Source organism: Nocardia sp. GTS18, assembly GCF_013839555.1.
Lineage (GTDB): Bacteria > Actinomycetota > Actinomycetes > Mycobacteriales > Mycobacteriaceae > Nocardia > Nocardia rosealba.
On the sequence record NZ_JACBIU010000037.1, the window covers coordinates 1 to 45783 of the forward strand.

The 45783-nt window shown below is 69.0% G+C and carries 7 protein-coding genes; 3 read left to right on the top strand and 4 right to left on the bottom strand.

Annotated features, from left to right (window positions below):
* Positions 1-1187: RHS repeat-associated core domain-containing protein (locus HYG95_RS21720; RefSeq protein ID WP_220139702.1), on the top strand; the 1187-nt coding region annotated here is incomplete at its 5' end.
* A 1253-nt stretch (positions 1188-2440) separates the two neighbouring features.
* Here the strand turns inward: HYG95_RS21720 and HYG95_RS21725 are convergent.
* Entirely contained in the window at positions 2441-2908 is a 468-nt protein-coding gene (locus HYG95_RS21725; protein ID WP_067641810.1) for a MarR family winged helix-turn-helix transcriptional regulator, read from the bottom strand.
* Positions 2909-3015: 107 nt separating this feature from the next.
* Between HYG95_RS21725 and HYG95_RS21730 the strand changes: the two genes are divergently transcribed.
* Complete coding sequence (locus HYG95_RS21730; protein WP_181700546.1) at positions 3016-4155, top strand: GDSL-type esterase/lipase family protein; 1140 nt, start codon at positions 3016-3018, stop codon at positions 4153-4155.
* Here HYG95_RS21730 and HYG95_RS21735 read toward each other — a convergent pair.
* Positions 4152-5150 (bottom strand): NAD(P)-dependent alcohol dehydrogenase, encoded by a 999-nt coding sequence (locus HYG95_RS21735; protein WP_255495614.1) that lies wholly within the window; start codon positions 5148-5150, stop codon positions 4152-4154. The genes HYG95_RS21730 and HYG95_RS21735 overlap by 4 nt on opposite strands.
* An 84-nt stretch (positions 5151-5234) precedes the next feature.
* Here HYG95_RS21735 and HYG95_RS21740 point away from each other — a divergent pair, with 84 nt between their 5' ends.
* Positions 5235-5876: a TetR/AcrR family transcriptional regulator C-terminal domain-containing protein gene (locus HYG95_RS21740; protein WP_181700548.1), complete on the top strand. Its 642-nt coding sequence runs from the start codon at positions 5235-5237 to the stop codon at positions 5874-5876.
* A gap of 330 nt (positions 5877-6206) precedes the next feature.
* Here the strand turns inward: HYG95_RS21740 and HYG95_RS21745 are convergent, their stop codons facing one another.
* The gene (locus HYG95_RS21745; protein ID WP_181700550.1) at positions 6207-6785 is read right to left on the bottom strand and encodes a Uma2 family endonuclease; all 579 of its coding nucleotides are present in this window, start codon (positions 6783-6785) and stop codon (positions 6207-6209) included.
* Positions 6786-6923: 138 nt separating this feature from the next.
* Positions 6924-45783, bottom strand: a 38860-nt coding sequence (locus HYG95_RS21750) for a non-ribosomal peptide synthase/polyketide synthase (protein WP_370465878.1), incomplete at its 5' end; no start/stop codon positions are given.

The window sequence follows — 45783 nt, forward strand, 5'->3', positions numbered from 1 at the left end:
ATCCAGACGACCTACAATATCAACACATCTCTATTCGTCGGCAGCGTCAGATGTGTATAAAGGACAGCACCCCCGCCGAACCATCCGCCCCCCAGCGAATGGAAGGCCGCGAATACCACAACAACCTCCTCGTCCGAGACGGCCGCAACCACTACTACTACGACCCCGCCGGCCGCCTCATCCGCAAAGTAACCACCCGAATCTCCCGAAAACCGGCCGTCTGGCACTACCGCTACAACGCCTTCAACCAACTCACCGACGTCTACACACCAGAGAAGGAATGGTGGAGATATACCTATGATGCGCTCGGGCGGAGTAGCCAGAAAGTGTTGGTACTGGCTGACGGGTCTCTCACTCGTCGTTTCCAACGCGTGTGGGACAGAACAGAGCTTATCGAACAATTTGAGGGATACGGCATACCGCTTCGATGGCAGTATCGCCCGGGCGCTGCCACACCTATAACTCAATCATCCGCTCATGAGCTTCTAACGATCATCGGTGGCGCTGGCGGGATTCCTACACAGCTAATAGACGTTCACTCTGCCAGCACGGCGGCGGTCGCGAACTCAACCCTCTGGGGCGAAATCGAGTGGTGTGGCACGACAACGACTCCGCTGCGCTACCCCGGCCAAGTCTATGAATCCGAAGCCGAACTGAACTACAACTTCTTTCGGATGTACGACGCGGCTACAGGGCGGTTCCTCACTTCCGATCCTCTCGGCTTGTCCGCTTCCCCCAACCCGAACTCTTATGTAACCAACCCGACCCGATGGTCGGACCCACTGGGCCTAATGCCGGACAGCTGCGAAAACGTTACTATATACAGGTCGCAGGACACAAACGTGCCACAAACCCTCCGGCTGGATGTGGACGCCGACGGTAATGTGTCGCATTCAGGCTCCGGTCAGTTATATCTGAATATGACTGGCGACATCTCCCACAGCACCGGATTCAAGGGCGACCACATCGTTGCGTTCGATGTCCCCCGTTCGTATGTCGACAGTATCGCAGCAGATTCACTGCCCCAGCGCATGCCATCCGACTGGCCAGGCACCCGCCGAGAGTGGAACCACGCCAGGAAGGCTGCACCGGACCAATCTGACGCACCTGGGCTCTATGGCCTACCCTCGGGTTACATCTCAGGCCTGCTGGATGCAATCATACCCGGTAGTGGCCGAATAATTTGACAGGAGACAAGGATATGAGCGAAGGCAGCTCTGAAGTCGAGCTGGACCGAGTAAGACGACACCCATCTGCCGAGCCTATTGCTACTTTGGCCACCTTCTTGGTGCACCCAACTGTCCCAACAGAAACGTACTTGCAGCGAATAAGAGAGCTAATATCGTCCGCACTAGAAATTGCGCAGGACGTCAATTTCGAAGTCGATGACACCATCTCTACAGAATCACTTCCTTCGTGGTTTCGCGAGCTTTCAGATGACGCAAGCAAAGGAGGCGCGAAAAGATATGTTGAGTCGGGTTTGGGAGCTCCGTGGGATCCCGAAGAATGGATATACTGCTTCGACCCAGATCTTCGAGCATGGCGTTGGTGGGACGTCACAGCCGGGAATGACGGGGTTTCCGTGTGGATTGATTCGGGCGGCGAGCCCCACTTTCCTCACCAAGAACTGCTATGGGCGTTGTTCACGTCAGGGGCAACAGCGGTGGGGGGGCCAAAAATGCAATCATCTATGGAATGGCGTAATGAAGTTCAACGATGACTGGAGAATACGTCGCACAGCAGATCGCGCGACAGCGCCAGACAGATTCCCCATTCTCGCCAAATCATAGCTACACGAATTCATCAGGTGAGCAGGCGGGCACGGCATATAGTGCAACACTCGAGGTTGTTGAGATTGTCACTCGCGAAAAGACGGCGACAGAATGTATTGTTCGCTGCTTAAGCGGGACAATTGAACCCGGCGACCACGTGGTCCGCATCGAAGGGCTTGATGCAGCGGTGCCCGCTGAAATGGTGGTCTCGCGCATCCTTCGGTCTGGTCGAGAGTGTAATCTTCTCGACCCTCCGCACAACGCTCTCATACGCCTGTCCGGAACCGCACCTGAGGAGCTCCTCTCAGCGCTGCGGTTGGTTCTTTCACGGTAACCGTCGAAATTAGTCCTAGGTGGACGGTGCTGCCATGGGCACCGCAATCTTGCTCCGCACCGAATTCTGCCGGCGAAGACAACCGGTGACTGCACATCGCCGGTGAAAGCTGCGCCGCAACGACACCGATGGACTCTCGCACGAATGCGGTGGACTACGAAGGTGCGCGGCGGGCAAGTACGCCGCAGCCTCCACTGTCGCCGCTCGAGGGCGGTTGCGGGATACCCACGATCGAAACAATGGATTGCCTTGCCGAGGCGCTCGCGCTGTCGCTCGGGTCGTGTAGGTCATCTGCGCATTCATCGCCGACGCCGCTTCCGCGATCGGCCAGACATCACTCCCCGATGGCGGTTGCTGACGGGTTGGTTGCGTCTCGGAGGATGCGGAGGGTGGTGGTCAGGGCGTCGAGTTGGGTGGGGGTTAGTACGTCGATGAGCCAGGTGTCGAGGGCTGACAGGTAGTCGGGGAGGACTTCTTCGAGGCGGTGGAGGCCGGTGGGGGTGAGGGATGCGTAGGCGATGCGGCGGTCGGTGGGGTCTAGTTGGCGTTCGACGAGGTCGGACTTGGTCAGGCGGTCTACCAGGCGGGTGACTCCGCTGGTGGAGAGTTCGGTTTGGGCTGCCAGGTCGGACATGCGTAGGCGGCGGTTGGGGGATCGGCTCAGGCGGAGCAGCGCGTTGAGGTCGAGGCCGGACAGGCCGTGGGCGTGCCAGGTGGGTTCGAGCTTTGCGATGAGTCCGCTGTGTGCCTCGAAGAGCAGGCCGGAGATGGTCAGCCGGGGGTCGTCGAACAGTTCGGACATGTGAAACACCCTAGTCGATGTTTGCCGTGGGGATTGTTGACATGAGGAATATCTCCGAGTAGACCTATGCGTACGCAATATTCCGCGCAGCAAGTATCGGAGTGGTCATGCAGAACAACTGGGTCGCCGGGTTCCGGAACGGTGTCATCAGCCCCGATGAGCAGATCAAGCTCGCCGAATCACGCGAGTTCGCGGACGAGACGGTGCGCCATGTCCTCCACATGGCCGGCGGTGGTACGGCGGTGAGGGTGCGGCTGACCAACCGGTACGGCGCGACGCCCCTGCGCATCGGCGCCGCTCGGGTGGCGCTGCGCAAGGCCGGCTCGGCGATCGACTCCGATGCCGATCATGAGATTCGCTTCGGTGCTGAGCCGAGCGCGGTCATCGATCCGGGTGCGGATCTCGTGAGCGATCCGATCGACCTGCCGGTTGCCGCTGGTCAAGACTTGTTGCTCAGCCTGTACCTGCCTGAGTCGACGGGGTTGGCGACGTTTGCCCATCAACCGGGCGAGATCTCCTATCTCGTCGCCGGCGACCGGACCGCTGATGTGGAACTCCCCGATGCGCAGGAAGTCCCGTTCCGGTTCTTCGTCACCGGCGTGGACGTTCTCGACGCCACCCCGCCGCCGATCGCGGTGGCGTTCGGCGACTCCTGGTTCGAAGGCGTCGGCACCACTCCGAGCGCCAATCGTCGCTCCGTCGATGTTCTGAACAGTCGGCTCAACCGAGGATGGGTGGTCAACAACGGCATCGCGGGCAACCGGCTCACCGCCGAGGAGATCGGTGAATCCGGTATCACACGTTTCGATTCCGATGCCATCGAGGTTCCCGGTGTCACCGATGTTCTGGTGAATTTCGGCATCAACGACCTGATTCTCGGTGGGATGGCGGGGCAGCCCTCGGCGACCGCCGATGAACTGATCGCCGGTTTCACCGAGCTCGCCGAGCGCGCCCATGCGGCGGGCCTACGGATACACGTCGCGACCATCGGCCCCTACGCCGGGTGCATCTACCCCGGCATGCCTCTTGTGGAGACACAGCCCACCCGTCACGCGGTCAACGAATGGCTGCGCCGGACAGACATTTTCGACTCCGTCTTCGATGTGGACCGTGCGGTGGCCGACCCCGCGCGCCCCGACTTCATCCGCCCCGAATTCGACAGCGGCGACGGTATGCACCTCAACGATACCGGTGCCGCCGCGATGGCGCACACCGTCGACCTCGCCGCTCTCTTCCGCGCGGACTAGGGCACGGTGAGGACGGTTTTGCCCGAGGCGTGCCCCATTTGCAAGGCCTGGATCGCCAACGGTGTGTCGGACAGAGCGAAACTCCGTTGGATCACCGGTCGCACCTGCCCTTGGACGACCAGCTCGGCCACGTAGGCCAAATCGGCGGCGGTCGGGCGCATGAGGAGGGGTTTGAGGGTTTGGCGGGTGAAGAGGTTGGCGATGAGGACCGAGCCCAGCCAGCGGATCGGGCCGAACCAGTTTCCGCCCGGTGCGCCTGCCGAGGAGATGAAGACACCTTCCGGAGTGAGGGCGCGGCGGCAGTCGCGGAGTTTTCGGTTGCCCGCGAGGTCGAAGATGATGTCGTAGACCTCGCCGTAGGCGGCGAAATCGGTTGTGGTGTAGTCGATGACGGTGTCGGCGCCGATTTCCTGGACCATCTCGATGTGGCGGGTGCTGCAGACGGCGGTCACGTGGGCGCCGAGCGCTTTCGCTATCTGCACCGCGAAGGTTCCCACACCGCCGGACGCGCCGTTGACGAGCACCCGGTGCCCCGGCGCGATCTTGCCGATATCGCGTAATCCCTGGAGCGCGGTCATGCCCGAATCCGGGATCGCGGCCGCTGTTTCCATATCCAGGCCGTCGGGTACCAGGGCGAACGCGTGGGCAGCGGCGCGGACGTATTCGGCGAACGCACCACCGGGCACTTCACCGAAAACCCGATCCCCTACCTGGAATTCAGTAACCCCGGAACCGATTGCGACTACCTCGCCGGCGAGATTCTGGCCGATCATCCGATACTTCGGTCTACGAAAGCCGAACCCGAGGCGAATCAAATACGGTGTGCCACTGAGCAAATGCAAGTCGCCGCTGCACAGCGACGCTGCCTGCACCCGGACAACCAACTCCCCCTCGCCGGGCACCGGCCTGGGCACGATCTCCGTGCACAAAACCTCACTACCGCCGTAGCGCGGTGCCACCCATGCCGTCATCCGGTCGGTATCCACATCGGTCATGAGCGGCCCCTCCTTCGCACTTACAGCGTAAGTCGCTGACCTCAGACGCTACGCTTACGCCGTAAGTAGGTCAAGGAGGAAAACATGCCGCCACGTACCCCGCTGAGCAGGGAACGGATCCTGCGGGCGGCGATCGCCCTGGCCGATGCGGAGAGTCTCGACGCGCTGTCGATGCGCAAGCTGGCCAAGGCTCTCGGCGTCGAAGCCATGTCGCTGTACAACCATGTCGCCCACAAGGAAGACATCCTCGACGGGCTCATCGACCTGGTGGTCGAGGAGATCTACGTGCCCGAAGCGGGCGGTGACTGGCAGGAAGAACTACGCCGCCGCGCGATTTCGGCCCACGAGGTCCTGCTCCGGCACCGATGGGCCACCGGCCTGCTGGGCACCCGGGTGAATGTCGGCCCCGCGATGCTGCGTTATGTCGAAGCGACCCTGGCCTGCCTGATCGCCGCGGGCTTCACCTACGAACAAGCCGACCGGGCCTGGAACGCTCTCGACAGCCACATCTACGGCTTCACGCTCCAAGCCATCAATTTCCCGCTCGACCCCTCCGAATACGCCTCGTCCGCAGAAGAATTCCTTCCGCTCATCCCCACCGATACCCATCCACACATGCACACCCTCGCCTCGCTGGTCATCGACGGAGAGCATTCGGGGACCGCTGATTTCACTTTCGGCTTGAATCTGCTACTCGAAGGACTCGCCGGCTTGCTCCGTCGCTGACCACCCGGACCCCCCGACGATCGCCGGGGTGGACCACTGAATTCACTGGGTGACAGCGGTTTCGGTCGGCTTCCAAATCCTGCTGCGCAGGTCCACGGTTCGAATGGCCTGGACCCGCCACGGCGTCAACCGCAGCACATGCAACCGCGGGTCACTCGGTGAGTGCAGCGCACCGAGACCGGCAGCATCTCCCACATGCGACCGCTCATACGGTCGCTGTCGGCGTCCAACAGAACCATTTCATCCGTTCTTCGACGGGTCACTCGAGACGGCCACCCCATGTATGGGCGGCAGGAATCAAGCTTCGACCAGGCGAAGCAACCGCACTGGCTAGTGCGGCAGCAATGCACCAGGGTCGAAGGTGACCTCGAAGGGCACTCGCACTGTCACCGGGGCACCCGCGGATGCGCGGTGGGTCAGTGTGTATTCGCCATCGGCGCCGAGCGAATACGCGAACAGCACCGGCAACCGTTCGTCGGCGAGGCGACTCTTGAACGGGTTGATCTCGAAACGCCAGTACGTGGGGATGCCTGCCTGTGCGTACAACACCGGCTTCACCATCCGATCCTGCAATGTCGTCGACTTCGACACCACTTCGACGGCGAGTTCGACCTGCCCGACCGGTACACCACGACCGTGCCAATCGATCGGACCCGTGACTACCATCAGATCGGGAATCGGCTCGTCGTCACCGATGAGCACGCCGACGCCGTCCAGCACCAACCGGTCATCGGGAACAACCGCGTCGAACACCTGCGTGAGCCGCTTGATCAACCACTGATGCATAGGCTTCGGGGCGGCATTCACGACGAGCTGACCATTCAGCACCTCATATCGCAAACCGTCATCGGGCAACTGATCGAGATCAGCGGCGGTCCAATGATCGGAGCGCGGCACAGGCATCGCCATATAAACACCTCCGACCTCGTCGAATGCACCGCGCGCCGCCCGCGTCGGCCGATTCGAGTCTAGACGCTGCAAGCAGCATCCGGCAGGTTTGCGCCGTTCGCCCAGTGGGTGTGATCCCGCTGGGCGAACGGTCGTTACCTACTCGGCGACGATGACCGACACTTCGCCGTCGGCGGCGTCGGTCGCCTCGCCTGCCACCACGAACCAGTGGGTGACCTCGCCGTCGGCCAGGTCGTCTTCGACCGAGCCGGCGGGGAGGACCGACAGGGCGCCTGCGGTGGCCGCGACCAGGAATTCCTGGATGGCGGCGGGGCCGGAGGCGTGGGTGGTGAAGGTGGTGCATTCGTAGTCGATGCCGTGTTCGTCGCGCAGGCGTTCGGCCAGGGCGACGGCTTCGGACTGGGTGAGCACCGCTGTGGTGTCGCCGGCGACCTGGACGAAGGCCGGGTGGTCCTCGGCCAGGGGGCGGATGCGGTCGGCGTAGGAGACGGGATGCGCTGCGGCTGCGGCGATCTCGCCTTCCACGTCGGCCAGGACCAGCCATTCGCCTGCCACTCCGGCGACTGGGGCCGCGCTGATGCCGAACGCCGCGCCGGCGGCGGCCAGCTCGACTCCGGTCAGGTCGCCGGCGAACAGCACCGCGGCACCGGCCTTCTGCACGGCCCAGGCGGCGAGCACCGAATCCACACTGCGCGGCAGCGACACGGCGACCACATCCCCCGGACCGGCACCGCGCGCGATGAGCACGCGGGCCAGCTGCGAGGACTTGCGATCCAGTGCGCTGTAGGCGATTTCGCTGTCACCGCGCAGCAGGGCGGGTGCCTGCGGGTCGGCTTCCACGACCTCGGCGAGCACCTTGGCCACCGTCTGCGCACCGACACCGGTCACGGAAGCGGGCGCCGAACCAGCCGCCGTCACACCGGATTCGGCGAGCAGCTTGGCGCGTTCGGTGGCATCGAGGATGTCGATGTCACCGACCAGGCCGGTCGGGTTCTCGAGCAGTTCGTCGAGCACCCGCAGCAACCGGGCGGACAGCGTGCGGATCTCGTCCTCGGTGAAGGTGCTGCGCAGGTAGCGCATGGTGATCTCGATGGTCGACTCGGCCATCACCACCAGCGTGAGCGGGTAGTGGGTGGCGTCGTCGAGGCCGACACCGGTGACCTGCATGCCATCGATCGAGCTCGCCGCGGTGACGGCGTCCTTGTCCATCGGGTAGGACTCGAACACCAGCAGCGTGTCGAACTGCGAACCGGCACCAGCCACCCGCTGGATGTCGGACAGGCCCACGAAGTGGTGGCTGAGCAATTCGGCCTGCTCGGACTGCACCTTCTGGGTGAGCTTCTCCGCCGTCATCCGGTCGTCGATCTGGATGCGCACCGGCAGGGTGTTGATGAACAGGCCGACCATCGACTCCACACCGGGCAGCTCGGCCGGACGACCGGAGACGGTCGCACCGAACACCACGTCGTCGCGGCCGGTGAGGCGCCCGACGACGATGCCCCACGCGGTCTGCAGCAGCGTGTTCACGGTGACACCGAGCTCGCCGGCGAACTTGCCGAGCGCCCGGGTGCGATCGTTGTCGATCTCGACGACGACCTTGTCGATCTCGAAGCGCTCCTCGGTGCGCGGCGGCGGCGCCAGCTGGGTGGGTCCTTCCACCCCGGCCAACGCGTCGGCCCACGCCCGCAGCGACACTTCGCGATCCCAGCCCGAGAGCCAGGACAGGAAGTTGCGGTAGGACGCCACGCGCGGCAGGGCGGTGAGGTCACCGTGCACCGCGTAGAGCACGAGCAGGTCGCGCATGAGCAGCGGCATCGACCAGCCGTCGACCAGGATGTGGTGCACCGTGATCGACAGGTGCGCCTTGTCCTCGGCGGTCTTGAACAGACCGAAGCGGATCAGCGGCGCGGTCGCCATGTCGAACTGGTTGGCCCGGTCGGCGGCGAGCAGCTGCTGCATGCGCGGCATGCGCACGTCCTCGGGCAGCTCGGTCAGGTCGACCTCACGCCACGGCACCTCGAGTTCGCCCAGCACCACCTGCACCGGCTGACCGGCCGAGTCGGTGACGAAGGCGGTCCGCAGGTTCGGGTAGCGGTCGAGCACGCCCTGGGCGGCCTTGCGCAGCCGCTCGGCGTCGAGGGTGCCGGTCAGGTCGAGTACGGCCTGCACGGTGTACACGTCGACGGTCGCCGAGCTGATCATGGCGTGGAACATGAGGCCGGCCTGCAGCGGCGAGAGCGGCCACACCTCCGACAGCGCGGGGTAATCCCGTTCCCACACATCGAGATCGGACTGTTCCACGCGTACCAGCGGCATGTCGGACGGGGTGAAACCGCCCGCGTCGGACCGCTGCGCGTGCGTGGCGAGCGCGGTGAGCGCGGCCACGAACAGGTCGGCGAACTCCTGTGCCCGCTCGGCGGAGAGCAGTCCGGTCGGGAAGGCGATGTTCGCGCCGAGCTGCGGGCCCTCGTCGCCGTCGTCGACGATGGCGTTGATGTCCAGCGTCGCGTTGGCGGGCATGTCGAGGTCCATCTCGGCGTCGAGCTGACCTAGGTCGGCCACCGGGATCCAGCCGAGTTCGGCGAGTTCGGCGGGGATCTCGCCCGTGCCCGCCCGGCCCAGGTAGTTGAAGCTGATCTGGCCGACGCTCGGCAGATCGGCACCCTGCTCGGTGAGGTACTTGAGCATGCCGTAGCCGATGCCCTTGTCGGGCACCGCGAGCATCTGCTCCTTGACCGACTTGATCACGTCGCCGAGCACGGCGCCACCGGCGAAGGCGTCGTCGAGGTCGGCGCCCGCCAGGTCCAGACGCACCGGGAAGGCGGTGGTGAACCAGCCGACGGTGCGCGACAGGTCGGCACCGGCGACGATCTCTTCCTGGCGGCCGTGGCCCTCCAGCTTGATCAACGCCGCGGTACCGGATTCGTCTCCGCGCCAACGCGATACAGCCAAGGCCAGAGCGGTGAGCAGACCGTCGTTGACACCGCCGTGGTACAGGCCGGGGATCGCGGTGAGCACCGCGTCGGTGACCTCGGGCGAGAGCGTGACCTGCACCCGGTCGACGGTGGCGAAGGTGTCGACCTTCGCGTCGAACGGACGCGAACCCAGCAGCGGGTCGGGCGTCGAGGACACCTCACGCCAGAACGGCAGTTCCGTGCGACGGTCCGCGGCCTGCTCGACCAGGCTGTGCGCCCAGCGTCGCATGGACGTGCCGTTGGCGGGCAGCGCCACCGGCTGACCGGCCGCGATCTGACCCCAGGCCATGCCGAGGTCCGGGATCAGGATGCGCCAGGACACACCGTCGATCACGAAGTGGTGGCCGACGACGAGCAGGGCGTCGCGACGGCGCGGGCTCTGTGTCGGTGCGCCGAAGGCGAACCACACGAACTGCACCATGGCGGCACCGGCCGGGTCGAGGCGACCCATGGCCTGGTCGTACTCGGCGCTGGCCAGGGCGGACAGTTCCTCGTCGGTGATGTCACCGGACACCTCGACGCGACGCACCAGGGCGCTCACGTCGACCGCGCCGGGCGCCAACGCCTCGAACTCCCAACCGTTCTCGCTGTCACCCTGCTGCGCTCCCGAGAGCCCTGCGTGGTCACGCTCCGCTACCGCCTCCGGGCTCACCGCTCGCTCCGCGCGCGCGACCCGCGAGCGGAGCACATCGTGGTGGTCGAAGACCGCACCGATGGTGGCGTGCAGGACGTCCTCGGTGATGCGTTCGGGCAGACGGAGCACCATCGACTGGGAGAACCGGTCGTAGGTGGAACCGCTGCTGAGGATCTGGCGCATGATCGGCAGCATCGGGATGTCGCCGACACCGCCGCCGGGCAGTTCCTCGAGCACGATCTGCTCGGTGTCGCCGGCGAGGACCGCGATCTCGGCCAGCCCGGCCACGCTGCGCTTCTCGAACACGTCGCGCGGCTTGAACAGCACGCCACGGTCCTTGGCCCGCGACACCAGCTGGATGGACAGAATCGAGTCACCGCCGAGGGCGAAGAACGAATCGTCCAGGCCCACCGCGTCAACACCGAGGACCTCGGCGAAGACGGCGGCGATGATCGCCTCGATATCGCTTGTCGGCGTGCGGAACTCGCGCGGGGCGAGCACCGGCTCGGGCAGGGCGCGACGATCCAGCTTGCCCGCGGGGGTCAGCGGGATCTCGTCGAGCACCATCACCGAGGCGGGCACCATGTGCGCGGGCAGCTGCTGCGCCACGAACTCGACCAGGGCGGCGGGTTCCACGGCACGGCCGGGGACCGGGCGCACGTAGGACACCAGGATGGTCGCGCCCGCGTCGGTGGTGCGGCCGATGGTCGCCGCGAAATCGACGTCGTCGTCTGCGGTGAGCACGGCGTCGATCTCGCCCAGTTCGATGCGGAAGCCGCGGATCTTCACCTGGAAGTCGTTGCGGCCCACGTATTCCACGACGGGCTTGCCGTTGACGGTGCGCCAGGCGACCACGTCACCGGTGCGGTACAGCCGTGAGCCCGGTTCACCGTAGGGGTTGGCCACGAAGCGTTCGGCGGTCAGGCCGAGGCGGTCGTGGTAGCCGCGCGCCAGCGGTACGCCACCCAGGTACAGCTCACCGGACACACCCTCGGGGACCGGATGCAGGCGACTGTCGAGCACCAGCACGGTCGCGCCGGGGATCGGTCCACCGATGTTCATGGTGTCGCCGGGCAGCAGCGCGTCGGACAGGTTGGTCGCGATGGTCGCCTCGGTGGGGCCGTAGGCGTTGTAGAACCGGTGGTGCGCCGGGTCGGTGCCCGCGCTGTGCCAGTTCGCCACCAGGTCGACCGGCGCCTTGTCGCCACCGACGATCAGCGCTTCCAGCCCGGCCAGTGCCGACGGTTCCATCGACGCCGCGACGAGCGGGGTGAGGAACACGTGGGTCAGGCCCTGGCCGACGATGATCTCGGCCAGTTCGTCGCCGCCGACCACGCCGACCGGCGTGATCACCAGGGTGCCCGCCGACCCGACGGCCAGCAGGAACTCGAGGATCGACGCGTCGAACGACGGCGAGGCGAACGCGAGGGTCCGCGCGTCCTGGCCGAGCCCGAACTGCGCCACCTCGGCGGCGGCGAAGTTGGCCACGCCGGTGTGGGTGACGACGACGCCCTTGGGCAGGCCCGTCGAACCCGAGGTGTAGATCATGTACGCCGTGTTGTCGGCGCGCACGACGCCGCGACGGTCCGCGTCGGTGATCGGCTCGCCCGACTGCTCGGCGATCTCCGCGTGCAGTGCCGCGTCGTCGAGGACCAGCCAGTCACCCAGTGCGGGTGCGGGCAGGTGCTCGACCTCAGCCGACACCGTGATGCCGAGGGCCGCACCCGAATCCGACATCATGTGCGCGATGCGCTCGGCCGGGTACTTCGGGTCGACCGGCAGGAACGCCGCACCCGACTTGACGACCGCCCAGATGGCGAGGGTGGTTTCCAGCGACCGCTGCATGGCGATGGCGACGACCGTCTCCGGTGCGGCGCCGCGCTCGATGAGGACCCGGGCCAGACACGAGGACGCGGCGTCGAGCTCGGCGTAGGTCAGCGAGCGAGCCTCGCCCGACCGCTCCGCTGCGATATCCGCCGCAGGCACGATCCCGGCACCTGCAGTCGTCCCCTCGGGCAACGCCGAGGTGAGCGCGCGGATCAGGCCGGTGTCGACCGACTCGCCGGGGGCGACGATGGCCTGACCGGTCGGGTTGGCCGCCACAGCCTGGGCAAGCAGCTCGGGCAGCGTGCTCGTGGCGAGCGCGGGCCCACCTGTGCGGGTGAGCAGTTCGGTGCGCTCGACGGTGTCGAGGAGTTCCAGATCGCCCACCGGCGTGGTGGTGTCGGCGACGACCTCGGCGAGCAGGCGACGGAACCGCTGCGCGAACTTCTCCACCGTCGACTGATCGAAAAGATCACTGGCGTAGGAGAACTCGGCATAAGCACCGGCCTCGTCGCCCGCTCCGGCCTCGCGGACGGTGAGCAGCAGGTCGAACTTGGCGGTGTCGACGTCGAACTCGACCGCCGAGACCGAAAGGCCGGGCAGTTCGAAGCCGGCGTCGGGCAGGTTCTCGAACGACAGCGCCACCTGGAACAGCGGGTGCCGCGCGGTGGAGCGCTCGGGGTTGAGCAGTTCCACCAGCCGCTCGAACGGGATGTCGGCGTGGGCGAAGGCGGCCAGGTCGGCCTCCTTGGCCTGGGCGAGCAGGTCGCCGAAGCTCTGCTGGCCGCCGACCTGCGTGCGCAGGGCCAGGGTGTTGACGAACATGCCGATCACGTCGTCGAGCTCGGCCTCGCCACGACCGGCGATCGGGGTGCCGATGACGATGTCCTCGGTGCCCGACAGGCGCGCCAGGAAGATCGCCAGCGCGGTGTGCACGACCATGAACAGCGTCGCGTTCTGCTCGCGGGCGATGGCGGTGAGCCCGGCGTGGACGTCACCGTCGATCGGGAACAGCACCCGGCCACCGGCGAAGGACTGCGTGCTCGGACGCGGCCGGTCCAGCGGCAGGTTCAGCTCGTCGGGCACACCGGCCAGGGCGCGCTTCCAGTACGCGGCCTGCTGGGAGAGCAGGCTGTTCTCGTCGGTTTCGGAGCCGAGCACCTCGCGCTGCCAGATGCTGAAGTCGGCGTACTGCACCGCCAGCGGCGCCCAGCCGGGCGCCTCGCCTGCCGCGCGGGCGGCGTAGGCGATCATCACGTCGCGGGTCAGCGGGCCCATCGACCAGCCGTCGGCGCTGATGTGGTGGGCGACGAACACCAACACGTACTCGGTGCTCGCGTCGGTACCGGCCGGCGAGACGACCCGCATCAGCTTGGCGCGCAACGGGACTTCGTCGATCACGTCGAAGCCCGCGGTGATCAGTTCGGCGATCTTGTCCCGAACCTGGTCAGGGACAACATCTTCCGGCGTCAGATCGGGCACATTGCCCTCGACCGGCAGGATCACCTGGTGCGGTGTGCCGTTGGCCGACGGGTACACCGTGCGCAGGGTTTCGTGGCGGGCGAGCACGTCGGCCACGGCCAGCTGCAGTGCCTCGACATCCAGCGCGCCCGACAGGCGGACGGCGACCGGGATGTTGTTCACCGAGGAACTGGTGTCGAACTGGTTCAGGAACCACATGCGCTGCTGAGCCAACGACAGCGGCACCTGATCCGGTCGCGGTGCGGCGACCAGCGCGCGACGCCCACCGGCACCGGCACCCTGCTCGACCTTCACCGCGAGCCCGGCCACCGTCGACGCCTCGAACAGCAGGCGCACGGGCACCCGGCTGTCCAGGGCCGCGCCGAGGCGGGCCGCGACCTGGGTGGCCAGCAGCGAGTTGCCACCGAGAGCGAAGAAATCGTCGTCGGCGCCGACGCGCTCGACGCCGAGGACGTCGGCGAACACGCCCGCCACGATCTCCTCGATCGGGGTGGACGGTGCGCGGAACGCCTGGGCCTCGAACTCCGGCTCCGGCAACGCCTTGCGGTCGAGCTTGCCGTTCACATTGAGCGGCAGGGCATCGAGCACGACGAACGCGGCGGGCACCATGTACGACGGCAGGCCGGCAGCCAGCGTCGACTTCACCTGCGCCACATCGATTTCCGTGGTGGCCGTCGTCGACGACCCGGCGCCACCGGTGGTCGCCGAGACGGAATCCACCGGCTGAACAGCGACCGAATCGGCCTCCCGGCTCGGCGTATTCGCCTGCGCGCCACCCTTTCCGACGAGGTAGGCGACGAGCCGGTCACCCGTACGCGGGTCGGACTTGGCGATGACTGCCGCCTGGCCGATCTCCGGCAGCGCGAGCAGCGCGGCCTCGATCTCGCCGAGCTCGATACGGAAGCCGCGGATCTTCACCTGGAAGTCGGTGCGGCCGCGGTAGTCGAGTTCGCCGTTGTGCCAGGCCACCAGGTCGCCGGTGCGGTACATGCGGGTGCCGGTACCGAACGGGTTGGCGACGAAGCGGTCGGCGGTGAGGTCGGCGCGGCCGAAGTAGCCGCGCGCCAGCTGGGCGCCCGCGAGGTACAGCTCGCCGGCGACACCGTCGGGCACCGGGCGCAGCCGCTCGTCGAGCACGTAGACCTGGCTGTTCCATTCGGGCGAACCGATGGACACCGAACCCTGGTCGGCCGCGTTCACCCGGTGCGCGGTGATCGAGACCGCGGCCTCGGTGGGGCCGTACAGGTTGAACAGCTCGGTGCGCGGGAACGCGGTGCGGAAGCGCTGGGCCAGCGAACCGGGCAGCGCCTCACCGATGGCGAGCACGCGCCACAGCGAATCCGGCATGCCGGCGGCCAGCAGTGCGTCCAGCATCGACGGCACCACGTGCAGCGTGGTGACCCATTCGCGGATCATCAGCTCGTTGAGGTAGGCCGGGTCGCGATGCCCGTCGGGCGCCGCGATCACCAGGCGACCACCGCACACCGCCGCCGACCAGAACTCCCAGACCGAGAGGTCGAAGGTGGCCGCGGTCTTGAGCAGCACCGCGTCGGCGGCGTCCATACCGAACTCGACCAGCTTCCACTGCAACTGGTTGGCGATGGCGCCGTGCGGAACAGCCACACCCTTCGGGCGACCGGTCGAACCGGACGTGAAGATCACGTACGCGGTATTCGACGGACGCAGCGGCTCGGTGCGTTCGTCATCGGAAACCGGTGCGGCACTTAGGCTGTCCAGGGCGAGTTCGTCGATGCGCACGACCGGTGCGGCATCGGTGCTGAACTCGTCGTTGGTGAGCACGCAGACCGGTGCCGCGGTGGTGAGGATGTAGTCGGTGCGCTCGGCCGCCTGATCGGGATCGACCGGCACGTACGCGCCACCGGACTTGGCCACCGCGTACATCGCGACGATCAGATCCACCGAGCGGCGCATGGCGAGCGCCACGCGCGCCTCCGGGCCGACACCGAGCGAGATCAGGTGGCGGGCAAGGCGGTTCACCTTCGCGTCGAGTTCGGCGTAGGTGAGCTGGTTGCCGTCGTCGGTGACCAGGGCGGTCGCCTTCGGATCGGCGGCCACGGTCGCGTCGAGCAGCGAGACAAGGGTGGCCTCGGTGTCGACCGGGTTGGCCGTGTTGTTGCGGCCGTCGACCAGTTCGGCGCGCTCGGCCGGGGCGAGCAGTTCGATATCGCCGACGGCGGTACGCGGCGTGGCGACGATCGCCTCGAGCAGGCGCTCGAAGCGGCGCAGGAATCCCTCGACCGTGGCGCGGTCGAACAGATCGGTCGCGTAGGTGAGCAGACCCGAAATGCCTTCGGGCTCACCGGTTTCGTCGTAGACGTCGCTGATGATGAGATGCAGGTCGAACTGCGACAGGTTGCTGTCGATGTCCAGGCCCGCGACCGTGAGACCCGGCAGTTCAAGGGTGGCGCGGCTGAGGTTCTGGAACGACAGACCCACCTGGAACAGCGGGTGCCGCGCGGTGGAACGCACCGGGTTGAGCACCTCGACGAGCCGCTCGAACGGCACGTCGGCGTTGGCGAAGGCGGCGATATCGTCTTCGCGCTGGCGGGCCAGCAGGTCGGTGAAGGCCTCACCGCTGTCGACCTTGGTGCGGAACACCAGGGTGTTGACGAACATGCCGATCATGTCGTCGAGCACGGCCTCGCCACGACCCGCCATCGGGGTGCCGATGGCGATGTCGTCGGTGCCGGACAGGCGCGCGAGCAGCACCGCGAGGGCGGTGTGCACGACCATGAACAGGGTCGCGCCCTCCCCACGGGCCAGTTCGACGAGCGCGCGGTGGGTCTCGGCGCTGATCCGCACGTCGACCTTGCTGCCCGCGAAGCTCTGCACGGCGGGCCGCGGCCGGTCGGCGGGCAGGTCGAGCTGGTCGGGCAGCTCGGCGAGGGCCTGCTTCCAGTAGGCCACCTGCTTGCTGGCCATCGAGTCCGGGTCGTCCTCGTTGCCGAGCAGCTCGCGCTGCCAGATGCTGTAGTCCGCGTACTGCACGGGCAGCGGCGACCAACCGGGTTCGGAGCCGGCGGCGCGGGCGGCGTAGGCCGTCATCAGGTCGCGGGTCAGCGGGGCGACCGAGGAACCGTCACCGGAGATGTGGTGCACGACCATGGCCAGCACGAAGTCGTCACTGTTCTCGACATGGAACAGGGCGACGCGCAGCGGCACCTCGACGGTGACGTCGAAGATGGTGCCGAGCAGTTCGCCGACCGCTGTCTCCACCTCGTCGGCGGCGACGGTGCGCTCGAGCAGTTCCGGCGCCGCCTGTGCGGGCGACAGGATGACCTGTGCCGCACCGGCTTCTGTCTGCGGGTAGACCGTGCGCAGGATCTCGTGGCGGCTCACCAGGTCGAGGATCGCGGCGCGCAACGCGGCCACGTCGAGCTCGCCGGACAGGCGGACCGCGACGGGCACGTTGTAGGCCGCCGACTGGGTGTCGAAGCGGTTGAGGAACCACATCCGCTGCTGGGCCAGCGAGAGCGGGATGTGCTCCGGACGCGGACCGGCCTTCAGCGCCTTGCGGTCACCGGTTTCGGCGTGCTGCTCGATGCGGTGCGCCAGCGCGGACACGGTCGACGCCTCGAACAGCAGGCGCACGGGGATGCGGGTGTCGAGGGCCTCACCGAGGCGGGCGGCGACCTGCGTGGCCAGCAGCGAGTTACCGCCCCAGGCGAAGAAGTCGTCGTCGAGACCGAACCGCTTGTCGTCACCCAGGCGCAAGACCTCGGCGAAGGTGGCGGCCACGAGCTGTTCGCTCGGGCTCACCGGTGCGCGGAACACGGCCTTCTCGACCTCGGGCTCCGGCAGCGCCTTGCGGTCGAGTTTGCCGTTGGCGTTCAGTGGCAGGGCGTCGAGCTGCAGGAACACGGTCGGAACCATGTAGGACGGCAGCTCGGCGGCCAGCGCGTTACGCAGCGCGACCTTGTCGATCTCGCCCGCGTCGGCCACGACGTAGGCGACGAGGCGATCGCCGACCACCGGATCGGTGTGGGCGAGCACGGCGGCCGCGGAGATGGTCGGCTGACGCAGCAGCGCTGCCTCGATCTCACCGAGTTCGATACGGAAGCCGCGGATCTTCACCTGGAAGTCGGTGCGGCCTCGGTAGTCGAGTTCGCCGTCGGCGTTCCATGCCACGAGATCGCCGGTGCGGTACATGCGTTCGCCGGTGGTGGAGAACGGGTCGGCGACAAAGCGATCGGCGGTCAGGTCGGCGCGGCCGTAGTAGCCGCGGGCCAGCTGGGCACCGGCCAGGTACAGCTCACCGGAGACACCGACCGGAACCGGGCGCAGCCGCGAATCCAGCACGTAGACACGGCTGTTCCACTCCGGGCCGCCGATCGACACCGACACCTGGTCGGCATCGGTTACGGCGTGGCTGGTGATCGAGACCGCGGCCTCGGTGGGGCCGTACAGGTTGAACAGCGCGGCCGTGTTGGCGGTGCGGAAGCGCTGCGCGGTCGCGGCGGGCAGCGCCTCACCGATCGCGAGCACCCGGCGCAGCGTGCGCGGCAGGGCGGCACCGGATTCGGTGAGCAACGCGTCGAGCATCGACGGCACCACGTGCAGCGTGGTGACACCGGTGGACCGCATCAGGTCGTTGAGGTAGGCCGGGTCGCGGTGGCCGTCGGCGGTGGCGACCACCAGGCGGGCACCGGCGACGGCGGCGGTCCAGAACTCCCAGACCGACAGGTCGAAGGTGGCCGCGGTCTTGAGCAGCACCGCGTCGTCGGCACCGATCCCGAATTCGGCCGTCTCCCATAGCAACTGGTTGACGATCGCGCCGTGCGGGACCGCGACACCCTTGGGCTTACCGGTGGAACCGGAGGTGAAGATGATGTACGCGGTGTTGGCGGGCACGAGCGAACGCCCGGTGATCGCCTCGGCGCTCACCGCGCTCAGGTCCAGGTCGTCCAGGACGACCACTTCGGCTGCCGCCGTGCCGAATTCGGCGTTCGCCGTGGTCAGCACGACAGCTGGTGCGGCGGTTTCCAGGATGTAGTCGGTGCGCTCGGCGGGCTGATCGGGGTCGATCGGCACGTAGGCCGCGCCCGTGCGGGCCACCGCGTACATCGCGATGATCAGCTCGGCGGAGCGTCGGATGGCCAGGGCAACCCGGTCCTCGGCGCCGATCCCGCGCTCGATCAGGTACCGCGCGAGGCGGTTGACCTCGGCATCGAGTTCGGCGTAGGTGAACTCGCGACGACCGGAGACGATTCGGCCGGAAGCGACAGCGGCGCGTGCGTCTGCGTCGTCGGATTCCGGCTCGTCGACGACCAGCGCGATCGCGTCCGGGGTCGCCGCCACAGTCGCGTCGAGCAGCGACACCAGGGTGGCGTCGGTGTCGACCGGGTGCGCGGTGTCGTTCCACGCGGTGACGATCCGCTCGGCCTCCGGCTCGGCGAGCAGGTCGATGTCACCGACCGGGATGCTCGCGTCGGCGGTGACGGCGTCGAGCACCCGCACGAAGCGGTCGGCGAAGCTCTGCACCGTCGACTCGTCGAACAGGTCGATGGCGTAACCGAATTCGGTGACCAGCTGGGCCGGTGCGCCGTCGTCGGTGTAGCGGTCGTACAGGGTGACGTGCAGATCGGTCTTGGCCAGCTGCGAGTCGTAGTCGACCGGGCTCACCGTGAGACCGGGGAGTTCGAAGGTGGTCTCGGCCAGGTTCTGGAACGACAGACCGATCTGGAACAGCGGGTTGCGTGCGGTGGAGCGCACCGGGTTGAGCACCTCGACGAGCCGCTCGAACGGCACGTCGGCATTGGCGAAGGCTTCCAGGTCGCGTTCGCGCACGTCGGCGAGCAGCTCGGCGAAGGAGGCGCCGGAGTCGACGGCGGTGCGGAACACCAGGGTGTTGACGAACATGCCGATCAGGTCGTCGAGTTCGCGCTCGCCACGACCAGCGATGGGGGTGCCGACGGCGATGTCGTCGGTGCCCGACAGGCGCGCGAGCAGCACCGCGAGCGCGGCGTGCACGACCATGAACAGCGAGGCGTTGTTGGCGCGGGCCAGGTTGTGCAGGGCGGCGTGCCGGTCGGGGTCGATCTCGAAGCGGATCGCCTTGCCCTGGAACGACTGCGCGGGCGGGCGCGGGCGATCGGCGGGCAGTTCGAGCTGGTCGGGCAGGCCGGCCAGGGCCTCGGTCCAGTATGCGACCTGCTTGGCGGCCAGCGATTCCGGGTCGGATTCGTCGCCGAGCACTTCGCGCTGCCACAGCGCGTAGTCGGCGTACTGCACCGGCAGCGGCGCCCACTGCGGCGCCTCACCCTGCGCGCGGGCCACGTAGGCGGCCATGATGTCGCGCGCCAGCGGCCCCATGGAGGAACCGTCGGCGGACACATGGTGCACGGTGAACGCGAGCACGTAGTCGGTTTCGCTCAATTCGAACAGCGCGACCGCGAGCGGCACCTCACGGGTGACGTCGAAGGTGGTCATCGCGAATTCGACGACCGCGCCGAGCAATTCGTCCTCGTCGACCTCGATGTGGTGCACCTGCGCGCTGATCTGCGAGTTCGGCAGGATCACCTGGCGTGGGCCGTCGGGCGAGGCCGGGTAGACGGTGCGCAGCATCTCGTGGCGGGCGAACACGTCGCCGATGGCCTGCTCGAGCGCGGGCACGTCGAGGTCACCGGTGAGGCGGACGGCGAGGGGGATGTTGTCCACCGCGGAGGTGGAGGTGTCGAACTGGTTGAGGAACCAGTAGCGCTGCTGGGCAGGCGAGAGCGGGATGACCTCGGGCCGCTCCCCCGCCTTCAGGCGCGGGCGGGCGCGGCCGGAACCGGCGTTGTGCTCGGCACGGGCGGCCAGCGCCGACACGGTCGAGGCCTCGAACAGGTCGCGGACCGCGAGCTGGGTGTCCAGGGCGGCACCGATGCGGGCGGTGACCTGGGTGGCCAGCAGCGAGTTGCCGCCGAGTTCGAAGAAGTCGTCGTCGGCACCCACGCGGGCCACGCCGAGCACGTCGCCGAAGGTGCCCGCCACGATCTCCTCGATCGGGGTGGACGGCGCACGGAACACCTTGGTCTCGAACACCGGCGCGGGCAGCGCCTTGCGGTCGAGCTTGCCGGAGGCGTTGAGCGGGAAGGCGTCCAGGATCACGAACGCGGTGGGCACCATGTACGCGGGCAGGGCGCTGCCGAGTTCGGCGCGCACCGCGTCGATGTCGACGGTCGAACCGGCCGACGGGATCAGGTAGCCGACGAGCTGGTCGCCGAGGCGTTCGTCGCCACGGACCACGACCACCGACTGGGCGATCGAGGGCAGGGCGGTGAGCGCCGATTCGATCTCGCCGAGCTCGATGCGCAGACCGCGCAGCTTCACCTGGAAGTCGGTGCGGCCCAGGTACTCCAGCTCGCCGTGTTCGGTCCAGGTGACGAGGTCGCCGGTGCGGTACATGCGGGCGCCGTCGGTGCCGAAGGGGTCGGCGACGAAGCGGTCGGCGGTGAGATCCGGGCGGTTCACGTAGCCGCGGGCCAGCTGCACACCGGCCAGATACAGCTCACCCGCGACACCGACCGGGACCGGGTGCAGGCGCGAATCCAGCACGTACACCTCGGTGTTGAACACCGGCGCACCGATCGGCACCGAGGTGGTGTCGGCGTCGGTGACCTCGTGGAAGGTGACGTCGACGGCGGCCTCGGTCGGGCCGTACAGGTTGTGTACGGCCGCACCGGAGAGGGCGCGCATCCGCTGGGCGGTCGGCGCGGGCAGCGCCTCACCGGAGGCGAAGACCAGGCGCAGGCTGTCGGCGCGGCCGTCGTCCTCGGCCAGTTCGGCCACGAACACCGACATCATCGACGGCACGAAGTGCGCGGTGGTGACGTTCTCGGCGGCGATGAGTTCGGCCAGGTAGGCCGGATCGCGGTGGCCGTCGGGCTTGGCGACGACCAGTCGGGCACCGATCTGCAAGGGCCAGAAGAACTCCCACACCGACACATCGAAGGTAGCGGGCGTCTTCTGCAGCACCACATCGTCGGCGGTCAGGCCGTACTGCGCCTGCATCCACACCAGACGGTTCACGATCGCGCCGTGGCTCACGGCAACACCCTTCGGGCGGCCGGTCGAACCCGACGTGAAGATCACGTACGCGGTGTTCGACGGACGCAGCGGGGCGATCCGCTCGGCGTCGGTGACCGGCGCGTCCGAGTAGCTCGACAGGTCGAGGCTGTCGATGTGCAGCGCGGTGGTCGAGCCCGCGTCGAATTCGTCACGGGCCGTGGTCAATACGCACACCGGTGCGGCGGTCTCGAGCACGTAGCGGGTGCGCTCGGCCGGGTGGTCGGGGTCCAGCGGCACATAGGCGCCACCGGCCACGCTCACCGCGTACATGCCGATCACCAGGTCGAGCGAGCGGCGCATGCCGAGCGCGACCATGGTGTCCGGGCCGACGCCCTGGGCGATCAGATGCCGGGCCAGGCGGTTCACCTGGGCGGTGAACCCGGCGTAGGACAGAGTTGTCCCCTCGAACGTGAGGGCAGGCGCGTTCGCACTGGTCGCGGTCTGGGCCTGGAACATCGACACCAGGGTCGCGTCCTGGTCGACCGGGTGCGCGGTGGCATTCCAGCCGGCCACGACCTGGCGGTATTCGACCGGAGCCAGCAGCTCGACGTCGCCGATCGCGCGGGTCGGTTCCGCGACCACCGACGACAGCATCCGCACCAGGCGCTTGGCCAGGCCCGCGATGGTGTCGGCGTCGAACATGTCTGTCGCGTAGGCGAACTCGGCGGTCATGCCGTCGGCGGAACCGTCGGCGCGGTAGCGGTCGGTCAGGTTCAGGTGCAGATCGAACTTGGCCGTCACCACGTCCAGCGGCACGCCGGCGACCTCGAGGCCGGGCAGTTCGAAGGAGGCCTCGCCGGTGTTCTGGAACGACAGCATCACCTGGAACAGCGGATGGCGTGCCTGCGAACGGGCCGGGTTGAGGATTTCGACGAGCCGCTCGAACGGCAGGTCGGAGTGTCCGAACGCGGCCAGGTCGTTCTCCCGCGTCGCGGCGAGCAGCTCGGCGAACGACTGCGCCGGGTCGACCGTGCTGCGCAGCACAAGGGTGTTGACGAACATGCCGATAGCGTCGTCGAGCACCGCTTCACCACGACCCGCGACGGCGGTGCCGATGGCGATGTCGTCGCTGTTGGACAGGCGCGCGAGCAGGGCGGCGAACGCGGCGTGCACCACCATGAACAGGCTGGCGCCGTGTTCGCGGGCCAGCGCGTTGAGGCTGTGCGTCAGCGCCGGGTCGATCGAGAACTCGTGCACCCCACCGCGGTTGGAGGCCACGGCCGGGCGCGGGCGGTCGCTCGGCAGATCCAGCTGGTCGGGCAGCCCGGCCAGCGTCGTGGACCAGTAGGCCACCTGCTGGGCGATCATCGACGACGGATCCGACTCGGAGCCGAGGGTTTCACGCTGCCACAGCGCGAAGTCGGCGTACTGCACGGGCAGCGGCGCCCAGCCCGGCGCCTCGCCGCGCGAGCGGGCGGCGTAGGCGATCATCACGTCGCGGGCCAGCGGACGCACCGACCAGCCGTCGCCGGAGATGTGGTGCACCACGAAGACGAGCACGTGGGTGTCGGGGTGCGAGCCGTCCATGGAACCGGCCACGCGCAGCAGTTCGGCGCGCACCGGAACCTGCGCGGTCACGTCGAAACCGGCGAGCACGAGTTCGCTGATGCGGTCGCGGATCTCGTCCTCACCGATCGTGACCGGGTCGATCGTGATCGGCACCTGGGCCGCGGGCAGCACGACCTGCACACCCTGGCCGTCGGCGGTTTCCGGGTAGACGGTGCGCAGCACCTCGTGCCGCTCCACCACGTCGGCCACGGCCTGGCGCAGCGCGTCCACGTCGAGGTCACCGGTCAGGCGGACAGCGAGCGGGATGTTGTTGACGCCGGTGGCGCTGTCGAACCGGTTGAGGAACCACATGCGCTGCTGGGCGAGCGAGAGCGGCACCTGCTCCGGGCGCGGCCCGGCGACGAGCTCGCGGCGGCTGCCGCTGCCCGCGTGGGTCTCCACCTTGGCGGCCAGCGCCGACACCGACGGCGCCTCGAACAGCACCCGCACCGGAACCCGGGTGTCGAGTGCGGCGCCGAGGCGGGCGACGACCTGGGTGGCGATGAGCGAGTTGCCGCCGAGGTCGAAGAAGTCGTCGTCGCGGCCGACCGGCTGATCCTCGGACAGGCCGAGCACCTCGGCGAAGGTGGCGGCGACGATCTCCTCGATCGGGGTGCTCGGCGCGCGGAACTCACGGGCCTCGAACACCGGATCGGGCAGGGCGCGGCGGTCGAGCTTGCCGTTGGCGCTCAGCGGCATCTCGTCGAGCACGACGAACGCGGCCGGAACCATGTACGACGGCAGTTGCGCACCGAGATGCGCACGCAGCGTTTCGGTTTCGACGGTCGCACCCGCCGAGGGCACCACGTAGCCGACCAGCTGATCGCCGGTGCGGGCATCCGAACGCACGATCACCACGGCCTGGCCGACGGTGGCGTGCGCGGTGAGCGCGGCCTCGATCTCGCCGAGCTCGATGCGCAGCCCGCGCAGCTTCACCTGGAAGTCGGTGCGGCCGAGGTAGGTGATCACACCGTGCTCGTCGCGGCGCACGAGGTCGCCCGTGCGGTACATGCGGGCGCCGTCGTCGCCGAACGGGTCGGCGACGAAGCGGTCGGCGGTGAGGTCGGGGCGGCCGAAGTAGCCGCGCGCCAGCTGGGAACCGGCCAGGTACAGCTCACCGGCGACACCGGCGGGGACCGGGTGCAGGCGGGCGTCGAGCACGTAGGCCTCGGCGTTCCAGACCGGCGCGCCGATCGGGACGGCGCCGTCGACCTGATCGGCGACCGGACCGTGCGTGGCGTGCACGGTGAACTCGGTGGGGCCGTACAGGTTGAACAGCTGCGCGTCGCTCACCCGCCGCAGCGCGGCGACGGCGTCGCCGGTGAAGGCCTCACCGGCGATCAGCAGGGCGCGCAGTGAGGACAGAGCTCCGCTCTCCACCGCGGCCGCATCGATGCTGCCTGCGAAAACGGTGAGCATCGACGGGACGAACGAGGTCATGGTGACCCGTTGCGCCGCAATGACATCGGCGAGGTACTGCGGGTCGCGGTGCCCGTCGGGGCTCGCGACGACGAGCCGGCCGCCGGTGCTGAGCGGACCGAACAGCTCCCACACCGACACGTCGAAGGTGGCGGGGGTCTTGAACAGCACCACGTCGTCGGCGCCGATGCCGTATTCACCGGTGATCCAGCGGATCTGGTTCACCACGGCCGAGTGCGGCACGGCCACACCCTTCGGGCGACCGGTCGAGCCGGAGGTGAAGATGACGTAGGCCGGGTGCTGCGGGTGCAGCGGTGCGGTGCGGTCGGCATCGGTGACCGGGGCATCCGGGTAGGCCGACAGGTCGACCGCGTCGATGACCAGGGTGCGCGGGCCGTCCGCCGACGCACTGCCGGTCTCGGAACTGCCTGCACCGGATGCGGTGGACAGGCCAGCCTGACCGGTCGCAGCGGCCGGGTCACCTTCGGTAGCTCCGGCTTCGAGTCCGAAGCCGTCGCGGGTCGTGGTCAGCACGACCACGGGGTCGGCAGTTTCGAGCACGTAGGCGATGCGGTCGGCTGGCTGGTCGAGGTCGAGCGGGACGTAACCGCCGCCGGCTTCCTGCACCGCGTACGCCGCGATCACCAGGTCGATGCTGCGGCGCAGGCCGAGGGCGACCAGCCGTTCCGGGCCTACACCGGCCTCGATCAGGCGGTGCGCCAAACGGTGTACGCGCGAGGCGAATTCGGCGTAGGTGAGGGTTTCGCCGGTGGCCGGGTCGATGAGGGCGACCGCGTTCGGGGTCGCCGTGGCCTGGCGGGCGAACTCGTCGACGAGGGTACCCGCGCCGGGCAGCTCGCGGGCGGTGTCGTTCCAGCCACGAACGGCCAGTTGCACCTCGGCCGCGTTCAGCAGCGGGATGTCGCCCACGGCGCGGTTCGGGGTGGCGGCGATGGCGTTGAGCAGGCGGGTGAAGCGGGCACCGAAGCTGCTCATGGTCGACGCGTCGAACAGGTCGGTCGCGTAGATCAGCTCGGCGACCATTCCGGCGGTGTCACCGGGCTTCTCGGTGAGCACCACCTGCAGGTCGAATTTGGCGACATCGATCGGCAGCTCCACACCGCTCGCGGTGAGGCCGGGCAGTTCCAGGCTGGTCTGGCCGGTGTTCTGGAAGGCCAGCATCACCTGGAACAGCGGGTGGCGCGCCTGCGAACGGGCGGGGTTGATGATCTCGACCAGCCGCTCGAACGGCAGGTCGGCGTGGCCGAAGGACGCGATGTCGCTCGTGCGGACCTGGGCGAGCAGCTCGCTGAAGCTGGCCGCGCCGTCGACCTCGGTGCGCAGCACGAGGGTGTTGACGAACATGCCGATCAGGTCGTCGAGCGCGCGTTCGCCACGGCCCGCGATGGGCGTGCCGATGGCGATGTCGGACTCACCGGACAGTCGCGAGAGCAGCAGGGCCAGGGCCGCGTGCGTGACCATGAACAGGGTCGCGCCACGGGTGCGGGCCAGCTCGGCGAGCGCCGCGTGGGTGCGGGCGTCGATCTCGAAGGTGTGGGTGGCGCCGCGACCGCTGGCGACGGCCGGTCGCGGCCGGTCGGCGGGCAGGTCGAGCTGCTCGGGCAGACCGCGCAGGTGCTCGCTCCAGAAAGCGATCTGACTCGCGATCACCGATCGGGCGTCGTCCTCGTCACCGAGCACGGCACGCTGCCAGAGGGCGAAGTCGGCGTACTGGACCTCGAGGGGACGCCAGGCCGGTTCGGCGCCTTCCACGCGGGCGCTGTAGGCGGTCATCACGTCGCGGGTGAGCGGGCCCATGGAGAAGCCGTCGGCCGAGATGTGGTGCACGACAAGGGCGAGCACGTGTTCGGTCGGGCTCACCTCGAACAGGGCGGCCCGGAACGGCACCTCGGCGGTGACGTCGAACGCGGTCAGCACGAGCTGCGAAAGGCGCTGCGGCAGTTCGGCTTCGGTGGTCTCGATCGGGGCGAGGTCGGGGATGACCTTGCCGGTCGCGACGATCACCTGGTGCGCGGCGCCGTCGGCCTCCGGGTAGTAGGTGCGCAGCGACTCGTGGCGGGCGAGCACGTCGGCGACGGCCACCTGCAGTGCCTGGCGGTCGAGCAGGCCGGACAGGCGAACGGCGGCGGGGATGTTGTCGACGGCCGACTCGGGGTCGAAGCGGTTGAGGAACCACATGCGCTGCTGGGCCAGCGACAGCGGTACCCGCGCGGGGCGCTGCTGCGGAACCAGCGGGGCGCGCCGCTCGTCACCGGAATGTGTCTCGGCCCGCGCGGCCAGCGCGGCGACCGTGGACGCCTCGAACAGTTCGCGCACGCCGATATCGGATTCCAGGGCGGCCGAGAGCCGGGCCGCGACCTGGGTGGCGGTCAGCGAGTTGCCGCCGAGAGCGAAGAAGTCGTCGTCGAGGCCGACCCGGTCCAGGCCGAGCACATCGGCGAAGGTGGCGGCGACGATCTCCTCGACCGGCGTGGTCGGCGCGCGGAACACCGCGGCCTCGAACACCGGGGCGGGCAGGGCCTTGCGGTCGAGCTTGCCGGAGGCGTTGAGCGGGAACTCGTCGAGGACGATGATCACCGACGGCACCATGTAGGCGGGCAGGTTGTTGCCCAGTTCCTCGCGCGCGTCCTCGATGTCGACGGTGCGGCCGACGGCGGGGATCACGTAGGCCACCAGCTGGTCGCCGGTGTGCTGGTCGCTGCGGACCACCACCACCGACTGGGCGACCTCGTCGAGGCCGGTGAGCGCGGACTCGATCTCGCCGAGCTCGATGCGCAGACCGCGCAGCTTCACCTGGAAGTCGGTGCGGCCCAGGTACTCCAGCTCGCCCTGTTCGGTCCAGGCGACGAGGTCACCGGTGCGGTACATGCGCTCGCCGTCGTCGCCGAACGGGTCGGCGACGAAACGGTCCGCGGTGAGATCCGGGCGGGCGACATAGCCGCGCGCCAGCTGGGTGCCCGCGAGGTAGAGCTCACCCGCGACACCGACCGGGACGGGCCGCAGGCGCGCGTCGAGGACGTAGACCTGGGTGTTGAACACCGGGGCACCGATCGGCACGGTGTCGATGTCGGTGTCGACGACCTCGTGGAAGGTGACGTCGACCGCGGCCTCGGTGGGGCCGTACAGGTTGTGCAGTGCCGCACCGGTGAGTTCGCGCAGGCGGTGGGCGGGCTTGGGCGGCAGCGCCTCTCCGGAGGCGAACACCATGCGCAGCGAATCACACTGCGCGGCAGCGGCATCCGCGACGAACACCGCCAGCATCGACGGCACGAAGTGGGTGACGGTGACACCCTCGGCCGCGATGACCTCGGCCAGGTAGGCCGGATCACGATGACCGTCGGGCTTGGCGACGACCAGTCGCGCACCGATCTGCAAGGGCCAGAAGAACTCCCACACCGACACGTCGAACGTGGCAGGCGTCTTCTGCAGCACCACATCGTCGGAGGTCAGGCCGTACTGCGCCTGCATCCACACGAGGCGGTTGACGATCGCGCCATGGCTGACCGCCACACCCTTCGGGCGACCCGTCGAACCCGACGTGAAGATCACGTACGCGGTGTTCGACGGACGCAGCGGGGAGGTCCGTTCGGCGTCGATGAGGCGGGTGTCGGCGTAACCCGACAGGTCGAGCAGGTCGATACGGACCTGCGCGGTGTCGATCTCCAGATCGGTGCCCGAGGTGAGCACACAGACCGGATCCGCCGTCGCGAGAATGTATTCCGTGCGCTCGGCCGGATGGTCGGGGTCCAGCGGCACATAGGCGCCACCGGCCACGCTCACCGCGTACATGCCGACGACCAGGTCGAGCGAGCGGCGCATGCCAAGGGCCACATAGGTTTCCGGGCCGACACCACGGTCCACGAGCCACCGGGCCAGGCGATACACCTGGGCCGCGAACTCGGCGTAGGACAGACTCGCCCCCTCGAAGGTGAGGGCGGTGGCCTGCGGGGTGCGGGCCAGCTGCGCCTCGAACATCGACACGAGGCTGGCGCGCTGATCCACCTCGTGCGCGGTGGCGTTCCACTCGCGCACGACGAGTGCGCGTTCGGCGGCGTCGAGCAGTTCGATATCGCCCACGGCCACCGTCGGTTCGGCGGTGATCGCGGTGAGCACCCGGATCAGGCGCTCGGCGATGCGGTGCACGGTGGCGGCGTCGAACAGGTCGCTCAGGTAGCCGGCGCGGATGCGCAGCTGGGTGTCGAGCTGGGCGATGAGCGAGAGCGGGTAGTGGGTGGCGTCGGCGGCGTCCAGGCCGGTGACGGCCATGCCGTCGATGTCGGCGGCCTGGGCCTTGATGCCCTCGGCGTCGACCGGGTAGGACTCGAAGACCACCAGCGAGTCGAACAGGCCACCGATCCCGGCGGCCGACTGGATCTCGGCCAGGCCGATGTAATGGTGGTCGAGCAGGTCGGCCTGCTCGCCCTGGGTGCGGGTCAGCACCTCGCGCACCGATTCGGCCGCGTCGAAACGGACGCGCACCGGCACGGTGTTGATGAACAGACCGACCATCGACTCCACGCCCGACAGCTGCGCGGGACGACCGGAGACGGTGGTGCCGAACAGCACGTCGTCGCGACCGGTCATTCGGCCGAGCACGATCGACCACGCCACCTGCAGCACCGTGTTCGGGGTGACGCCGAGGTCGGCGGCCAGCGCGACCAGGCGGCCGGTGGTGATCTCGTCCAGGTCGAACAGGTACTCGTCCGACAGGGCGGTGATCTCGCGGCTCGCGTCCGGGCGGGCGAGCAGCGTGGGCTCGGTGACCCCGCGCATCGCGTCGGACCAGACGGCCACGGAGGCCGAATGATCCTGCTGGGAAACCCATTCCAGGAAGTGACGGTAGGAGCGCACGGCGGGCAGCGCGCTCGCGTCGCCGTGCAGGGCGTAGAGCGCGAGCAGGTCGCGCATCACCAGCGGCATCGACCAGCCGTCGAGCAGGATGTGGTGGTTGGCCACCACGAAACGCCATTCGTGCTCGCCCACCTGGATCAGGGTGAAGCGGATGAGCGGCGGCTCGGCCAGGTCGAAGCGGGCGTTGCGGTCGGCCTCGACGAGGTCGGCGAACTCGCCGGTTTCGGTGCGGTCGTGTTCGGCCCAGACCACACGGGCGTTGTCGAGGACGATCTGCACGGCGTTGCCGTCGTGATCGGTGACGAACGCGGTGCGCAGGGTCTCGTGCCGGTCGAGCAGGGCCTGGGCGGCGGCGCGCAGACGGGTGGCGTCGACATGACCGGTGAGCGTGAGCACCGCCTGGGCGGTGTAGACGTCCACCGAGCTCGCGGCGAGGCGGGCGTGGAAGAACAGACCGGCCTGCAGCGCGGCCAGCGGCCACACCTGGGTCAGCTCCGGGTAGCGCCGCTCCCAGACGTCGATATCGCGCTGGGTGGCGCGCACGAGCGCGAAGTCGGACGGCGTGTGGCCGCCCGCATCGGCGGAATTGGCATGCCGGGCAACGGCTTCCAGCGCGGCGACCCACAGGTCGGCGAATTCGCGGACCTCGGCCTCGCCGAGCAGGGTGCTCGGGTAACCGATATTGGCGCTGAGTTTGTCGCCGACGACGATCGCGTTGACGTCCAGCGGTGCCATCGCGGGCATGTCGGCGTCGTAGGCGCCGCCGAGGGAGGCCAGCTCCGAGGCCGGGATCCAGCCGAAACCGCGCAGCGCGTCGGGGACGTCGCTGTCGGCGACCCGGCCGAGGTAGTTGAAGCTGATCTGGCCGGGCAGCTCGGTGGGCAGTTCGGCGGCGGTGTCGGCGTTCATGTACCGCAGCAGGCCGTACCCGATGCCCTTGTCGGGCACCGAGAGCAGCTGTTCCTTGACCGCCTTCACGGCCTGGCCGATCGCCGGACCACCGGCCAGGGCGGCGTCGAGATCGATGCCGGTGAGGTCGAGGCGCACCGGGAAGATCGCGGTGAACCAGCCGACCGTGCGGGACAGGTCGGCACCGGGCGCGACCTCTTCCTCGCGACCGTGGCCTTCCAGGCGCACCAGCAGGGCGTCGTTCGAGTCGTCGGACTTGCCGGGGACGCGACGGGTGCGCCACTTGGCGGCGGCCAGGGCGAGCGCGGTGAGCAGACCGTCGTTCACGCCACCGTGGAACAGGGCGGGCACGGTGGTGAGCAGGGCCTTGGTGACCTCGGCGGACACCTCGACCGGCAGCTTCTCGATCACACCGGAAACGTCGACGGCCGGGTTCATCGGCCGCTCGGTGAGCAGCGGATCGGGCGTCGCCACGACCTCACGCCAGAAGTCGAGCTCGGCGACGCGATCGGGGTTGCGCGCTTCGTCGGCCAGAGCGTGCGCCCAGGCACGCATGGACGTGGTGGGTGCGACCAACTCCGGCTGCTGGCCCGAGGACAGCTGACCCCAGGCGGAGACGAAGTCGGGCACCAGGATTCGCCACGACACACCGTCGACGACGAGGTGGTGGGCCACCACGATCAGTCGGCCGGCCCGGCGCGCGGACTTCTCGGTATCGGCGGACGAGGTCGCGCCACCAGCCGACGCGGTGCCGGGCAGCGAGATGGTCGGGGTCGCCGGCTCGGTGGGCTCCAGCCACACGAAGCGCACGACGACACCGGCGGCGGGATCGAGCCGGTCCAGGCTCGAATCCAGTGCGGCCGAGGCGATCTCGAACAGCTCGGCGTCGGAGACGTTCGCGTCGAAGGTGCTGTGATCGATCAGGGTGTCCGCATCGACGGTGCCCGTGGGCGCCGTGGTGACGACCCAGCGGCCGTCGACCTGGTGCAGACGCGAGCGCAGCATGTCGTGGCGGTCGACGACCGCGCCGACGGTGGCCGCGATCCCCGCCCGGTCGATGCCGACGGGCAGCTCGAGGGCCATGGTCTGGTTGAACCGGTCGAACGAACCCGACCGCTCGGCCATGAACCGCACCACCGGGGTCAGCGGCATCTCACCGACGCCGCCGCCGGGCAGTTCGGCCAGGGTCACCGCGGAAGCCGCTGCGACATCGGCGGTTTCGGCCACCGAGGCCAGGCCCGCGACGGTGCGCTGCTCGAACACGTGGCGCGGGGTGAACAGCACGCCGCGGGCCTTGGCCCGGGAGACGAGCTGGATGGAGACGATCGAGTCACCGCCGAGGGCGAAGAACGAGTCGTCGACACCGACGCGCTCCACGCCGAGGACCTCGGCGAACACCTCGGCGATGGTCTGCTCGATCGGGGTGCGCGCGGCCCGGAAGGAGACCTCGGTGGCGAACACCGGCTCCGGCAGCGCCTTGCGATCGAGCTTGCCGACCGGGGTGAGCGGCACCCGGTCGATCACCATGATCGACGACGGAACCATGTAGGCGGGCAGGCGTTCCTCGACGTGCGCGGTGAGGGCGGCCACGTCGATCGAACGGCCCGGCGCGGCAACGACATACGACACCAGCGAGACGGCGCCCGCGGTGCTCTTGTGGCCGAGGGTGACGGCGAAGTCGACCGTGTCGTGCGAGGCGAGTGCGGAGTCGATCTCACCCAGTTCGATACGGAAGCCGCGGATCTTCACCTGGAAGTCGGAGCGGCCGACGTACTCGACGGTGCGTTCCGGCGTCCAGCGCACGACGTCACCGGTGCGGTACATCCGCTCCCCCGGCACGAACGGGTCGGCGACGAACCGGTCGGCGGTCAGGCCGGGGCGGGCGTGGTAGCCGCGCGCCAGCTGGATGCCCGACAGGTACAGCTCACCCGCGACACCCACCGGAACGGGCTGGAGCTGGGCGTCCAGGATCAGCGAGCGCATACCGCGCGTGGGGCCACCGATGGTGACCAGCTCGCCCGGCACCAGCGCATCGCTGATGTTCGTCATGATCGTGGTCTCGGTCGGACCGTAGCCGTTGTGGAAGGCGCGGATTGTGCCGTCCGCCAACGGAACCGCCCACTTCGACACCAGATCGGCGGGCACCGCCTCACCACCGGCGACCAGCACCCGCAGCGAGTCCAGGCCGCTCGGGTCGAAGGTCGCCAGGGCGGCGGGGGTGATGAAGGCGTGGGTGACCCGCTCGGCGCGGATCAGTTCGGACAGTTCGTCGCCGCCGTACACACCCGGCGGGACGACCACCAGCGCACCACCGCGCGCCAGGGCGAGCAGCAGCTCCAGGATCGACGCGTCGAACGAGGGCGACGCGAAATGCAGTGCCCGCGTGGACGAGTCGAGCTGGTAGCGCTGCGCCTGCTCCTCGCCGAAGTTGGCGAGACCCGCATGGGTGACCACGACGCCCTTGGGCACACCGGTGGAACCGGAGGTGTAGATGACGTAAGCGGGCTGCTCGGGCGTGGTCGCCCGGACCAGCTCGGCGTCGGCGATCGGGCCGCCGTCGAAGCGATCGAGGTCGAGCTCGTCGAGCACGAGCCAACCCGCGGCCGAGTTGCCGAACGTCCCCGCAGAGGCCGAAGCACCTGCGGCATCCGCAGATTCAGACGTCAGAGTGGCAGCCGAAGCACCGTCCGCAGGCCCGGCGTCGGGCATCTGCGGTGCGGCGGATGTCCCGGCTGCGGTGGCGATGTCGGGCAGTCCGTCGCGCACCGACGCGACCGTGATGCCGAGCGGCGAACCGGAGTCGGTGACCATGTGGGCGATGCGGTCGGCGGGGTAGGTCGGGTCGACGGGGACGAAGGCGGCGCCGGTCTTGGCGACGGCCCAGGCGGCGAGCACCGAGTCGGCCGAGCGCGGGACACCGATGGCGACCAGGTCTTCGGCGCCGACGCCGTGCTCGATCAGCAAGCGCGCCAAGCGGTTCGAGCGTTCGTCGAGCTCGGCGTAGGAGAGCGTCGCGTCCTTGAACACGACGGCATCGCCGGTCGGGTTCGCCGCGGCGGCGTCGGCGAGGAGGCTGCGCAGGGTGCGGGCGGGCACCGGCGGTGCGCCGACCCGGAACACCAGGTCGGCCCGTTCGGCGGCGTCGAGCACGTCGATCGCGCCGATGGTCACCGAGGCGTCGGCGGCCACGGCCTCGAGCACGCGTTCCCAACGGGTCGCGATGGTGTCGACCGTCGCCTCGTCGAACAGTTCGGTGGCGTAGTTCAGTGACAGCGCCATCCCGCCGTGGCCGGGTTCGCCCAGCTCGGACAGGGTGAACTGGAGGTCGAAGCGGGCGACGCTCTCGTCGAGGTCGAGCGCCGACACGGCGAGACCGGGCAGTTCCAGGGTGGTGCGGTCCAGGTTCTGGAAGGCCAGCATCACCTGGAACAGCGGGTTGCGGGCCTGCGACCGCTCGGGTGCGAGCAGTTCGACCAGGCGCTCGAACGGCACGTCGGCATTGCCGTAGGCGTCGAGGTCGGTCTTGCGGGCCTGCTCGAGCAGGTCGGTGAACGACTCGCCCGGACGCACACCGGTGCGCAGCACCAGGGTGTTGACGAACATGCCGACGAGGTCGTCGAGGGCCTGCTCGCCACGGCCGGCGATGGGGGTGCCGATGGCGATGTCGTCGGAGCCGGACAGCCGGGCCAGCAGCACCGCGAGCGCGGTGTGCATGACCATGAACAGCGAGGCACCCTGCCGACGGGCCACCTCGTCGAGGCGGGCGATCAGCTCGGGCTGGAGCTCGCGGTGCACCGACGCGCCACGCAGCGAGGCGATGGCCGGGCGCGGCCGGTCGAAGGGCAGGGTGAGTTCGTCGGGGACACCGGCGAGCTGACGCTGCCAGTAGGCCACCTGACGCGCCATCAGCGAATCGGCGTCGTCCTCGGTGCCGAGCACCGCGCGCTGCCAAACGGCGAAGTCGGCGTACTGCACCGGCAGCGGCGCCCAGCCGGGCGCGGTGCCCTGGGCGCGGGCGGTGTAGGCCAGCATCACGTCGCGGGTCAGCGGGGCGATGGAGAAACCGTCGGCGGCGATGTGGTGGACCACCACGACGAGCACGTGCTCGGCGGCCGCACCGGAACCGGCGAGCTGGGCCGCGCTCGCACCGTCGCGCGTGGACGCGACGCCGTTCGCGGGTGCACCGTCGTTCCCGGGCGCGACGCGGAACAACCGGGCGCGCAACGGAACTTCTTCCGCCACATCGAATCCGGTGGAGACGAACTCGGTGACTGTCTCGAAGAGCTGGTCGGCAGCGATGGTGACCGGGCGCAGATCCAGCGAAATACGTTCGGCCGCAACCACTTGCTGCACCGGCGTGCCGCCGTGCTCGGGGTAGCGGGTGCGCAGCGATTCGTGCCTGCGCACGAGGTCGGCCAGCGCCAGCGACAGCGCCTCGACGTCGAGGTCGCCGGTGAGGCGGATCGCGACGGGCAGGTTGTAGGCCGAGGAGGTGGTGTCGTACTTGTTGAGGAACCACATCCGCTGCTGGGCGAACGACAGCGGGACCAGTTCGCCGTCGGCGCGCTCACGGGCGACGAGCGCCGCGCGGGCGGTGCCGCCGGTGTGCGATTCCACCCGGGCCGCGAGGGCTTCCACGGTCGACGCTTCGAACAGGGCGCGCACGGGCACCGTCGCACCGAGCGCGGCGCCGATGCGGGCGACGACGCGGGTGGCGATCAGCGAGTTGCCGCCGAGGTCGAAGAAGTCGTCGTCGGCGCCGACCCGGTCCAGTCCGAGCACGTCGGCGAACACCGAGGCCACGGTTTCCTGCACCGGCGTGACCGGGGCGCGGAAAGCGCGCGCCTGCACCGCCGGGGCGGGCAGGGCACGGCGGTCGAGCTTGCCGTTGACGGTGAGCGGGATCCACTCGAGCCGCACCAGCGCGGCCGGAACCATGTAGGCGGGCAGCTGTTCGGCGGCGCCGCTGCGCACGGCGTCGAGGTCGGGTTCGGTCTCGGCGTCGGCGACCACGTAGGCGACGATGCGCTGGTCACCGGGGGTGTCCTCGCGCACGATGACCGCCGCCTGGGCGATGCCGGGCTGGGCGAGCACGGCGGCTTCGATCTCACCGAGCTCGATGCGGAAACCACGCACCTTCACCTGGTCGTCGGCGCGGCCGAGGTATTCGAGTTCGCCGAAGCGGTTCCAGCGCGCGAGGTCGCCGGAACGGTACAGCCGCGAACCGGCCTGGTTCGGGCCGGCCAGCGGATTGGCGACGAACCGGGTGGCGCTGAGGTCGGGGCGACCCAGGTAGCCGCGCGCCAATTGCGGTCCCGCGACGTACATCTCACCCGCGACACCCACCGGCACCGGGCGCAGACGTGAGTCGAGCACGAACACGCTCAGGCCCGCGATGGCCCGGCCGACGACCGACCCGGCCGCCGCCGCGATGGTCTTCGCGTCGAGCGCGCGGAACGACACGTGCACCGTGGTCTCGGTGATGCCGTACATGTTCACCAGCGTCGGCGACGAATCACCGTGGCGGGCAACCCAATCCGACAGACGACGCAGTTCGAGCGCCTCACCGCCGAACACCACGTAGCGCAGGGCCAGCGGCGCCAGGCCCGGTCCGGCGTTCCGGTCGGCCTCGGCGAGCTGATAGAACGCCGACGGCGTCTGGTTGAGCACCGTCACCTGCTCCACCCGCAGCAGTTCCAGGAACTGCTCGGGCGAACGCGAGGTGTAGTAGTCCACGACGATCAGCGAGCCGCCGAACAGCAGCGGGCCCCACAGCTCCCAGACGGAGAAGTCGAAGGCGTAGGAGTGGAACAGCGTCCACACATCGCGCGGGCCGAAGCCGAAGTCGCGATCGGTATTGGCGAACAGCCGCACCACATTCCGGTGCGCGACCGCGACGCCCTTCGGGCGGCCGGTCGAACCGGAGGTGTAGATGACGTAGGCGACATTGTCGGGCGACAGCGGTGCTAGGCGATCGGCGTCGGTGATGGGCGCGTCGTCGGCGTCCTCCACATTGCCGGTCTCCACGGCGAAGCCGTCGAGGACCACCGAAGGCAGGTGCGCGGGCACCGTCACCTGGACGGTGGAGTCGAGCACCACGCTGGTCGGGCGCGAGTCCTCGAGCACGTAGGCGATGCGCTCGGCCGGGTAGGTCGGGTCGACCGGCACGTAACCGGCACCGGTCTTGACCACCGCGAGCAGTGCGACGACCAGATCCAGCGAACGCGGCAGGATCACCGCGACCAGCGATTCGGGACCAGCGCCGTCATCGATCAGCCTGCGCGCCAGCACATTCGCGCGCCGGTCGAGCTCGGCGTAGGTGAGCGATTCGACGCCGAACTTGGCGGCGATCCGGTCCGGGTAGGCGGCCGCGGCCGCGTCGAACAGGTCGACGAGGGTGGTGTGCCGGTTGCCGAACAGTCCACGCCGGTAGCCGGCGGGGGTGCTGGCATCGTGCACCACAGGCAGGGCGATGGCGTCGGCGCCCGAGGACACCCAGCGCTGGGCGACATCGCGCTGTTCGGCCTCACCGAGCAGGTCGATGTCGCCGACGATCACGTCGGGGTTCTCGGCCACCGTGCGCAGGATGCGGACCAGGCGGTCGCCGAAGGCGGCGACGGTCTCGGCGTCGAACAGATCGGTCGCGTAGTTCCAGGACATGGCGAGCGAGCCGTCGGCGGCCTCGCCGACGGTGAGCTGCACATCGAATTTGGCTGTGCCCGGGTCGAAGTCGACCACGTCGAGATCCAGACCCGGGAGCGCCACGGTGCCGGTGTCGGCGGCGGTGGCCGCCTCGAAGGTGAGCGCCACCTGGAACAGCGGGTGGTGCGCCTGCGAGCGGGTGGGGCTGAGCACCTCGACGAGCCGTTCGAACGGCACGTCGGCATTGGCGAAGGCCGACAGGTCGACCTTGCGGACCTGCTCGAGCAGGTCGCCGAAGCGCCCGCCGAGGTCGACCTCGCTGCGCAGCACGAGGGTGTTGACGAACATGCCGACCAGATCGTCGAGCGAACGTTCGCCACGCCCGGCGATCGGGGTGCCGATGGCGATATCGGTGCTGTTGGACAGTCGCGCGGCCCAGGTGGCCAGGGCCGCGTGCATCACCATGAACAGGGTGACGCCGCGCGCGCGGGCGATCTCGGTGAGCGCGCGGTGCAGTTCGGCGTCGATCGAGAACCGGTACAGGTCACCGGCATTGGTCGCGATCTCGGGGCGCGGCCGGTCGGCGGGCAGTTCGATCTGGTCGGGCAGGTCGCGCAGCTGCTCGGTCCAGTAGGCGAGCTGACCCGCGGCGACCGAATCGGGATCGGACTCCTCGCCGAGCACCTCACGCTGCCACAGCGTGTAGTCGGCGTACTGCACCTCGAGGGGCGCCCAGGCAGGCACCTCACCGCGGGCGCGTTCGGTGTAAGCGACCACCACGTCACGCAGCAGCGGACGCAGCGAGAAACCGTCGCCGCTGATGTGGTGCATCACGAGAACGGCGACATGCGTGCGCTCGTCGACGCGGAGCAGGCTCGCGCGGAACGGCACCTCGCGGGTGACGTCGAACTGCACGCTCGCCAGTTCGACCACGCGTGCGACGACATCCTCGGCGGCGACCGGCTGGGCGGGCAGCGCGAAACGGACCTCGTCGGCGGGCAGGATCTGCTGGTAGCCCGCACCCTCGATCTCGGGGTAGAAGGTGCGCAGCGACTCGTGCCGGGCCATCACGTCGGCGATGGCGGATTCCAGTGCGGCCGTGTCGAGTTCACCGGTGAGCCGGATGGCGACCGGGATGTTGTTCACGGCGGTGCGGTTGTCGAAGCGGTTGAGGAACCACATGCGCTGCTGGGCCTGCGACAGCGCAACCAGCTCCGGGCGCGGACGCGGTGCGAGCGGCACGCGCGAGCCCCGGCCGGACGCGGTTTCCACGCGAGCGGCCAGAGCGGCGACGGTCGGCGCCTCGAACAGCGCGCGCAGCGGAACCTGGGCGTCGAGGGCCTCCGACAGGCGCGCGGCGACCCGGGTGGCGACCAGCGAGTTGCCGCCGAGTTCGAAGAAGTCGTCGTCGAGGCCGACCTGGCCCGCGCCGAGCACCTCGGCGAAGGTGGCGGCGACGATCTGCTGCACCGGGGTGACCGGCGCCTGGAACACCCGCGCGGCGAACACGGGGGCGGGCAGCGCCTTGCGGTCGAGCTTGCCGGAAGCGTTGAGCGGGAAGGCGTTCAGCACCATGAACGCGGCGGGCACCATGTACACCGGCAGTTCGGCCGACAGGGCGGCCTTCGTCGCATCGGTGTCGACGCTCTGTCCGGTCTCCGGGATGACGTAGGCGACCAGCTGGTCACCGGTGTGCTCGTCGGCGCGCACCACCACGACCGCCTGCGCGATCTGCGGCAGCGCGGTGAGCGCGGACTCGATCTCGCCGAGTTCGATGCGCAGGCCGCGCAGCTTCACCTGGAAGTCGGTGCGGCCCAGGTATTCCAGCTCGCCGTCGGGAGTCCAGGTGACGAGGTCGCCGGTGCGGTACATGCGCTCGCCGGGGGCGAACGGATCGGCGACGAAGCGGTCCATCGTGAGGTCGGGGCGACCCACGTAACCGTGGGCCAGCTGCACGCCCGCCAGATACAGCTCACCCGCGACACCCACCGGAACGGGTCGCAGCCGCGAATCCAGCACGTACAGACGGGTGTTGAACACCGGCGCGCCGATCGGCACGGTATCGGTGTCGGCCTCGGTGACCTCGTGGAAGGTCACGTCGACCGCGGCCTCGGTCGGGCCGTACAGGTTGTGCAGCGCGGCACCGGTGAGTTCGCGCAGGCGCTGCGCGGTCGGCGCGGGCAGCGCCTCACCGGAGGCGAACACATTGCGCAGCGAGACACAGTCGGCGGCAAGCGGTTCGGTGACGAACACGGCCATCATCGACGGCACGAAGTGCACCGTGGTGACCTGCTCGGCCACGATCAGCCGGGCCAGGTAGGCCGGGTCGCGATGCCCGTCGGGCTTGGCGACCACCAGGCGCGCACCGACCTGCAGCGGCCAGAAGAACTCCCACACCGACACATCGAAGGTGGCGGGCGTCTTCTGCAGCACCACGTCGTCGGCGGCCAGCCCGTAGGCGGCGTGCATCCACACCAGGCGGTTGACGATGGCCGCGTGGCTGACCGCGACGCCCTTGGGGCGCCCGGTCGAACCGGAGGTGAAGATGACGTAGGCGGTGTTGCCCGAGCGCAGCGGGCGATGCCGGTCGGCGTCGGTGACCGGCTCGGCCGAGTGGCCGGACAGGTCGAGCTGGTCGATGCGCACCTCGCGACCGGCGGCCGCGGGCAGGCTCTCCCCCGACGTCAGCACGCACACCGGCTGGGCGGTGTCGAGGATGTGCTCGATGCGCTCGGCCGGGTGATCGGGATCCAGCGGCACATACGCGCCACCGGCGGCCGACACCGCGTACATGCCGACCAGCAGGTCGATCGAACGCCGCATGCCGAGGGCCACATACGATTCCGGGCCGACACCGGCGTCCTTGAGCCAGCGGGCGAGCTTGCGCACGCGGACCGCGAACTCGGCGTAGGACAGACTCGTCCCCTCGAACGTGAGGGCTGTCGCGTCGGGCGTGCGCGCGACCTGCGCCTCGAACAGCGCGTTGAGGGTGGCCGGGTCGTCGTCGCTCGGGGTGCTGAGCGCGGCGTCGACCGCGAATTCGGTGTCGTTCCAGCGGTCGAGCACCAGGGCGCGCTCGGCATTGTCGAGCAGTTCGATGTCGCCGACGGGGGCGGTCGGGTCGGCCACGATCGCGGCGAGCAGGCGCAGCAGGCGGGCGCCGAAGGTGGCGGCGAACGCGGCGTCGAAGAGATCGGTGGCGTAGACGAGTTCGGCGTCGAGGTGGCTGTCGTCGTCGGCCGGGACCTCGCTCAGCGCGAGCTGCAGGTCGAACTTGGCGGTGTGCTGGTCGATGCCCAGCTCCGACACGGTCAGGCCGGGCAGTTCCAGGGTGGTGCGGCCCAGGTTCTGGAACGACAGCATCACCTGGAACAGCGGGTGCCGCGCCTGCGAACGGGCCGGGTTGAGCACCTCGACGAGGCGTTCGAACGGCACGTCGGCGTGGGCGAAGGCGGCCAGGTCGTGTTCGCGCACCTGGCCGAGCAGCTCGGTGAAGGTGACGCCGGGGTCGACCTCGGCGCGCAGCACCAGGGTGTTGACGAACATGCCGACCAGGTCGTCGAGAGCCTGCTGACCGCGACCGGCGACCGGGGTGCCGATGGCGATGTCGGAGGTGCCCGACAGGCGTGCGAGCAGCACGGCGAACGCGCTGTGCACGACCATGAACAGAGTGGTGCTGTGCTCGTGGGCCACGCGGTTGAGGGCGTCGACGAGTTCGCCCGGCACCTCGAAGCGGTGCGTGCCCGCCTGGTAGCTGGCCTGCGCGGGCCGCGACTTGTGGCCCAGGCGCAGCTCGTCGGGCAGGTCGGCCAGCGCGGTGCGCCAGTGGTCGAGCTGCTCGGAGATCAGCGAGGTGGGGTCGTTCTCGTCGCCGAGAACCTCGCGCTGCCACAGCGCGTAGTCCACGTACTGCACGGCCAGCGGCGGCCAGCCGGGCTCGGCGTTGGCGGTACGGGCGACGTAGGCGGTCATCAGGTCGCGCACCAGCGGGCGCAGCGAGAAACCGTCGGAGGCGATGTGGTGGACCACCATCACCAGCACGTGCTCGCGTTCGCTCAGCTCGTAGACCCGAAGGCGCACAGGCGGATTCGCGGTGACGTCGAAGCCGCGGCGGGCGAACTCGTAGAGCGAGGCCGCCATGTCGGTCTCGTCGGCCTCGACCAGTTCCACGTCCGGAATGGCGGCTGCGGCGGCGAGCACCTTCTGGTAGGCGGTGCCGTCGTGCGACGGGAACACGGTGCGCAGCGACTCGTGACGGGCGATCACGTCGGCGACCGCGCCGCGCAGGGCGGGGAAGTCGAGCAGGCCCTGCAGGCGCACCGCGACCGGGATGTTGTAGGTGCCGGTGTCCTCGGCGTCGAAGCGGTTGAGGAACCACATGCGCTGCTGTGCCAGCGACAGCGGCGGGTACTCCGGGCGCGGACGGGCGGTGAGTTCGGCGCGCAGGCCGGTGCCCGCGTGCGATTCCACCCGCGCGGCGAGCGCACCGACGGTGGGCGCCTCGAACAGGGTGCGCACGCCGACCTCGGCGTCGAGCGCCTTGCTCAGACGGGCCGCGACCTGGGTGGCGACCAGCGAGTTGCCGCCGAGGGCGAAGAAGTCGTCGTCCACGCCGACGCGCTCGGCGCCGAGCAGGTCGGCGAAGATCTCGGCGACGATCTCCTCGATCGGCGTCGAGGGCGCACGGAACACCTTGGCCTCGAACACAGGCGCGGGCAGCGCCTTGCGATCGAGCTTGCCGGAGGCGTTGAGCGGGAACGCCTCGAGCACCACCAGCGCCGAGGGCACCATGTAGGCGGGCAGCTCGGCGGCGAGCCCGGCCTTGACGGCGGCCACATCGAGAGCCGAGCCCGGTTCGGGCACAACGTAACCCACGAGCTGATCGCCCGCGTGCGCGTCGGCACGGACCACCACCACCGATTGCGCGACACCGGGCTGGGCCAGCAGCGTCGCCTCGATCTCGCCGAGCTCGATGCGCAGGCCGCGCAGCTTCACCTGGAAGTCGGTGCGGCCCAGGTAGTTCAGTTCACCATCGCGGGTCCAGGTGACCAGGTCGCCGGTGCGGTACATGCGCGAACCGGCGGGACCGTACGGGTTGGCGACGAAGCGGTCGGCGGTGAGGTCGGCCCGGTTGAGGTAGCCGACGGCGAGCTGATCGCCCGCCAGATACAGCTCACCCGCGACACCGGAGGCGACGGGGTGCAGCCGCGAATCCAGCACGAACACCTTGGTGTTCCACACCGGACGGCCGATCGGCACCGACTCCACGTCGGCGTCGACGACCTCGTGGTAGGTCACGTCGACGGCGGCCTCGGTCGGCCCGTACAGGTTGTGCAGGCGGGCGCCGGTCAGCTCACGCAGGCGCTGCGCGGTGGGCGCGGGCAGCGCCTCACCGGAGGCGAACACCTGCCGCATGCGCACCGCGTCGCCGTTGCCGTTGTTGCCGAGGGTCGACACGAACACCGACAGCATCGACGGCACGAAATGCGCTGTGGTGATGGACTGTTCGGCGATGATCTGCGCCAGGTACACCGGGTCGCGGTGACCGTCGGGTTTGGCGACGACCAGGCGCGCACCGGTCTGCAGGGGCCAGAAGAACTCCCACACCGACACGTCGAAGGTGGCGGGGGTCTTCTGCAGCACCGCGTCGGTGGCGTCGATCGGGTACTCGTGCTGCATCCACAGCAGCCGATTCACGATCGCGGCGTGGTCGACGGCGACACCCTTGGGGCGGCCGGTCGAACCGGAGGTGAAGATGACGTAGGCGGTGTTGCTGTCGCGCAGCGGACGCACCCGTTCGGCGTCGGTGATCGGGGCGCCGCTGAAATCGGCGGGCGCCTCGATGTTCTCGACGGCGTGCACGGTGACACCCTCGGCCTCGAAACCGTCGCGACGGCTGGTGAGCACCAGCTGCGGCTCCGCGGTCTCGATGATGTGGCCGATGCGGTCGGCGGGCTGATCGGGGTCGAGCGGCACGTAGGCCGCACCCGTCTGCAGCACCGCGTACATGGCGACGACGAGTTCGGCGGAACGCCGGATGGCAAGGGCCACATGCGAACCCGGGCCCACACCGTCGGCGATCAGCCTGCGGGCGATGCGGTTGGCACGCTCCTGCAGCTCGCGGTAGGTCAGCTGCTCGGCCTCGAAGACCAGCGCGACCGCGTCGGGGGTGCGTTCCACCTGGGCGTCGAACAGGGAAACAAGGGTGGCGTGCGGCACCGCGTGCGCGGTGTCGTTCCAGTCGACCAGGACCTGCGCGTGCTCCTCGGGCGCGAGCAGGTCGATGTCGCCGACCGGCACCTCGGGATCGGCGACGATCGCGGCGAAGATGTTGTCGAGACGGCGGGCGAACGCGGCGACCGTCGATTCCTCGAAAAGATCCAGCGCGTAGGAGAACTCGGCCGACATGCCGCCGACCTCGCCGTCGGTGTCCTGTACCTCGGTCAGCGTCAGCTGCAGGTCGAACTTGGCCAGCTGGGCGTCGTAGTCGATACCGCTCACCGACAGGCCGGGCAGCTGCAGCGAGGCCTGCTTGGTGTTCTGGAACGACAGCATCACCTGGAACAGCGGGTGCCGAGCCTGCGAACGGGCCGGGTTGAGCACCTCGACGAGCCGCTCGAACGGCACGTCGGCGTGGGCGAAGGCCTGCAGGTCGGTCTCGCGGGCCTGGTCGAGCAGGGTCGCGAAGGCGGTGGCGCCGTCCACCTCGGTGCGCAGCACCAGGGTGTTGACGAACATGCCGACGAGATCGTCGAGCGCCTGGTCACCACGACCGGCCACCGGGGTGCCGATGGCGATGTCGGACGAGCCGCTCGAACGCGCGAGCAGCACCGCGAGGGCGCTGTGCATCACCATGAACAGCGAGGCGTTGTAGCGGCGGCCCAATTCCATGAGGGCGCGCTGGGTTTCGCCCGCGATCACGAAGCTGTAGGTGCCGCCTCGGTAGCTGGCGGCGGGCGGACGCGGGTGGTCGGCGGGGAGCACCAGCTCGTCGGGCAGATCGGCGAGTTCGCGCTTCCAGTAGTCGATCTCGGAGGAGATGAGCGAGGTCGGGTCGTCCTCGGACCCGAGCACCTCACGCTGCCACAGCGCGTAATCGGCGTACTGGACCGGCAATTCGGCCCAGGTCGGCGCCTCCCAGGAGGTGCGCGCGGCGTAGGCCATGATGACGTCGCGCGAGAGCGGCGCCATCGACCAGCCGTCGGCGGAGATGTGGTGCACCACCATGCCGAGCACGTATTCGGAGTCCGAGATCTCGAAAAGCCGTGCGTGCAGCGGTACCTCGCTGGTCACGTCGAAGGCCATCGAGGCCAGATCGATCAGGTGATCGATGAGGTTTTCCTCGGTGACCCGGTACGGGGTGAGGTCGGGCACGATCTGGGCGGCGTCGAGGACCACCTGCACCGGGCCGTTGCCGGAGTCGGGGAACACGGTGCGCAGCGACTCGTGCCGGTCGATGACGTCGATGACGGCCACCTGCAGGGCGGCCACGTCGAGGTCACCGGACAGGCGGATGGCCACCGGGATGTTGTTGACCGCCGAGGCGGTGTCGAAGCGGTTGAGGAACCACATGCGCTGCTGAGCCAACGACAGCGGCACCTGCTCGGGCCGCTCGCGCGCCACCAGGGCCTTGTGGGCGCCGTCGCCCGCCTGCGATTCCACACGGGCGGCCAGGGCAGCCACGGTGGACGCCTCGAACAGCATCCGCACCGGAACGCGGGTATCGAGGGCGATACCGACGCGCGAGACCACCTGGGTGGCGATCAGCGAGTTGCCGCCGAGTTCGAAGAAGTCGTCGTCGACACCGATGCGCGGCAGGTCGAGCACGTCGGCGAAGACCTGCGCGATGATCTGCTCGATCGGCGTTGTGGGAGCACGGAATTCGCGCACCTCGAACACCGGTGCGGGCAGGGCGCGGCGGTCCAGCTTGCCGTTGACGGTCAGCGGGATGGCGTCGAGCTGCACGAACGCCGAGGGCACCATGTAGGCCGGGAGCTGGTCGGCGGCGAACTGGCGGACCTCGTCGAGGTCGAGCTTGTGCCCTTCGGCGACGACGTAGGCGACGATGCGCTGACCACCGGGCTGGTCCTCGCGCACGATGACCGCGGCCTGCGCGATCTCCGGGTGCGACAGCACGGCGGCTTCGATCTCACCGAGCTCGATGCGGAAACCACGCACCTTCACCTGATCGTCGGCACGGCCGAGGTATTCGAGCTCGCCGAAACGGTTCCAGCGCGCGAGGTCGCCGGAACGGTAGAGGCGTTCGCCGTCACCCATCGGGCTCGCGACGAAGCGGGTGGCAGTCAGATCCGGGCGACCCAGGTAGCCGCGCGCCAATTGCGGTCCCGCGACATACATCTCACCCGCGACACCCACCGGCACCGGGCGCAGACGCGAGTCGAGCACATACACGCTCAGACCGGCGATGGCGCGTCCGACGATGGAACCCGAAGCGGCGGCGATGGTTTCGGCATCGAGCGCGCGGTACGACACGTGCACCGTGGTCTCGGTGATGCCGTACATGTTCACCAGCGTCGGCGACGAATCACCGTGGCGGGCAACCCAATCCGACAGACGACGCAGTTCGAGCGCCTCACCGCCGAACACCACGTAGCGCAGG

Excerpts from the sequence above, each read along its gene's own strand:
- HYG95_RS21725 (WP_067641810.1), bottom strand. The coding sequence starts at position 2,908 with ATGTCCGAACTGTTCGACGACCCCCGGCTGACCATCTCCGGCCTGCTC.
- HYG95_RS21730 (WP_181700546.1), top strand. The coding sequence starts at position 3,016 with ATGCAGAACAACTGGGTCGCCGGGTTCCGGAACGGTGTCATCAGCCCC.
- HYG95_RS21735 (WP_255495614.1), bottom strand. The coding sequence starts at position 5,150 with ATGACCGATGTGGATACCGACCGGATGACGGCATGGGTGGCACCGCGC.
- HYG95_RS21740 (WP_181700548.1), top strand. The coding sequence starts at position 5,235 with ATGCCGCCACGTACCCCGCTGAGCAGGGAACGGATCCTGCGGGCGGCG.
- HYG95_RS21745 (WP_181700550.1), bottom strand. The coding sequence starts at position 6,785 with ATGGCGATGCCTGTGCCGCGCTCCGATCATTGGACCGCCGCTGATCTC.